A 57,671-nucleotide genomic window follows, 5' to 3' on the forward strand; every position below is an offset into this window, starting at 1 on the left:
CGTCGCGGGGTGCCTGGCTGGAGTTCGAGATCGACAAGCGCGACAGCGTCGGTGTGCGCATCGACCGCAAGCGCAAGCAGCCGGTGACGGTGCTGCTCAAGGCGCTCGGCTGGACGAGTGACGCCATTTTGGAGCGGTTCGGCCAGTACGAGTCGATGCGCGCCACCCTGGAGAAGGACCACACGTCCGGCCAGGACGACGCGCTGCTCGACATCTACCGCAAGCTGCGCCCGGGCGAGCCGCCGACCAAGGAGTCGGCGCAGACCCTGCTGGAGAACCTGTACTTCAACCCCAAGCGGTACGACATCGCCAAGGTCGGCCGGTACAAGATCAACAAGAAGCTGGGCGTCAACTCCGAGATCACCCGGGGCAGCCTCACCGAGGACGACATCGTCGCCACGATCGAGTACATCGTCCGCCTGCACGCGGGCGAGGACTCGATGCCCGCGGTCGAGGGTGCGCCGATCGACACGGTGATCGTCGAGGTCGACGACATCGACCACTTCGGCAACCGCCGCCTGCGCAGCGTCGGCGAGCTCATCCAGAACCAGGTCCGCCTGGGCCTGGCGCGGATGGAGCGCGTCGTCCGCGAGCGGATGACCACGCAGGACGTCGAGGCCATCACCCCGCAGACTCTGATCAACATCCGCCCGGTCGTGGCGTCGATGAAGGAGTTCTTCGGCACCTCGCAGCTGTCGCAGTTCATGGACCAGATCAACCCGCTGGCCGGGCTGACGCACAAGCGGCGCCTCAACGCGCTCGGCCCCGGCGGTCTGTCGCGTGAGCGGGCCGGCTTCGAGGTCCGTGACGTGCACCCGTCCCACTACGGCCGGATGTGCCCGATCGAGACCCCGGAAGGCCCGAACATCGGCCTGATCGGCTCGCTGGCCTCCTACGGCAGGCTCAACGCCTTCGGCTTCATCGAGACGCCCTACCGCAAGGTCGTCGACGGCCGGGTGACCGAGCAGATCGACTACCTCACCGCCGACGAGGAAGACCGTTTCGTCAAGGCGCAGGCCAACACGGTGCTCAACGCCGACGGCACGTTCGCCGAGGCCCGCGTCCTGGTCCGCACCAAGGGCGGTGAGACGGAGCTCATGCGGGCCGAGGAGGTCGACTACATCGACGTGTCGCCGCGCCAGATGGTGTCGGTCGCCACCGCGATGATCCCCTTCCTTGAGCACGACGACGCCAACCGGGCCCTGATGGGCGCGAACATGATGCGTCAGTCGGTGCCGCTGCTCAAGAGCGAGGCGCCGCTGGTCGGCACCGGCATGGAATACCGTGCCGCGACCGACACGGGTGACATGATCAGCGCCGAGAAGGCGGGCGTGGTCGAGGAGGTCTCCGCCGACTACGTCACGGTCATGAACGACGACGGCACGCGGACGACGTACCGGGTGGCGAAGTTCAAGCGCTCCAACCAGGGCACCTCCTTCAACCAGAAGCCCATCGTCGCCGAGGGCGACCGGGTCGAGGTCAACCAGGTCATCGCCGACGGTCCCTGCACCGAGGGCGGCGAGATGGCCCTGGGCAAGAACCTGCTCGTGGCGTTCATGCCGTGGGAGGGTCACAACTACGAAGACGCGATCATCCTGTCCCAGCGCCTCGTGCAGGACGACGTGCTGTCCTCGGTTCACATCGAGGAGCACGAGGTCGACGCCCGTGACACCAAGCTGGGCCCGGAGGAGATCACCCGCGACATCCCCAACGTCTCCGAAGAGGTCCTGGCCGACCTCGACGAGCGCGGGATCATCCGGATCGGCGCCGAGGTCGTACCCGGCGACATCCTGGTCGGCAAGGTCACGCCCAAGGGGGAGACCGAGCTGACGCCGGAGGAGCGGCTGCTTCGCGCGATCTTCGGCGAGAAGGCCCGCGAAGTCCGCGACACCTCGCTGAAGGTGCCGCACGGCAAGCAGGGCAAGGTCATCGGGGTGCGGGTGTTCTCGCGCGAGGAGGGCGACGAGCTTCCTCCCGGCGTGAACGAGCTGGTCCGCGTCTACGTGGCGGAGAAGCGTAAGATCACCGACGGTGACAAGCTGGCCGGCCGGCACGGTAACAAGGGCGTCATCTCCAAGATCCTGCCGGTCGAGGACATGCCGTTCCTGGAGGACGGCACCCCGGTCGACATCATCCTCAACCCGCTGGGCGTGCCCGGCCGGATGAACGTCGGCCAGGTGCTGGAGTTCCATCTCGGCTGGATCGCCGCCCGGGGCTGGGACATCTCCGGCGTCCAGGAGGCGTGGGCCGAGCGGCTGCGCGACAAGGGCTTCGAGAAGGTCGCCCCTGGCACCAACATGGCCACCCCGGTCTTCGACGGCGCCAACGAAGAAGAGATCGTGGGGCTGCTCAGCAGCACCATCCCTGACCGTGACGGAGATCGGCTGGTACAGGGCGGTGGGAAGGCGCGGCTGTTCGACGGCCGCTCCGGCGAGCCGTTCCCCTACCCCATCGCGGTCGGCTACGTCTACATCCTGAAGCTGCTCCACCTGGTCGACGACAAGATCCACGCACGGTCGACCGGTCCCTACTCCATGATCACCCAGCAGCCGCTCGGCGGTAAGGCCCAGTTCGGCGGCCAGCGCTTCGGTGAGATGGAAGTGTGGGCGCTGGAGGCGTACGGCGCCGCCTACGCCCTGCAGGAGCTGCTGACCATCAAGTCCGACGACGTTCTCGGCCGCGTGAAGGTCTACGAGGCGATCGTCAAGGGCGAGAACATCCCCGAGCCGGGCATCCCGGAGTCCTTCAAGGTCCTCATCAAGGAAATGCAGTCGCTGTGCCTGAACGTCGAGGTGCTCTCCAGCGACGGCATGTCCATCGAGATGCGCGACACCGACGAGGACGTCTTCCGCGCGGCGGAAGAGCTCGGTATCGACCTGTCCCGGCGTGAGCCGAGCAGCGTCGAAGAAGTCTGAGCGCGTAACGGCGCCTGTCCCGGCGTGAGGTAAGGGGGTTCAGTACCCCTCCCCTCACGCCGGAGGCAGGTCCGGCCGGCGAAGGGGCCGGTTGCTCACGTCCGGCGGCCACCCGCGCCGTCACGACCGCAGGAACTCCGCCACTACCGTGGCGAACTCCGCAGCCTGGTGCTCCAGCGGGATCACACCGCCCTCGATCACCGTCTGCGTGCTGCCCGGGAAGTACGCCGCCAGCCGCGCCAATTCCGGCAGCGCGAACGGGTCCCCGCTCGCCCCCACAAGAAGTACCGGGCAGCGGACGAGCCCGGTGCGCTCCTCCATCCGGTACGCGCCGACGGCCTCGTGCCCCCTCTCCACCTCGGGCAGGACGGTCAGCGCGTCGCGGACGAAGCGGTTGAGCAGCCGCCACGGATAGTACGGCGCCCGCGCGTTCCACAGCTCCGCCAGGTGAGAGCCGTCGGGCCGTTCGCGCGCCGCGTCGATCGGCGGCCGGTCCTTGCGACGCAGCCGGCTCTCCTCATCCACCAATGGCGTCGACGACAGCACCAGCCGCGACACCCGTTCCGGCGCGCTCGCCGCCACCTCCAGCGCCACCACGCCGCCGGTGTGATGGCCCGCCACGGCGGCCTCCCGCAGGCCGAGCGCGTCCATGAGGGCGAGCACCCCGGCCGCGTACGCCTCGATGGAGTGGCTCGGGGGTGGAGCGGAGTTGCCGAAGCCGAGCGTGTCCATCGCGATCGCCCGGCGCGTGCGGCCGAGCAGCGGCAGGACCTCCCGGTACTCGTCCCAGGAACGAGGGGTCTGGTGCAGGAGGAGCACCGGGTCGCCGGTGCCGCAGGAGGCGTGGTGGATCTGGCCGAACGGCGTGTCGGCGTACCCGAACGTGATCATTCATTGCCTTCCGGGCAGGCGGCGGCGTCAGCACCAGCTTCACGGATGACCGCACTCGCGATCAACCCGCAAGCCCGGCCGCCGTCGGCCGGAGTAGCCCGGTTGCTGCCAGCCGGAGCAACTGGCCGCGCCCCGGCCGGCCGCCGGTCGCGCCGGAGCGGGCACGACCCGGTCGCCCGCCGGAGCGGGCACGGCCGGTCAGGCGCGGGTGGCGGGTCGGCCGGAGCAGCTAGCCGGAGCAGGCTGGCCGCGCGCCGGAGGGGCGCGGTCGGTCAGGTGCGGGCGGCGTCCTCCAGCGCCTTGATGTCGATCTTCTGCATGCCCAGCATGGCCTGCATGACCTGCTGCGCCTTGACCGGATCAGGGCTGGACATCAGCTCGGGCAGCGCCCGGAGGATGATCTGCCACGACAGGCCCCACCGGTCCTTGAGCCAGCCGCACTGCGACTCCTCGCCGCCCTCGGTGAGCTTGTCCCACAGCTCGTCCACCTCCTCCTGCGACCCGCAGTCGACGAAGAGCGAGATCGCTTCGGTGAACTTGAACTGGGGCCCGCCGTTCAGCGCGATGAACTGCTGGCCGGCCAGCTCGAACGTGACCATCATGGCCGTCCCCGCCGGCCCGGGGCCGCCGTCCCCGTATCGCTGGACGTGGTGGATCCGCGAGTTCCCGAACAGCGACGTGTAGAAGGTGGCGGCCTCCTCGGCCTGGTTGTCGAACCACAGGTATGTGGTGATCTTCTGCATCGTGTCCTCCGTCAGGTGAGTCAGGGAAGGTGTTCTCCCGTCCCGTCACCGACGCGTCGAACGCGCTGGGCTCACATCGACACGGCGAATTAAGATTTTTCCGGAAACCCCAGTGCACGGCCGCGCCGCTGCTGACGTCCGTTCTCCGGATGGGTTCCGGTTCCTGGTGGCTTGGGCGGATACTGCGGGGAATGCGGTTGCTGGAGCGGGAGTCGTCGCTGGCGGCGCTGACGGAGTACGCGGCCGAGGCGCGCGGCCAGGCCATCGAACTCGGCCTAATCTAGGCAGCGCCCGCCCGAACATAGGTAATGGCGACCGATCTTCCGCACCCTTGCGCGCCCGTACGTTCGACGAGACCGAGCACGGCCGAGGAGGGGGCATGGAGACACTTACCAGCGGAGCCGCCACAGGGGGACCGGCGGCGTCTGCCTGGGGCGGCGGGAGCGCCACGACAGATCTGTACGCCGAGTTGCTGCGGCGCCTGGCCGACCTGTTCCAGGTCGCGGACCAGGGAACCGCCGAGCGCCGCCTGCTGGAGGTGCGGGCCCTGCTGGCGCGGCAGGACGATCCGGCGGCCGGCGGCGCGGGCACGGCCGTGTCCTGCCGCCGCAAGGGCTGGCGCTGGCACATCGAGCTGGGCGGCAGGACCGCGTACGTCCGCGACAGCGTGGGGATGCGTCATCTCGCGGTCCTGCTGGCCAACCCCCACCAGGAGATCGCCTCGCTCGAACTGGCCGCGGGCCTCACACCCGCCGGCCGGTCGGCCGCGCAGGAGACGGCCGCCGGCCAGCCGCTGCTCGACGACCTGGCCAGGCGCACGTACATGCAGCGCCTGTCACAGCTCCAGGCCGAGATAGCGGACTTCGAGTCGATGAACGACGTCGAACGAGCCGCCGCGGCCCGCGCCGAGCGTGACTGGCTGCTCGACGAGGTGGCGGCGGCCACCCGCCTCGGCGGGCGGGCCCGAAACTTCGCCGGCGACGCCGAACGGGCCAGGATCGCGGTCGGCAAGGCCATCAGGCGCACGCTGGACGTCATCGACGAGGCCGACCCGCTCATCGGCGGCGAGCTGCGGGCCACCGTCCAGATGGGCATGCGCTGCTGCTACCGCCCCGGTTGACCGCGCCCGCGCAGATGCACGTGCGGCGCCCCGGGCGGCTGCCCGCGCAGAGACGCAAACAGCTGCCCGGGCAGCGGCACGCGCAGACACGCGGGCGGCGGCACGTCCCGGGACGCGGCGGTCAGTGGGCTGCCTCGTACTGCTCCACGACGGTGGAGGCGATCCGGCCCCGCTCGCTCACCGGCAGGCCCTGCGCCTTGGCCCACCGCCGGATCTCCGTCGACTTCTCGCGGCTCATGGCCCGGGACGAAGCGGCCGCTCCGCGCCGGCCACGATGGGTTCGCTCGGCGCGGACGGCACGCGCCTTCGTGATGAAGGGCGCCAGAGCCTTCTCCAGCTTCTCCCGATTCGAGCCGGACAAGTCGATCTCGTAGTTCGTGTCGTCGAGAGCGAACGTCGTGGTTCCCTCGGCGTCACTGCCGTCGATGTCGTCGATAAAGGATTCAACGATGCGCTTCGCCATGATGCTCCAATAAGGTCAAGGTTGCAGGTACTGTAGCGCCCTTCAGCACATCATGCATCACCTGGGCTAACGTGCCGCCGAAATCGAACTGCGCGCGCCGGAGCGTCGTCCGCTCTTGTCCCGCAGTTCTGGCCGTTGCCGGGATTGCCGTTGAGATGATATTCCGCCCTGGTGCCGATGGGGCAGAGATTCGCGTGTTGAAATGAAATTAAAGGAATGCTCACCGTCCCGCCTGTGCGATGGGGGCGATCCGCGCGGCCAGATCGGCCAGGTACGCCTGCCACGCGCCTTCGCTCGGATCGGGCACGACGACGATGACGTGCTCGATGCCCAGGGCGGCCAGTTCGGCGCAACGCTCGACGCTCTCCTCGACCGTCTGGCCGTCGGGGATGCGCATGTGCAAAGTCTTCTCGATGTCCTCGTAGCGGCGTCCCAGGCGTTCGCAGTGGGCGCGCAGGACGGCCAGCTTGTGGCGCACGTCGGCGCCGTACAGGAAATTGCAGGCGTCGGCGTACTGGGCGACCAGCCGCAGGGTCTTCTTCTCCCCGCTGCCGCCGATCAGGATGGGCGGCCGGGCCTGCGGCGCGTTGAGCGTCCGCCCCAACTGGTAGTGCGCGCCCTCGTACGGCTCGTCGCCCGCGCTCCACATCAGCAAGGCGATCTTCAGGGTCTCCTCCAGCCGCGCGAACCGCTCGGCCAGCGGCGGGAAGGGCAGTCCGAGCCCGCGGGCCTCCTCCTCGTACCAGGCCGCGCCGACCCCGAGCACGGCGCGGCCGCCCGAGAGCGCGTCCAGGGTGCTGACCTGCTTCACCAGCAGGCCGGGCGAGCGGTAGACGGCGCCGGTCACCAGAGTGCCCAGCGTGACCCGGCTGGTGAGGGCGGCGGCATAGGACAATGCGCCGTACGCCTCCAGCATCGGATCCGTCACGGCGCCGAAATTGGGGATCTGGAAGAAATGGTCCATCACCCAGAAGCTGTGCAGGCCCGCCTCGTCGGCGCCGCGGGCGACGGCCGCGAATCGTTCGGCGATGGCGGCGTCGCCGGCCGGCCAGGTGAATCGAGGGCAGGACAAACCGAGTTTCATGAGCACTCCTTGAGGTGGGCGCGCGGGCCGCGGGACGCTTCTCCGCGGTATCCGGGCATGAAAAAACCCTCTCGCCCGGGCGTCGCGCCCGCAGCCGAGAGGGCTCCGTGGGAATCATTATCTCATGAATGGGGTCAGGGCAGATCCGTCCATGTGACGAGCCCGTGGCGGTGGGCGTAGAGGGCCGCCTGCAGGCGGGTGTTCAGCCCGAGCTTGGCCAGGATCCGCTCGATGTGGACCTTGACCGTGCCCGGCGCGATGACCAGCGCTTCGGCGATCTCGGCGTTGCTGTTGCCGGCGGCCAGGTGGCGCAGCACGTCGCTCTCGCGCGGCGTCAGCGTGGCCAGCTCGCCCGTGCGCGGCCGGGGTGAGGTGGCCGCGAAGTGCTGCAGGAGGCGCGGTGTGACCTGCGGGTCCACCAGGCCGTGCCCTTCGTGGGCGACCCGTACGGCGTCGAGGATCAGGCTCGGGTCGCTCTCCTTCAGCAGGAACCCGACCGCGCCCGCCTGTAGCGCGCCGAAGAGGTATTCGTCCAGGTTGAACGTGGTCAGCGCCACGACGGCGGGCACCGGATCGAGGGCCAGGAGCTCGCGGATGGCGGTCAGGCCGTCCATGCGCGGCATGCGGATGTCGGTGAGCACCACGTCGGGCCGCAGCCTGCGGGCCATCGCGACCACCTCGAAGCCGTCCGAGGCCGTGCCCGCCACCTCGATGCCCGGCTCCGACGACAGCAGCAGGCGCAGGCCCTCCCGGGTGGGCGCCTGGTCATCGGCGACGACCACTCGAATGCTCATCGGCGTTGCTCTCCGTCGAGAGGGGAATCGTGTGAAAAGCCGTCCGGGCGATCGTGGAGGGAAGCGTCCGCGTGATCGTGCGGGGAATCGTCCGGGAATCGTGCGGTCACCCGCCACCCGTGCGGCGCTCGCGGTCCCGCGGTGAGCGTGCCGCCCAGGAGCTCGGCCCGCTCCCGCATGCCCCTCAGCCCGCCGCCCTCGGACGGGGCGGGTCCGCCGGGAACGGCCTGGCCGTCGTCCTCCACCACGGCCACCACGTCTCCCTTCCCGCGGCTGACCCGCACGACCGCGCGGGTGACTCCGGAGTGCCGCATGACGTTGGTGAGCGACTCCTGCACGATCCGGTACACCGCGTACCTGACCTGCGAAGGAACCGGCCCGCGCAGCGGGTCGCCGTCCAGCCGCACGCGGAGGCCCTGGCGGGACAGCCGCTCGGCCAGCGCGCGCAGGTCGGTCTCCGCCGCATCCTCCCGCAGCAGCCCGAGCAGCCGCCGGGTCTCCCCGAGCGCGGTGCCGGAGATGTCGGCGATCACCTGCAGCGCCCGATCGGCGTCGGCGGGGGTGGCCCGCCGGGCGCCCACGGCCTGCAGCCTGATGGCGCTGAGGTGGTGGCCGACCACGTCGTGCACCTCGCGCGCGATCCTGGCGCGCTCCCGGCCCTGCTGGATGAGCACGGCCTGCCTGGCCTGGTCGTGCCGCAGGCGCAGGATGTGGCCGAGCGCCACCGGGGCGAGCCCCGCCGCCACCGAGACGGCCAGCCGGGACGGATGGGACAGCGTCTCACCGAGCATGAGGTCGAGCGCGACCAGCAAGCACGTCGCGGTGATCGCGGGCAGCGCCCGGCCCCGCTCCCGGTGGTAGGCGGCCGAGCCGAACGCCGCCAGCGTCACCCAGACGCCGACCTCCGGCTGGTGCAGCAGCCTGGCCAGGACGACGGCCGCGCACGAGGCGAGCGCGGCCGTCAGCGGCAGGCGGCGGCGCAGCGCCAGTGGCGCGCACATCCCGCAGACCAGCGCCACCCACAGCAGCGACCGCCCGTCCGACCCCCAGCCGGCCAGCGGCGACTGTCCGTCCGACCCCCAGCCGGCCAGCGGCAATCGTCCGTCCGACCCCCAGCCGGTCAGCAGCGGGAAACCCACGATGACCAGGGCCGCGAGGGCCGCCAGGGCGGCGTCCTGCGCCACCTGCGGCAGCGCCCGCCATGCTCCGATCACTCCCCGGCTCATCCTCTCGGGATCCTGGCCACCAGGTCGCCGGGGCAGCGCGCCCCGGACGGCGGCAGCGTCCCCGCGGTCAGGTAGTCGTGGACGTGCCGGCGCAGGCAGGTCCCGTTCAGCCCGGCCGCGCCCTGCATGAGGTACGCGGCGTGCCCGTCCCCGTGCCGGACCACGCGCGCCTTCGGCAGCCGCCCGGCCAGGTGCTCGGCGCCCAGATGCGGCGTGTTGGCGTCGGTGTCGCCGATCGCGAGCAGCACCGGAGGCGCGCTCCCGGCGCGCAGCGGATGCGGCGGGTAGGCGGGACCGCCACCCATGCCCACGCAGCGGCCCACCTGGTAGCGGCCCTGCACCCAGCCGATCCGCGGCGCGGCGGCGCGCAGCCGCGACTCCATGGCCAGGAAGTCGCGGTAGCCGGGCGGTTCGGGCATGAAGTCGTGGCACAGCATCGCGCCCTGAGTGTAGGCGGGCCGCTCGGGTGGGAGCGGCCGCAGCTTGGCCAGGTCGGTCGCGTCACCGTCGGCGGCCTTGCGCAGCGCCGCGGCCAGACGCGGCCAGGCGGGCGGGGTGAGCCCTTCGGTCACCGCGACGAGGAACGCCCGCTCGTTCACCGTCTGCCCGCCCGCGGGCAGCGGGGCCCGGCGGACGCGGGCCAGCAGGTCGTCGAACACCTTGATCGCGTCGTCGCCGCCGAGCGCGCACCCGGCCCTGCACCAGTCGCGGAAGCGCGTGAGCTGCTGCTCCTGCGTACGGGCGTAGTTCGTCAGCCACCGTTCGAGCGACGGCTGGGTGTGGTCGGGGATCCCGTCGAGCACCATCCGGCCGACCTTGGCGGGGAAGAGCTCCAGGTACGCCTGGCCGTACACGGTGCCGTAGGAGTTGCCCAGGTAGCGCAGCTTCGGCTCGCCGAGCGCGGCGCGCAGCGCGTCCAGGTCGTGGGCGACCTGCCAGGAGGTCAGGCCCGCGTAGGCAGGTCCCATGGCCTCGCGGCAGGAGGCGTCGTAGGCCGCGTTCGCCTCGGCCTGCGCGCGCCAGCCCGCCTCGCCGGGCGCCATGACCAGCCCCGCGATGCCCGGCTGCGGCACCGGGCACTCCACGAGCGAGTCGCTGCCCTTGTCCCCGAGGCCCCTGGGGTCGATCAGGATCACATCGAACCAGGTGGTCAGCTCAGACACCACCGCGGGCATCGAGCGTACGGGCTGGATGGTCGCGCCGCCGCCGGTGTTGACCACGATCGAGCCGAGCTTGCGTGCGGGGTCGCGCGCGGGCATCCGCGCGGTGTCGACCCGCGTCTTGGCGCCGCCGGGACGTTTCCAGTCGATCGGGACGGTCAGCTTGGCGCATTCGAGGCCGCCGCCGCACTCCTGCCAGCTCAACGCCGGGGCGGCGGCAGTCGCCGGGACCTGCAAGGCGCCCGCCAGCGCCGCCCCCGCGGCGACGGCGGTCAGTGTTCTGTTCCAGACGTTCATGGAACGAATCTCGCCCGGAGGGGCCCGCCGCCGCGTCTGCCGTCCGGCATATCTTCCCGGGCGGGTCTGCTCACGCAGTCCTGGGTGAGCAGCCCGATGGACTGCCCTTCTCATCGGGGAAGAACGCATAAACGGAGACGTCGGGGATCCCGCCGGCCGAGAATCGCAGGCGCGGGTAGGCGTGAACCGGACCACTGTTTCGAGTGCCGTCCGCGAGCAGAAGTTCGGCGCCATGCCGGGCCCGCATGGACGCGCCTCACATCGGGTGCTCCAGGACGGCCGTCGCGACGGCCTCGGGCGTCATCGGGATCCGGTCGAGCGCGCCGGCGGCGGCTCCGACGGCGTCCCTGATGGCCGCCGCGATCGCGGCCGGCGCCGACAGCAGCGGAGGCTCGCCCACCCCGGTCAGCCCGTACGGGGAGTCGGGGCGCGGCAGTTCGAGGATGTCGAGCACGGTCGGCGGCATGTCCATCGTGGTCGGGATCAGGTAGTCGGTGAACGACGGGTTCAGGATCCGGCCGTCGCGCAGCCTGATCTCCTCCATGACGGCCAGCCCGAGCCCCTGCGCGATGCCGCCGTGCATCTGGCCCTCGACCGCTGCCGGGTTGATCGCCTTGCCGACGTCCTGCGCGCAGGCGATCTCCACCACGCGTACCGACCCCAGCTCCGGGTCCACGTCCACGATGGCCCGGTGGGCGGCGAAGGCGTAGGCCACGTGGGCGTCGCCCTGGCCGGTCTCCGGGTCGAGCGCCTCGGTGGCCCGGTGGCGGAAGACGGCCGTCTCGTCCACGTCGCCCGTGGCCAGCAGCTCCGCGAGCGCGATTGAGCGTCCTGACGGCGCCGTGACCGTGTCGCCCCCGTACACGAGGTCCGCCGCGGGCTCGCCGAGCCGCACGGCCGCGCGTTCCAGCACCTGGGCGCGGACGGCCAGGCAGGCGGCGCGCACGGCGCCTCCCGAGATCCACGTCTGCCGCGAGGCCGAGGAGGTCCCGGCGTCGCCGACGGCCGTGTCGGCGGGCAGGATCGTGACCCGCGCGGCGGCCAGCTCGGTCCGCGCGATCTGCGCCTGCACGGTGACGAGGCCCTGGCCGACCTCGGCGGCGGCGGTGTGCACCTCGGCGACCGTCTCGCCGTCGTGGGCGAACAGGCGCACCCGGGCCGTGCCGTAGTCGTCGTACCCGGCGGACTTGCAGATGTTCTTCACCGACAGCCCGTACCCGACGCCGCGCACGAGCTGGCCGGCGCGGGTGGAGTTGGAGGTGCCGCCGGGCAGCAGCCGGGGATCGTCGCCCGCGGGCGGCGGCACGGGCTTGCCCGCGACCCGGCGCAGCAGCTCGGCCACGGGGGCCGGGCCTTCGACGCGCTGCCCGGTCGCCATCACCGAGCCGGTGCTGACCGTGTTGCGCAGCCGCAGCTCCACGGGGTCGAGGCCGAGTGCGGCGGCCAGCTTGTCCATCTGCGACTCGTGCCCGAAGCAGACCTGGACGGCGCCGAAGCCGCGCATCGCCCCGGCGGGCGGGTTGTTGGTGTAGACGGCGCGGCAGTCCACCTCGACGGCCGGCACCTCGTAGGGGCCGATCGCGAAACAGCCGGCGTTCCCGGTCACGGCGGCCGACGTGGAGGCGTACGCGCCGCCGTCGAGCAGGATGTCGGCCTTGACGTAGAGCAGCCGCCCGTCGCGGGTCGCGCCGTGCTCGTAGCGCATCCGCGCCGGATGGCGGTGCACGTGGCCGGCGAACGACTCCTCGCGCCCGTAGCTCATCTTCACCGGCCGGTCCAGCCGCAGCGCCAGCAGGCAGGCGTGGGCCTGCACGCTCAGGTCCTCCCTGCCGCCGAACGCGCCGCCCACGCCGGACAGCGTCAGCCGTACGTCCTCCTTCGGCAGCGCCAGGCACTCCGCGAGCTGGTCCTGGTCGACGTGCAGCCACTGCGTCGAGCAGTAGAGGTCGACGCCCTGCCCGGCGGGCACGGCCAGGCAGGACTCCGGGCCGAGGAAGGCCTGGTCCTGCATGCCCACCTCGTACTCGCCGGTCACCACCACGTCGGCCGTGGCCGGGGTGCCGCGGCGGATGCGCAGGTGGCGGACGAGGTTGCCGCCCTCGTGCACCCCCGGGCTGTCCAGCGCGCGTTCCGGGTCGGTCACGGCGGGCAGCTCGGCGTACTCGACGCGGACGAGCCCGGCGGCGCGGCGGGCCAGCTCGGGCGTGCCGGCGGCGACGACGGCGACGGGCTCGCCGATGTAGCGCACCACGTCCTCGGCCAGCACCGGCTGGTCGCGCGTCTCCAGCCCGTAGCGGTTGACGCCCGGCACGTCCGCGGCGGTCAGCGCCGCGTGCACGCCGGGCAGTGCGAGCGCCGCCGACACGTCCACGGACACGATCCGCGCGTGCGGGTGCGGGCTGCGGACGGTCGCGCCCCACACCATCTCGTCGTGCCACAGATCGGATGAGTACGCGAAGTCGCCGCGCACCTTGGACATCGCGTCGGGGCGGCGGGCCGAGGCCCCCACACCGTCGGCCGCGACGGGCGGCGACTGGGGACGGGTCATGGTCATCGGGACCGCCCCGCGGCCAGGCGTACGGCGTCGAAGATCTTCTCGTAGCCGGTGCAGCGGCACAGGTTCCCCGCCAGGGCCTCGCGGATCTCCGGCTCGTCCGGATCCGGGCACCTGGCCAGCAGGTCGTGCACCGCGACCAGGAGCCCCGGCGTGCAGAACCCGCACTGCACCGCGCCCGCGTCCACGAACGCCTGCTGCACCGGATGCGCCTCCTGCCCGCCGGCCAGCCCTTCGACGGTCACCACGGACGAGCCCTCCGCCTGCCCGGCCGCGACCAGGCAGGCGCACACCGGCGTGCCGTCCAGGTAGACCGTGCACGAGCCGCATTCGCCCTGCTCGCAGGCGTTCTTGGAGCCCGGAAGCCCGGCCCGCTCGCGCAGCAGGAACAGCAGGCTCTCACCCGCCTGGACCCCGTCGAGGCTCCTGGGCACCCCGTTCACCCGCAGATCGACCCTCACCTGTTCAGCTCTCCTTCACCATCACGACGGCACTGTTCCTGCCAGGCCCACGCCAGCGTGCGCCGGGCGAGCACGGCGACGGCGTGCCGGCGGTAGCCGGCGCTGCCGCGTACGTCGTCGATGGGGGCGGTGGCCTGCGCCACCAGCTCGCCGAACCGGGTGCGGACCTGGGCGGGCAGCGCGCCGCCGCCCGCCCAGTCCAGCTCGGCGGCGGCGAACGCCTCGGCCCGCGCGGCGGCGACCGGCGTCGGGGCCGACGAGCCGACGGCGCACCCGACGCGGCGGCGGCCGGGGTCCAGCGTCAGCGCCACGGACGCGACGGCGATCACCATGGCGTTGCGCGGCCCGAGCTTGGCGAACTGCTCCGCGCCCGCGGCCACCGGCACCCGCACCGCCGTCACGATCTCGTCCTGGGCCAGCACCGAACGTCCTGGGCCGACGAAGAACTCCCTGGCTGGGACCGACCGCGTGCCCCGCACCGAGGCGACCTCGATCGAGGCGCGGGCCGACAGCAGCGGCGGCAGCGCGTCCCCGGCGGGGGAGGCGGTACCGAGGTTGCCGCCCACGGTGGCCCTGTTGCGGATCTGCGCGGAGCCGACCGTGCGCGCGGCCTGCGCCAGGCCCGGCAGCTCGGCGCCGAGCTCCTCGACGATCCGCGTGTACGGCACGCCCGCGCCGAGCGTGATCGTGTCGCCGTCGCGCGACCACGCGCGCAGCTCGGGCACCCGGGAGAGGTCGATCAGGGCGGAGGCGGTCCGGTGGCCGAAGTTGAGGCCGACCATGACGTCCGTGCCGCCCGCGAGCAGCGTGGCCTCCGGGTGCGCGGCCTTCAGCTCGGTGGCCTCCCGCAGGTCGCCGGCCCTGAGAAAGGTGGCGGTGGTCATGTGGAGATTTCCTCCTTCGCCCGTTCCGCGCCGTGCCGCTCGGTCAGGAACAGCGCGGCCACCGTCCCCACGACGCCCGCGGCGGTCATGTAGACGGCGATGGCCAGCCAGGAGCCGGTGCCGCCGTACAGCCCGGTGGCGATGATCGGGGCCAGGCCGCTGCCGAACACCGTGCCGAGCGTGTAGCCGACCGACATGCCCGTGTAGCGCACGGCCGGCGGGAAGACGTGGGCGAAGAAGGCCGGCATGGTGCCGTAGTTGGCGGCGTACGGGATGAACAGCACCACGAAGCCGACCAGCATCAGGCCGAACGAGCCGGTCTCGAAGAGGGAGAACCACACATACGGCAGCGCCGCCATCGCCACGATGCTGACCCAGAAGATCCGCTTGCGGTCCACCCGGTCCGACAGCCAGCCGAAGAACGGGATGGCGACGATGGTGAACACGTTGACCAGCAGCACGAGCTGCAGGATCAGGTCGCGGTCCAGGCCGAGCTGCTTCTCGCCGTAGCTGAGGGAGTAGACGGTCGCGATGTAGAAGGTGACGCCGGCCGGGATGTAGGCCAGGCACATGAGCAGCACGCGCGGCCAGTGGTTCGACAGCACCTCCGCGAGCGGCGTCTTCCTGACCTCGCCGCTCTCCTTGACCTCCTGGAAGTCGGGGCTCTCCGCCAGCTTCAGCCGGATGACCAGGCCCAGCCCGACCAGGATCGCGCTCAGCAGGAACGGCACCCGCCAGCCCCAGGCCAGGAAGGCGTCGTCGGACAGCTGCGAGGTGAGCAGGAACACCAGGTTGGCGAGCAGCAGGCCCCAGGCGGCGCCGGTGTTGACCAGGGCGCCGAAGAAGCCGCGCCGGGCGCGGGCGGCGTGCTCGACGCTCATCAGCACCGCGCCGCCGTACTCGCCGCCCAGGGACAGGCCCTGGACGACGCGCAGCGCCACCAGCAGGATCGGGGCGGCCACGCCGATCGTCTCGTACGTCGGCAGCAGGCCGATGCACAGCGTGGCGCCGCCCATCAGGCACAACGTGACGACCAGCATGGACTTGCGGCCCAGCCGGTCGCCGAAGTGCCCGAAGAGCGCGCCGCCGATCGGCCTGGCCACGAACGCCAGCGCGAACGTCGACAGCGACAGCAGGGTGCCGACCAGATCGTCGTAACTGGGGAAGAAGAGCTTGTCGAACACCAGCACGGCGGCGGTGCCGTAGATGAAGAACTCGTACCACTCGATCGTGGTCCCGGCCAGGCTGGCGAGGACGACCCGGGTGGAGCTGGACGGTTGTGCCATGGCGGTCACTTCCTCAGGAAGCGGGTGACGGTGTCACGAAGCACGGCGGCCTCGTCGCGTACGGCGGACAGCCGTACGAAGTCGTCGCCGAGGAGATCTCCCTCGGCGGGTACCCCGAACATGACGGTGGGAATGCCGCGCTCAGCCGGCCCTCCCGCGTCGAAAGAACCCCCGTAGAAGCCGTGCCGGGACTCGCCGAAACGCTCCCGGACCGCGGCGTCGAGCGCGCCCAGCACCTCGCGGCGCTCGGGCGGCAGATAGGCCGGCAGCATCGTGACCCCCGGCCTGACCTGGCACCCCTCCAGGTCCTCCAGCGCCTCGGCGATCTCCGCGGCGGCCTGCGCCGGATCGGTGCCGGGCAGCAGCCGCCGGTCCACGACGATCCGCGCCGACGCCGGCAGCGTGTGCGGGGCCAGCGGCTCGTAGCTGACCAGGTACGGGACGACCTGCTCGCGGCCGAGCTCCGGATGCACGGCGCGGGACCGTACGACCGCGTCGAGCTCGCGCAGCCTGACGACCACGTCCGCGGCGACGTCGATGACCCGGCTGTCCCCGTCCGGGGGGTTCGACGAATGCGCGGCCTGGCCGTGGACGTCGACGATCACGTCCACCCGGCCCCGGTTGCCGAGCGACACCTCGAACCCGGTGGGGAAGAGCTGGATGACCAGGTCGGGCCGGTAGGGGAGGGCGTCGAGGATGGTACGGGAGCAGTCGTGGCTGCTGCGGCCCTCGTTGTTGACGCACAGCAGCAGCGTCCCGTGCAGCTCGACCTGCTCGGCGACGAGCCAGCTGGCCAGGTCGAGCAGGCACGCCTGGTGCGCCTTGTTCTGCGAGACGCCCTGGCCGAACAGGCACGGCTCGTCCACGCCCAGCTCGATCGGCGTGCGGATGCGGCCGGACCACGGGTCGGTCATGAGGTTGTGGTGCTGGGTGGGCGTGTAGGCCATGAGCGCCAGCGTGGGGCCGTCGCCGTCGCCGAACCGGACGGCGAACTGGTTGGCGGGCAGGTCGATGACGTCCGTCGCGCCCGCCGCCAGGAACGCCGGGCGCAGGTGGTCCTGGACGTAGCGGACGAGCGCGGGGTGGTCGGGGTCGATGAGGGTCCGCGCGCCCAGGGGCACGGCGGAGGGGACGCGGGCCAGGGCGGCCAGCGCGTCCACGACGTACTCGCCGGTGACCGTGACGGAGGCACTGCTCACCGCGCTGCTCACCGCGCTGTTTACCGCGCTGTTTATCGGGCCGCTGCTCGCTGGGACGCCGCTCATGAGAGCTCGCGCAGACGGGGGAGCACGTCGCCGCCGAAGCTCTCGATCAGCTCGCTCGGCAGCGTGTAGTTGCCGACGTGCCGCAGGTAGAAGCCGGTCGCTCCCAGCTCGACCGCCTTCCTGGCGCGTTCCACGATGTCGTTGACGGTGCCGAACAGGCAGAACGTCTGGGCGAACCGGACCGCCATCTCGTCGGTGACCCACTTGGAGGCGTGCCGGATGGCCAGCTCCCAGTCCTCGGCGTGCACCATGTCCGGGTAGACCTCGGGCACGTGCGGCGGCGGGGCCAGCTCGATCCCGGCGATGCGCAGGAAGTCCTGGCCGCCGATGGTGGCCATGTGCAGGCAGATCGGCTTGAGCACGGCCGCGTCGCGTTCGAGGTCGTCGGTGACCTTGCAGAACGCCCCGGCGGTGAACTCGAAGGGCCGCGGCGACCCGGCCAGGCCCTTCCGCACCGCCTTCGTCGTCTGGCCGAGCGTCTCGGGCGAGATGCCGGCCAGGGTGACCACGCCGTCGGCGATCTCACCGGCCAGCTCCAGCGTGCGCGGGCCGCTCGCGGCGATGTGCACGGGCACCGCGCCGCCGGCGTCGCGCAGGCGCAGCCGCCGCTCGCCGTACTCCCATTCCCCGCCGCTCAGCAGCGCGCGGATCTGCTCGATGGCCGCCTGGAGCTCGGCCCGCTTCGACGGGCGGATGCCCATGGGCTTGACCGAGCTGTCGCCGGTGCCCAGGCCCAGGATGACGCGGCCCGGCGCCAGCTCCGCGACCGTGTTGATGCCCGAGGCCACCACGGTCGGGTGCCGGGTGACGACGTTCGTGACCGCGGTGGCCAGGCTGATGCGGTCGGTCCTGGTCGCGGCGACGGCCATGGCCGCGTACACGTCGCGCCACAGCAGCTGCGAGTCGGCGATCCAGGCGACGTCGAACCCGTAGCGCTCGGCGCGCCGCACCTCTTCGGCGATCTGGTCCGCTCGCGTGGCCGGTGGGAAGCGGACACCTACTTTGATCAACGAGACCACCCTCTTCCGGATTAATCCGGCAACGTAGTCTGTTGTCTGACATCAGTCAACGGATGTGGCAGAATATCCCGGTGAGCACCGAGCAGACACGTGACCCCGTTCGGTACGAGCCGCTCGCTCGCACCCCCTTGCCCGACGTCATCGCCGAGCAGCTGCTGGCCGAGATCGACTCCGGCGCGCTGCGGCCCGGCGACCGGCTGCCCTCGGAGCCCGAGCTGGCCCGCCAGCTCCAGGTCGGGCGCAGCTCCCTGCGCGAGGCCATCCGCAAGCTCCACACGCTGGGGGTCCTCGACGTCGTACGAGGGCGCGGCACGTACGTCCGGCATCCCACGGAGCCGGAGCCGAGCGAGCAGTTCGTCCACTGGAGCGCCACCCAGGGCCCGGCCATCGCCGAGGTGCTGGAGGTCCGGATCGGGCTGGAGCTGGCCGCGTCCGGGCTGGCCTGCGCCCGCGCCACCCAGGCCGACATCGACGAGGTGGCGGCGCGCTGCCGCGAGCACGAGTCGGCCCGGCGCAAGGGCGACCTGGCCGTGCTGGTGCGCACCGACGAGCAGGTTCACGAGAGCCTGATCAGGGCCGCGCACAACGACCTGCTGCTGCAGATCTATCTGGCGCTGGTGCCGCAGATGGCGGAGTTCCGCGAGCACACGCTGGCGCTTCAGCGGGCCGACGAGCGCTTCGACCCGCACCACCGGGCCATGCTGACCGCGCTGGTCGAACGCGATGCCGCCGGGGTGCGCGCCGCCGTGGTGCAGCACGTCGGGGCGCTCTACGGCGAGGTCAAGGCGGCGGGGACGGTGGAGCTGGGCCGGCCGCCCGCGGGCCGGATGCTCGACTTCGCCACGATCCTGGCCAACTTCACCTGACCTGCGGCCGCGGACCGGATCGTGTCAGCGGACGCAGGAGGGGCGCCGGCCGGATCGTGTCCGCGGCCGCAGGAGGGATCCGCTAGGCCGGACGGCGGGCCAGCAGGTGCGCCTGCGGCCATCCGCGCGTGGCGTCCTCGGAAGGCGCGATGATCAGCCGCGCTATCTCGGGGAGCCCCGCCTTGAGCAGCAGCTCGGCGACGCGATCCGGCGAATAGCGGTAGGCGAGGCACACCCGATGATCGAACGCCTCCGCCACCTCGTCGGGATCGTCGTACCCCTGGAAGGCCACCAGCAGGTGGCCGCCGGGCGCGAGCACCCGGTAGAACTCGGCAAGGATCTCGGGCAGCCGCTCCGGCGGCGTGTGGATGATCGAGTAGTTGGAGAGCACCCCGGCGAGCGAGGCGTCCGCCACGTCCAGGGCCGCCATGAGCCCCACCTCGAAGCGGAGGTCCGGATAGGCGTCCCTGGCGATCGCCACCATCTCCGGCGACAGGTCGACGCCGAACGCGTCGACGCCGAGATCGCGCAGATGCGCGGTGACGTGGCCGGGCCCGCATCCCACGTCCGCCACCGGGCCGTCACCCGAAGCCCGCACCAGCTCGGCGAACAGGGGGATCATCGCGCGGTTGAGCGGGCCGGCGTGGTAGCTCTTGGGGATGCTCTCCGCGTAGAGCGTGGCGGCGGCGCCGTAGCCGGATCGGGTGGAGGTGAGGAAGGCCGACTCTGTCATGGACGGTCATGCTAACCCCGCCCGGACTCCGGGCGGCGAAATGACCGGGAAGTAGATCTTGCCCTACACTCCCTACGCCTATGGGATCTTGGTCCCGGGGCCTGGCGCCGCCGCGGCGGGCCGTCCACAACGACAAGGGTGCTGACTCTCGTGGTAACGCATGAACAGATGGTCGAGCTCTTCGGTGACGAAGCCGTGCTGCTGATGGAGGTCGAGCACCTTCGCGACAAGGGGCTCTCCGACGCGGACGCGCGGATCCTGGGCCAGGTCGGGCTGCCGGTGCGTGCGGACCTGGCGTTCACCGCCGCCGTGGCGGGCGAGCCCTCGTCCGGCGCCTCCGTGGTGTTCAAGACCGGCGGCGGAGACGTGGACGTGCTCATTCTCGGCGGTACGGCCGGCGAGGGCGGCATGCGGTACTTCCTCGACCTGCGCGGCGGCGTCGTCGGCCTGCTCTCGCTCGACGGGGAGCCGCAGGCGGAGAAGGTCAACACCGACCTGGAGAGCTTCGTCGAGTTCCTCTACCGGCTCAGGGCGCGCCAGCGGGCGCTGAACGGCGAGCCCGAGGAGGCCGGCCGCGACTACACCGAGCGGCTGTGGCTGTCGTTGAAGGAGCTGGACCCGGCGGCCTTCACCGGGGCCGAGGGCTGGTGGCCGATGGTGCTGGACACCCTGATGGACCGGGACCTGATCGCCGAGACGCGGGCGTTCCTCCAGCAGCGGCGCGCCGAGGTGGCCGGCGAGCTCGCCGGCGGATCCGCCGATCCGGCTCGCTGGTCGCAGCGCGACGGCTTCGACCAGGCGGTCAGCCGGCTGGAGAGCGACGGCTGGCGGCTCGTGGACGCGGAGCGGTTCGCGGCGGAGGGCGAGACCAGCGGGCTGCTGAGCCTGCCCGCCGACCTCGACGGCCACTTCGCGCCGGACGGCTCCCTGGTCAAGGACATCGGCATCGCGTGGCGGGGCGGGCTGCCGTCGAACGTCCAGTCGGTGTTCGCGCGGGAGGGCCTGGTGGTCTGCGTTCCCGGGCAGTCGGACCGGGAGGACGAGGACGCGCTGCTGGAGCTGGACTCCGACGAGCTGGGCAGGCAGGCGGACGAGGCGATGGACGCGCTGTTCGCGGCGGTGCACGGGCTCAACAAGCCGGAGGACGGGGTGGTGACCTGCCTGGCCACCGACCGGTCGTCCGACCTCTGCGAGATCGTCCGGGCCTTCGAACGGCTCGCCGCGCACGGCTACCTCGCCGAGCCCGACCTGTGGCCGACGGCCTCCGGCGCCTGGCAGCACGTACGGGAGGCGACCCCGGACGGGCAGGCGCCCAAGGCGGTCTTCTGGATCACCCAGGCGCATACGTCGTGCTTCGACCTCCGTGGGGACCTGGTGGACGAGCTGGCGGTGCAGTGGGTCGGCGATCGGGAGCTGATCGCGGAGGTCCTGTCCGGCACCGGGCTGCAGGTGACGACGCCGCCGGACGACACCGTGGCGTTCCTGATCAGGGCCGCCGGCCAACGACACCCGGAAGCGGCCTCCTGAGGCGGCTTTCTTAGGCGGCCTCCTTAGGCGGAGGCCGACGTCTGGAAATGGTCTCCTGAGGCGGCCTCCTTGAGGCGGGGCCGACGCCTGGAGGCGGCTTCCTCAAGTGAGGCCGACGTCCGGGAGCGGCCTCCTCTACTGAGGCGGAGGCCGCTGCGGACGGGTCTGACTACAGGGGTGAGCGGGTGACGGACTCGGCGCGCTGGACGACGGCGGCGATGCGGGCGGCGAGGCCGGGCCACAGCGCTCGGGGCAGGTCGTGCCCCATGCCGTCGATGACGACGAGCTCGGCGCCCGGGATGGCGTCCGCGGTCGCGCGCCCGCCGCTGACGTCGCACAGGACGTCGTCGGCGCCGTGGACGATCAGGGCGGGCAGGTCGAGTGAGCCCAGCAGCGCCGTCCGGTCACCGGAGGCGACGACCGCCACGGCCTGGCGGATCATGCCGGTCGGGTCGAAGGAGCGGTCGTAGGCGAGCCCGACGCGTTCGCGCAGCGTGGCCTCGTCGGGCTCGAAGCCGGGTGATCGCACCACCCGGGACGCCCTGACCCACTGCTCGATGACCTCCTCCCGGGTCGTGGCCGGCGGACCGGCCAGCGCGGCCAGCGCCTCCGGATGCGGCTGGCCCACGGAGCCGTCGCCGGTGGAGGACATGATCGAGGTCAGCGAGCCGACCCGGCCTGGGTGCTCGATCGCGGCGGTTTGGGCGATCATCCCGCCCATCGAGGCGCCGACGAGGTGGGCGCTGTCCAGGCCGAGCGCGTCGAGCAGGCCGACGGTGTCGCCCGCCATGTCGGACAGCGTGTAGGAGACCGAGGAAAGGTCGCCCGCCAGCACGGCCGGCAGGTCGGGGACCGGTGCGTCGTGGAAATGCGTGGACAGGCCCACGTCGCGGTTGTCGAACCGGATCGCCTGCAGCCCCTGCGCGACGAGCTCGGCGCAGAAACCCTCGTGCCAGGCGATCATCTGCCCGCCGGCGCCCATCACGAGGAGCACGGGCGGCGCCTCGGGATCGCCGAAGCGCTCGTAGACCACCTCGATTCCGGACGGGCCGACGTTGAGGGCCTTTTCCGCATTCATGCGTGACTCCATCTCCTCCAGGAATGGCAGAAAAGACCGTACCAGTATTCGCTGGAAAAACCACGAGTCAAAAGCGGGGAAATTGCGGGATGACCAATGGCGACCATTTCCCATTAAATGGGCGCGGCAGGTCATATACTGGAAATGCAAGGGGCGGAATTCATTCGGTGTGCAGCGCCTCGGCGATCGTCAGCCGCGCCGCCGAGCGCGCGGGCACGAACGCCCCCAGCATCGCGATCGCCACCCCCGCCAGCGGCGGCAGGGCCAGCTCAGCGGCTCGCCAGACGTCCAGCATGAAGTCCGGCAGCGTCAGGCCCGCCGCACCGGACATGGCCCCCACGACCACCCGGTGCGCGACGACTCCGATCGGCAGCCCGAGCAGCCCGCCGAACGCGCCCAGCGCCGCCATTGACGTCACCATCATCACGCTCACCTGGCGCGGGGTCATCCCGATCGACTTGAGCATGCCCAGGTCGCGGCGGCGTTCGCGGGTGTTGAGCAGCACGGTGTTGAACACGCCGAGCGCCGCGACCGTGCCGAGCAGCAGCGTGAACGCGGATGCCGCGCCGATGACGGTCACGCTGTCGCGGTTCGTCGGTGACTGGGCGGCCGGGTACAGGCCCGGGTCGGCCCTGCGTACCGCGGCGTTGTAGGGCTCGACGTCCGTGCCGGGGGCCAGACCGACCTCGTACTGGGTGGGTCGCATCTCCGGGTCGAGCGCCATCAGTGTCGGCCAGCTCGCCATGAGCGGGTCGTCCGCGCCGCTCATGGCCTCGCCCACGATCGTGACCGGCGTACGCGCGCCGCCGAGCGTGAGGGTGAGCCGGTCACCGATCCCGAGCCCGTGCACCCTCATGAACGCCGACGGGACGACCACCTCGCCCGGCCCCGACAGCCGGCGCCCGCGCACGATCGTCTCACCCCGTGCCGCGGTGTCCCCGCGCAGGAACTGGACCATGATCCGCCCGGACCGTCCCGCCAGGCGCAGGTCGATCCAGGCGTCCGCGATCACGTGCCGGGCGCCGGGCAGCCCGCGCAGCAGCGCCTCGATCCCGGCGTCGTCGTGGCGGGGCCTGGTCTGGTCCGGCCGGCCCACGTGGACCACCGTGTCGACGTGGCCGACCCGCTGCGCCGCGTCCCCGTACGCGGTCATCGTACGGAACAGGCCTGAGGCCAGCGTCACCGTCGTCACGCCGAGCACGACCGCGGCCAGCGTCAGCAGGGAGCGGCCCGGACGCGCGAGCGGCAGCCCCAGCCCCAGGCTGACCGAGCGCGGCAGCCGCGTGCCGGCCAGCAGCCGCTGCACCCGCTGGGCCCGCCCGGCGCGCGGCGCGCTGCCCGCGCTGATCGTCTGCGCGGCCGACAGCCGGTACGCCCGCGAGGCCGGCCCCAGCGCGGCCAGCACCACCACGGCCGGTACGCCGGCCAGCGCCAGCGCGTACACCCGGAGGCTGATCCCGGCGCCGAAGTCGGCCGACCCCGTGCCCTCGAACAGGTGCCGCAGCAACGGCTGCGCGGCCAGCCCGCCGAGCGCCGTGCCCGCCAGGCAGCCCGCGAACCCGGGCAGCAGGACCATGCCCAGATACACCGCGACCACCTGGTGGGGCGTGAACCCCACGGACTTGAGCACCCCGATGTGCCGCAGGCCGGCCACGACGGCGCCGCTGATGACGTTCGCGACGATGAGCACCGCGACCGCCAGGCCCAGAACGCCGAACACCGTCAGGAACGGGACGTAGACCGAGGCCGTCCTGGCGACGTCCCGTTTGACGGCCAGGTACGTCTGCGAGTCCAGCAGCGAGCCCTCGGGCAGGCTCGACGTGAGGGCCGCCATGGCCGCGCGCAGGTCGCCGTCCGTCTTGGCGGTGGTGAAGCGCAGCAGCAGTTGAGCGGCGGCAGGCTGCCCCGCCGTTGAGCCGCCGGGGCGCCCCGTCGGCTGGCCTTCCGTCTGGCCCGCTGGTTGGCCCGCGCTCTGCAGGGCCTGGAGCTGGTCCGGTGTGACCCAGGCCTCCGCTGACCTGCTGAGGCTGCTGGCCAGGCCGACGATGGTGAGCCGCGTGCCCCCTTCGAGCTCGACCGTTGCCCCCAGCAGGTCGCGGAAGAACGGCTCGGCCGGGCGGTTGACCACGATCTGCCCGGGTGCGGCGGCCCAGCGGCCCGCCCACAGATCCACCCGGTCCACCGGGCCTCCAGGGCCGGGGCGGCCGACGACCGCGAGCGGGCCAGGCGGCAGGCTCTGCGCGGTGCCTGCCACGGTGACGACGACCTGCCCGAACGGCCCGGCCACCGCCTCCACCGCCGCCGCCGATCCTGCCGACGGCCCAGCCGCCGATCGGCGTGCCACCTGGAGCAGCTGGTCGCCTGAGACCTTGGTGGTGTCGAACGTGGCCACGACGTGCGCCCCGCGCTGCCGTTCGAAGGCCCGGTCGAAGGGCGCCGAGGTGGCTTCGAGCAGGCCGAGCGCCATCACGATCGCCACGCTGGAGCACAGGACGACCACGCCGAGCACGACGCTCTGGAAGCGGCGCCGCCGTACCGCCGCCACCGACACCCGCCACACCGCCCCCGCACCCTCGAACCGCCTCCCGACGTCACCGCTCATGAGGCCACGGCCCGCTCCCCGGTCACCCTGCCGTCGGCGAACTCGATCACCCGGCTCGCGCACCGCTCGGCCAGCCGCTGGTCATGGGTGACCAGCAGCAGCGTCTGCCCGATCTGATGCAGGTCGAGCAGCAGGTCCATGACCTGTTCACCCGTGCCGCTGTCCAGAGCGCCCGTCGGCTCGTCGGCCAGCAACAGGGCGGGACGGTTCATCAGGGCCCTGGCGACGGCGACCCGCTGGCGCTCACCGCCGCTCAGCACCGCGGGATAGCGGGCGGCGCGGCCGGCGATGCCGAGCTCGTCCAGGAGTTCGAGCGCCCGCCTGCGGGCCTGCGCCGCCGGGGTGCCGGTCAGCTGCGCGGCCAGGGCCACGTTGTCGAGCGCGGTCAGGTCATCGAGCAGGTTGAAGAACTGGAAGATCATGCCGATCCCGCGCCGCCTGAACACCGCCAGCCCGCTCTCGTCCAGCCGCCCCAGATCCTCGCCCCGCACGGTGACCGTCCCCGAGGTGGGGCGGTCCAGCCCGGCGATCATGTTGAGCAGCGTCGACTTGCCGCACCCCGACGGGCCCATCACCGCGACGGCCTCACCGGCGCGGATCTCCAAAGAGACGCCGTCCAGCGCCACGGTCTCCCCGAAGTGCTTGCTCACGCCGTCGAGCCGCACCACCGCCGGGCTGTCGGTGCCCCCGCCGCCGGGGCTCTCGGTTGTCATGACCAGAGGCTACGGAGAAGGCCGGGGTGCGGGCATCCTTCCCCGGATGTGCTCCGGCGGTCGTGTCATCCCGTGGATGTACGTCAGGGGATCCGGGGGCTGATGCGGATCACCGGACGTTCTGCGATGGTGAACGGGTGGGAACCGCCGAGCCGGCCGCCGCCGCGCACACGCCCGCACCCGTGTCCTCGCCCCGTGTGCTGATCGCCGACGACCAGACGCTGATCCGCACCGGCTTCCGCCTGATCCTGACCACGCGCGGCATCGACGTGGCCGGCGAGGCGGCCGACGGCGTGCAGGCGGTCGCGGCGGCGCGCGAGCTGGACCCGGACGTCGTCCTCATGGACATCCGCATGCCGAACCTGGACGGCCTCGAAGCCGCCAGGCAGATCCTGGCCGGCCGCCCGCGCTGCCGGGTGATCATGCTGACCACGTTCGACCTCGACCGCTACGTCTACGCCGCGCTCGCGCTCGGGGCCAGCGGCTTCCTGCTCAAGGACGTCACGCCCGAGCACCTGGCCGCCTCCGTACGGCTGGTCGGCACCGGGGACGCCCTGCTCGCGCCGTCGATCACCCGGCGGCTGGTGGAGCGGTTCGCCGCCCCCGACCGCGTCCGCGCCACCCCGCCGGGGGCCGGGCACGACGGGCTGACCGGCCTGACGCCCCGCGAGCTGGAGGTGCTGACGCTGCTGGGGCAGGGCCTGTCCAACGCCGAGCTGGCCCGCGTGCTGACCCTCAGCGAGCCGACCGTGAAGACGCACGTCGCCCGCATCTTCGCCAAGCTCGGCCTGCGCGACCGCGCCCAGGCCGTGGTCGTCGCGTACGAGACCGGGCTGGTCAGGCCGGGGGATCGGCCAGGAGATCGGCGCGCGTGACTAGGATCGGGGCCATGCGACACGCCGAGGCGCCGATGGTCGCCGACTTCTGGTTCGACCCGGCCTGCCCCTATACGTGGATCACCTCCCGCTGGCTGGTCGAGGTGGCGAAGGTGCGGCCGGTCGAGGTGCGGTGGCACGTGATGAGCCTGTCGGTGCTCAACGAGGGGCGCGACGACGATCCGGAAGGCGACCCCGAGGGCTACCTGTGGGTCCCGGTGCGCGTCTGCGCGGCGGTGCGGAAGGCGTACGGGCAGGAGGCTCTGGGCCGTTTCTACACGGCGCTGTGGACCGCGGACGGCGAGCAGCGCGACTGGATGGGCGATCTGCGCGCGGCCCTGGCCGCGGCGGGGCTGCCGGGGGAGCTGGCGGAGGCGGGCCTGTCCACCGACTACGACGACCTGGTACGCGAGTCGCACGCGGAGGGGATCGGGCTGATCGGCGAGCACGTCGGCACCCCGGTCGTCGCGGTGACCGGCGGGGGAGGGGAGCGGGTGGTGTTCTTCGGGCCGGTCGTGTCCGTGATCCCGCGCGGCGAGCAGGCCGGGCGGCTGTGGGACGGGACCCTGCTGGTGGCCGGCACGCCCGGCTTCCACGAGCTCAAGGGCCGCCCCCACGAGGAGCCTCAGCTCACCTGAGAGCCGACGCGCGGCCGCTCTGAAGGGCCGTCACGAGGAGCCCCAGCTCACCTCGGGGCCCTGCAGACGGCCGTCACGTGGAGGAGCGGGCCACCAGGTCGGGGGGGAAGATGACGTGCCGGTGCTCGTGCCCGGCCGGCTGGTTGGCCTCTTCGAGCAGCATCAGGGCGGCGGTGCGGCCGAGCTGCAGCCGCGGCTGCCTGATCGACGACAGCGGCACCGCGGCCGCGGCGGCGAAGTCGATGTCGTCGTACCCGAGGATGGCCACGTCCCCGGGGACCCGCAGGCCGCGCTGCGTCAGCTCCTGCAGCACGCCCAGCGCGACCAGGTCGTTCGCGCAGAAGACGGCGCTGGGCCGCGCGTCGCCGGGCATTCCGGCGATCTGCGCGCCCGCGGTGCGCCCGGTGGCGATGGTGAGGTCGGGCAGGCGGATGACGGTCAGGGTGTCGTCGGGGGTGAGCTCGGCGGCCAGCCCCTGGTGCCGGTCCTCGACCTGGCGGACGGTGAAGGGCCCGCCCGCGTACGCGATGTGCCGGTGCCCGCGCTCGCGCAGGTGCCGCCCGGCCAGGCGCCCGCCGAGAACGTCGTCGACCGAGACGGCGCACCCCTGCTCGTGCCGCGTCGAGCTGTCGAACACCACCACCGGGATGCCCCTGGCCGTCAGCCGCCCCAGGCGCTCGCGCTGGCCGCGGTCGTTGACCGGGGTGATCAGCACGCCCAGCGGTCGCTGCTCCTCGAACGTCTCCAGCAGCCTGGCCTCGCGGGCGGCCTCCTTGCTGCTGTTGAACACCATCACCGTCAGGCCCGCGCCCTGCGCCGCCGACTCCACGCCGCGCAGCACGTCGATGAAGAACGGGTTCGCCAGGTCGAGCGCGACCACGCCGATGCTGCGGCTGCGCCCGGCCCGTAGCTGCCTGGCCGAGCCGTTGCGGACGTAGCCGAGCTGGGCGACCGCCTCCTGCACGCGCCGCCGGGTCTCCGGCGCCACCATCTCCGGCCGGTTGAGCACATTGCTCACCGTGCCGACGGAGACTCCGGCCAGCCGGGCGACCTCTTTGATGCTCGACATCGTTCCTCGCGTCTGATGAGGGCGGCATGACGATGCGGCTTGAATCGTATTAATGCCCCTGGTGGCAAACGTTTACCAGCTAGAGACGTGGTCATTGCCAGTCACACTAGCTTTGATCCGAGAAAAGCTCCAAAACGATTTACATAATATGATCAGGGCTCAAAGTGAGCAAGCGGCCGTTACCGCTTGGGCCAGTGCCAGGGCGGCTCGTCCAGGGGCTCTTGGCCGGCCACGCCGGTCTCGCCGAATTCCTTGACCAGCTCGACGGTGCTCGCCCCCGCCCTGCCGAGCGCGGCCACCAGCGGCATGCTGTGCGTGACGGTGACGATCTGCGTACGCGCTCCCGCGGCGGCGACGAGGCCGGCCAGCGGCGCGATCAGGTCGGGGTGCAGGCTCGTCTCCGGCTCGTTGAGCACCAGCAGCGCCGGCGGGCGGGGCGTCAGCAGCGCGGCCACCCAGAACAGGTAGCGCAGCGTCCCGTCCGACAGCTCCGCCGCGCCCAGCGGGCGCAGCAGGCCGTGCTGGCGCAGCCGCAGCTCGAACCGGCCGGCCTCGGCGGCGACCTCCAGATCGCTACCGGGAAAGGCGTGGTCGACGGCCGTGTCCAGCGCGTCGGCGTCGCCGATCTCCCTGATGGTCTGCAGCGCCGCGGCCAGGTCGGCGCCGTCGTGGCCGAGCACGAGGGTGCGGGTGCCGATCCTGGCGGCGCGGGCGGGCGCGTCGGCGTCGGTGCGCAACTGGTCGTAGAAGCGCCACGAGCGGATCCGGTCGCGCAGCTCGAGCAGCTCGGGCGCGTGCTGGGGATCGGCGATCTCGCTCAGCATGCTGTCGAACGGCTTGATCCTCCCCGGTACGCGCCACCAGCCGCCGTCGGCGTCGCGCACGCGTACGGCTCCGCGCCCGCGCTCGGCCAGGACCGCGGCCGGGCGCAGCATGGGCCCGCTCCAGACGGCCTCCGCCTTGATCTCGGGGTCCAGCCGGAAGGCGGTGCCGCCGTCGGAAGGAGAGGGCATGCCCAGGTCCATCGCGTAGCCGAAGTCGTCGCCCGCGAACCCGAGCCGCAGGCTCACCGGGCCGGTGCGTACCGTGCCCTGGACCGGGTGCCGGCCCTCGCGCACCGCCCGGCCGACGCGCTCGGGGCCCGCCCACAGCGTGGAGGGCAGGCCGCCCTGCCGGGCCAGCGCGGCGACCGCCCCGTTGCGCGCGGAGTCGGCCAGCAGCCGCAGCGCGCGGTAGAGGCTGGACTTGCCGCTGCCGTTGGCCCCGGTGATCACGGTCAGCGGGGCGAGCGGCAGGACCAGGCGGCGCAACGACCGGTAGCCCTCCACCGCAAGCGTGCTGATCACGTACACATCCTGGCACTTCGGCCGGGCCGCCGCGTGGACGGGCGGATCGTGGCCGTGCCGCGCGCCATAGATTCGCGGGGGCGCGCCCATCTAAGGAGGCGAGACCCCGAGGAGAACCTTTGCACCCCGACCAACAGCGAGATTTCACGGAGTTCGTCGCCACCCGCTCCGACAGCCTGATCCGCCTCGCTTACGTCCTGACCGGCGGCGACCAGCACGCCGCCGAGGACCTGCTGCAGACGGCGCTGACCAAGACGGCCGGGCACTGGCGGCGGATCCGCGACAGCCCGGAGGCGTACGTCCGCCGGGTCATGTACCACGAACAGGTCGGCCGCTGGCGAAGTCCGCGCTGGGGCCGCGAACGCGTCGTCCCTGCGCTCCCCGACCGGGCCACGGGCGACCGTACCGCGGAGGTCGAGACGCGCCTGACGCTGGCCGCCGCGCTGATGGCCCTGCCGGCCCGCAAGAGGGCCGTGCTGGTGCTGCGCTACTACGAGGACCTCTCCGAGTCCGAGGTCGCCAAGATCATGGGCTGCTCGGTGGGCACCGTGCGCAGCCAGACCCACCAAGCCGTCTCCCGCCTGCGCGAGCTGGTCGGCGAAACCCTCATCCTGGAGGCCTGAGATGACCATCGACGAACAGCGGATCTCCGAAGAGCTGCGCGCCGTGGCGGCCGCGGCCAGGCCCGTCGACGCGCTCGCCCACGCCAGGCGGGCGCGGGCGGGCTCGCTGCGCCGGCGGCGCCTGTCCTGGTCGATCGCGGGGCTCGCCGCGGCCGCCTCGGTGGTCACGGCCGTGATCGCGCTCCCCGCCGGTGGCCCGGGCGGGGACACCGCGGCGCGGGTGTCGGGTCTGCCGGACAACACGCCCGGGCAGCTCGCGTCCGTACGCGCGTGCATGCCCGAGGGCGGCCCCGTGCACAACATGAACGGCAACCTGCGGATGCCGGAGCAGGGCGCGGTCGCGGACTTCCGGGTGCTGGCGGAGGCCAGGGACAAGGGCGGGTCCACCGCGCTGGTCGGCAGCATGTCGGGGTTCGTCCTGTGCACGCCGGCCACGCAGCAGGAGTTCGCGGAGCGGGCGGTCTTCACCTACTGGGGGTTCAAGGCGCCGGGAGACCTGGCCGGCTTCTCGGGGGACCTCCAGGTGGACGCGTACACCTCGCACACGCACTCGTACGCGGAAGGGCCTGACCGGATCCAGCGGGACGATACCTACCGGGTGGTCGTCGGCCGGGTCGGCGCCGGCGTGCGGCGGGTGGAGATCGACTGGGCGGACGGGCGGCGCGGCGACGCGCAGGTGACGGGCGGCTTCTTCATCGCGCGGATCCTGGGGAAGCTGGTGTACGGGGAGGACGCGAAATCGCGGGACGAACCGCCCTCGATCCTCTACTCCCCGCCGGTGACGGTCACCGCGTACGGCGCGCAGGGCCAGGTGCTCCGGGAGGAGAAGGACGTGGCGTTCGGCCCGCTCGGCAGGGGCGGCGACTGAGGCCGCCGGCTCACGCGCCGATCAGTTCGAGTCCGGTGATCGCGGCCGGGGTCAGCATCGACGCGTCCAGCTCGGACGGATTGGGGTCGGTCCGGACGGGCTGGGGGTGGCTCGGGCCGCATCCCGTGGAATCCATCCGTCGTGCGCACGGAGGTTCGTGGCAGGTGCCCGCGACGATCGGGCGGCACCGGGCAAGATCCGCTGATCAAGGCCCCACCGCAGCTCAGGCACCGGATCACCGGAGCGAAATTGTCGGTGCCGCCCGGCATGATGGGTTCATGACCGAAGAGCCTCCGATCACCCTCCTGGCCGACGAGACGGCCTACGCCGAAGCCGTGCAGCTGGCCGTCGACTCGGCCGCCGCCTACTACGCCGACGCCACCTCCACGCTCGACGACGACGCCTACGACCGGCTGGTGCGCGGGATCCAGGCGTACGAGGAGGCCCATCCCGAGCAGGTGCTGCCCGACTCGCCGACGGGCAAGGTGGCGGGCGGGGCCGTGGTGGGCGACGTGCCGCACACGGTGCCGATGCTGAGCCTGGACAACGTGTTCGGCCCCGAGCAGCTCGCCGACTGGGCCGCCTCGCTGGAGCGCAGGCTCGGCCGTCCGGTCACCGCGTGGAGCGTGGAGCCCAAGCTCGACGGCCTGGCGATCTCGGCCCGCTACCGAAACGGGCGGCTGGCCCAGCTCGTCACCCGCGGTGACGGCGCGGCGGGTGAGGACGTCTCGCACGCCATCGGCACCATCGTCGGGCTGCCCGGCCGGCTGGCCGACCCGGTCACGGTGGAGCTGCGCGGCGAGGTGATGATGACGGCCGCGCAGTTCGAGGACGCGTGCGCCAAGCGCAGCGCCCACGACGGCACCACGTTCGCCAACCCGCGCAGCGCCGCCGCGGGGACGCTGCGCGCGCAGGACCGGCCCTACGTGTGCGAGCTGACGTTCTTCGGCTACGGCGTGCTGCCACCGCCCGGCGACGAGTCCGAGCAGGCGGTCCGGCTGCGCGAGCTGCCGCACAGCGAGATCATGGAGTGGGTGGCCGGGCAGGGCGTGCAGACCACGGCCGCCACCCCGGTCGCGGGCATCGTGGCCGAGACGCTGGAGCGGGTGCAGGAGCGGGTCGGCGAGATCGCGGCGGCGCGGGCCACGCTGCCGTTCGGCATCGACGGCATCGTGATCAAGTGTGACCTGGCCGCCGACCAGGCGCAGGCCGGGTTCAGCTCGCGGGCGCCGCGCTGGGCGACCGCCTACAAGCTGCCCGCCACGGAGAAGATCACCAAGCTGCTCGGCGTGGAGTGGAACACCGGCCGCACCGGCATCATCGCCCCCCGCGCCGTGCTGGAGCCGGTCGAGCTCGACGGCAGCAAGGTCACCTACGCCACCCTGCACAACGTCGCCGACATCACCCGGCGCGGCCTGATGCTCGGCGACAGCGTGGTCGTCTACAAAGCGGGCGACGTCATCCCGCGCGTCGAGTCGCCCGTGGTCCACCTGCGCACCGGTGACGAGCAGCCGATCCCGATCCCGGCGGCCTGCCCGTCCTGCGGCGACGCCATCGACAGCTCCCAGGAGCGGTGGCGGTGCGTACGCGGGCGCGGCTGCCGGGCCATCGCCTCCATCGTCTACGCCGCCGGGCGCGACACGCTCGACATCGAGGGCCTGGCCGAAAACCGGATCAAGCAGATGCTCGACGCCGGGTTCATCGCCGACTTCGCCGACCTGTTCTTCCTGACCCGCGAGCAGCTCCTCGGCCTGGAGCGGATGGGCGAGACCAGCACCGACAATCTGCTCGCCGCCATCGAGCAGGCCAAGTCGAGGCCGCTCAGCAGGGTGTTCTGCGCCCTGGGCGTGCGCGGCACCGGCCGGTCCATGAGCCGCCGCATCGCCCGCCACTTCGCCACGATGGAGGCCATCCGCGCCGCCGACGCCGAGGCGATCGAGCAGGTGGAGGGCATGGGCCCGGAGAAGTCGCCGGTCGTGATCGACGAGCTGATCGAGCTCGCCCCGCTCATCGACAAGCTCATACAGGCCGGGGTGAACATGACCGAGCCGGGCGCCACACCCCCGACCGCCGCCGCCGCCACCACCGCCGGCGACGACGACGCCGCCGAGGAGAGCGGCACGCAGGTCACGCTTCCCTTGGCGACGATGTCCGTGGTGGTCACCGGCACGATGACCGGGTCGCTGGCGGCGCTGTCGCGCAACGAGATGAACGAGCTCATCGAGCGGGCCGGCGGCCGGGCGTCCTCCAGCGTCTCCGCCAAGACCAGCCTCCTTGTGGCGGGGGAGAGCGCGGGCTCCAAACGAGCCAAGGCCGAGGCGCTCGGCGTGCCGATCGTCACCTCTGACGACTTCGCTGTTCAGGTCGCCGACTTCCTGTAGTCACCCGAGGCCTTCTGGAGCCCCTCGCTCCTTTGGGGCGGTCACCAGCCGAACGGGTGATCCGCCGTAAGGGAGCGAGCCGAGACGCCAGCTCAGAAGGTGGGCCGTTCACGACGACACCGGTCACGAACGGAGAGACCACCCAGGCGCCTGACCACACCCCTGCGCTGCATGACCCGACCGGCCCGTGGAGCACACCGCCCAGCGCTGACGAGGATTCCGGCATCGTCGGGGCCGCTGCCGCGTCCCGCCTCGACCCCGTCGCCGCGCTGCGCCGCCAGTTTTCGAGCGGTGGCGGCGTGACGTTCTCGGACGTCACGGTCACCAGGACCGAGGGTAAGGAACCCGGCACACCGGGGATGAGCGACGAACCTCCACTTCGTCCACGACGGCCGCCTGTCCCGGTGGGGCCGTGCGATCGACATCCAAGCGCCTCCGGCCGATCAGGTGGCGACCTACGGCGAGCTCAACCTTCCGGAGTAGACCCGGCCGGGAGCTCCCAGACCGGGACGCTCGACTGCCCCTCGGGAGGCGGTGCGCTCGGTCACACTGGCGGTCGTGAACGACCTGTGCCCCGAGCCGGGCTGGAACCCGATCACGCTGGCCCCCGAGCTCTCCCAACTGGCGGCGGTCCTGACGGTCATCGTGCTGATCCGCGTACGCCTGCGCCGCACGCCCGCGACGAAGGACCTCTCACGCCGGCTGTCGAAGGGCATCTTCGGCACCGTCCGCTACGCCTTCGCGACGGCGGTCGCCCTCGGCCTGCTCCTGGCGTACGCCGACGACTACTGGAACCCGACGCCCGGCTGGCTGGCCGTCGCCGTCATCGTCATCGCGCTGCCGGCGTCGGCCCCGGTGCTGATCAGGCTCGTTCACGCCGTTCCGCGGGCCGCCGCGAGGAGGCCCGCTCCCTCGCCGGAGCGCACGAACGGGCCACCGCGGCCGGCGGTGCTCGCGGTGCTCGCGGTGCTCGCCTGGGCGGTCCTCCGACGCCTCAGATGAGACCTCGCCCATGCCGTGGCAGTGGCATGCTCGCCCGTGACGGCGGCTCCTGGAAACGGTGAGGAAACAGCCGCCGCTCTAGGACTGGTCCGCATGACCTACCGAATATCACTGACGGCTCTGGCCCTGGCACTGGCGGGGCTGGTGGCGCATCCGGTCCCGGCAGGCGCCGCCGCTGGTGCCGGCCCGAGCGCCGCCGCGCCGTCCGTGGAATGGAAATCCTGCCCGGACTACTCCGATGAGGTGGTCCGCAGCCTGGGCGTGACGGAGGACAAGGTCGCGGCCTTCCGTACCCTGATGAGGCGCCTGGAGTGCGGGACGGTCAGCGTCCCGCTGAACCACGGCGACCCCGACGGGCGGAAGATCGACATCGCGGTGACCCGCCTGGCCGCCACGGACAAGGCGCAGCGGCTCGGCGCCGTCGCCGTCCTGCCGGGCGGACCGGGCAACAACGGATACCTGGACCCGGTCCTGCGGGCCGCGCTCAGGAACAAGGAGATGGCGGGGCTCAACGAGCGCTACGACATCATCGGCTTCGACCCGCGCGGGGTCGGGTACAGCACCAAGGTCGCCTGCCCCATCTCGCAAGGAGGCCCCCAGGAGCCGGGCCCGCTGACCAAGGAAGCGGCCAGGACGATGTACGACGCCCAGGCCGCCGCCAACGAGAAGTGCGGAAACTCCGACCCCGCCTTCCTCGGACAGCTCACCACCGAGAACGTGGCCAAGGACCTGGACCTGGTGCGGACCGCGATGGGGGAGAGCAAGCTCAATCTGCTCGGCTTCTCCTGGGGCACGTATCTGGGCATGGTCTACCGCAGCGTGTTCCCCGGGCGCACCGGGCGGGCCTTCCTGGACAGCGTGGCGCCGCCGTGGACCCGCATCGACGAGCATGTCAAGGGCGCCGCGGGGGCGGCCGAGCGCAACTTCGGTCGCCTGGCCGCCTGGCTGGCCCGCCGCGATGAGACGTACGGACTCGGTGCCACCACGCGGCAGGTTCGCGAGCAGGTGGTGAAGCTGGTCCGCGCGTACGACAAGAGCCCCAAGACCTACACCGACCTGCAGCGGCCCGTCGACGGCGCGGCCGTCGCCGACCTGGCCCGCAGGAACTCGACCGAATGGGCGCGGGCGGGCAAGGCGCTGGCCGAGCTGCGGACGGCGACGGGCAGCACCGCCCCGCCCACCGTCAAGGCGCTGCTCGGCGGTCAGATGATGGGGACGCCCCTGCCCGGCGCGCCGGAAACGCTGAACCTGACCATGAACCTGGCCGTCGCGTGCAACGAGGACGGCAGCCGGGCCGACTTCGACACCGCCTGGCGCGGCTACCAGCAGCTCGTCAAGCGCCATCCGGTGACCGGCCGGTCCTGGGGGCTGCCCGCCATGTGTCCCGGCTGGCCGCTGCCGGTGCAGCAGGCCACGCTGAAGCGAGGCAGCGGGTCGCTGGTGCTGGCGGGGCATCTGCATGAGTTCATGTCCGTCTACGACTGGACGCTGCAGACGCGGCGCGCCGTCGGCGGCACCGTCTACACGGTCGCCGACGACGTGCACACGTCGACCACCCGGGTCCCCGAGTGCGCCGCCGACGTGGTGAAGTACTTCGAGACGGGTCGCGTCGACAAGGGCTGCGCGGGCAGCCCGATCCCGAGCTGACCACCGGTTTCCGGGCCAGGCGGCATGAGCGCGGCGGCGAGGGACAGACGCCGGATCATGTCCGCCCGGCCGTGACCGGCTCGGCGGTGGTCGCGTTGGGCAGGAGCAGCGCCCCGAGTGCCAGCCCGATCAGGCCGGCGACGACCGGCGCGCCGGTCCACAGCTCGGGCACGGCGGGCAGGCCGCCGCCCGTGGCCGAGGCGACCCCGATGTACAGCGACCAGGTGACGAAGGCGGACAGCCCGGCGAAGGCCCAGTAGGCGGCGCGCCGCTCACCCGACGGCCGGAGCCGGCGGATCAGCAGGTCGCTCACGAACCCGGCGATGACGAACGACAGCAGGATCGGCAGGTTGCGGAACTCCGTCTGGGCGCCCGGCATGAGCGCCATGATCGCGTACATGACGGTTACCGAGCCGAACGGCAACAGCCAGCGGCGCACCAGGAGAAGCACCGGGGCGAGCATGACCACGTTGGTGATGACCATGGAGGCGGCCACCTGGTCGGCGCCCGGGCCCACCGCCACGGGGCCGGCGCCCCGCGGACCGCCGGCGCCCGAGTCCCGCAGCATGGACAACGCCCGGACGATGCCCTCAGGGCGGTACTGCATGGCGCCGCCGTACGACAGGAACAGCGACACCAGCGTGGTGGCGAACGCGAGCCCGAGCAGCGCGGGCAGCAGGCGGCCGAACGAGGGCCGGGCGCCGACGTCGGGAGCGTTCCACGCCGAGCGCAGCGGTGTCGTGATGATGAGCAGCATCGTCACGATGAGGCCGAGGTGCGACGGGCTGAAGAAGATGTCGATGGTCGTCTCGATGCCGAGGACGGTGTGCCACGTCAAGTCGGCGAGCCCGAAGGCGGCGAACGCGGGAATCGCCACCAGCCCGGCGAGATAACCGGTGGGGACGGCCGCCAGCCCCTGCCGGCCGGTGCGCATGGTGCGCCACACCTGCCAGATGATCCAGCCGGAGACGACGGCGAAGCCGGAATAGAACACCGCGTGCCAGGGAGTGAAGAACGTCTCCAGCTCCGCCGCCAGGTTGCTGTGCGCCCAGGTGTCGATCATCAGTCCGACCCCGAACCAGATGCCGAGTAACGCCGTCACCAGGTCTGTCCTGGGGGCCACCCATCCGCGGGGCTCCCCGGTGTTCGCCACGAATCGCCGGGCGCCGGCGAAGGCAGATGCCACGTCGTCATTCCTTTCAGAGGGTGGGTCACGCTGTTTCGGCGCTGAGGGCCTGCGCCACCGGCCGGCGGGCCGCCAGGCGGGCGGGCAGGGCGGTGAGTGCCGCCGTCGCCAGGAGGATCGCCAGCGCGGCGCCGAACAGCCACGAGGAGGGAGCGTCCACCGAATTCCTGGCGGCGAAGAGCGAGAGCAGGCCGACGCCCAGGGGGACGCCGATGAGGGCGCCCGGCAGGCTGGGCAGGAGCTGGGCGGTGGACAGCCCCGCGGTGATCTGCCCGGGGGTGGCGCCGAGGGTGCGGGCGATGGCCATGTTCGCCTGGGCCTCCATGGCGTTGGTCCAGGTGAGCGTGATGGTGTTCACGACGGCGAGGGCGATCAGCAGGATGGTGACGGCGAGCATCAGCCGGCGGTCGTGCTCGCCGCGCAGGTTGGGCAGGGCGGAGGAGCCGTTGAGGCCGTAGCCCCGCTCCGTCTGGGCGTGGAGGGTCAGCAGGGCGATGATCGCGATCACTGTGGTGGCGGTGGAGCACGCCTGCAGCACGGCGCGGCCCGGCCGGCGGGCGGTCAGCCGCAGCCCGAGCAGCAGCGGCGTGGGCAGCAGCGCGGACAGCGCGGTGAGCCAGGGCCGGTGCCGGGGCTGGTGCGCGGTGGCGGACAGCGCCGTCACGGTCGCCGTGCGCATGGCCCGTAGCGTGGGGCGCAGCGTGGACAGCACCGCCACCGCCACCGCGAGGGCGGTCGCCGTGGCGACGGTGGCGCCGGTCAGCCCCACGCCGCCGATCCGGCTGTCGGTGGGGCTGGCGATGGCGGGCACGGTCAGGCGGGCGATCGTCAGCCCCAGCGCGTCGCCGGCCAGCGCCAGCGCCAGGTACTCGGTGAGCAGGACGGCGGCGATCAGACCAGGGGCGGCGCCGACGGCCTTGAGCAGCCCGGCCCGGCGCGTCTGCTCGACGGCACGTCCCGCGGCCAGCGCCGCCACTCCGGTGATGGCCAGGAAGCTGAGCAGCCAGCTGCCGACGACCAGGATCGGCTGGGTGTCCTTGAGGATGACCATGTCCTGCACGGCCGTGAACTGCCAGGAGTGGAAGTTGATCCTGGCGGGGGAGTCGCGGTGGGCTTCGCGGAAGGCATCGCCTCCGGCCGGGTCACGCAGCTTGAGGTCCAGGGCCGTGGTCACCGGGAGGTCCTGCGCCGACGCCAGTGTCCGGGCATCTGATCGGGTCATCCAGGCCAGGCCGCTGTAGTCGGTGGGACCACCGCCCGGGCCGACCTGCGCCGCCCAGGGGTAGATGGAGGTGGCCGCGGTGACGGCGATCCCGACGACGGGGTACGGCCGCCCGGCGATGGTGACGCGGTCGCCGACGCCGACGCCCAGCGCGGTGGCGAAGCCGCGTTCGAGGACGGTGCCGCCGGAGCGCACCCAGCGACCCGAGGTCACCAGCGGCCGGTTGACCGTGCCGGGCGTCTCGGCGAACCCCTGCACCACCACGGGGGAGGAGGTGGAGTCGCGCGTGGCGAGGTTGGCGTAGACGACGCGATAGGGACCGTGGTGGGCGATCACGTCGGGATCTTCCGCCAGCTCGGTCAGGGCCGAGGCCACGGCGGAGCCCGTGTCGCCGGAGAGCGCCACCACGTCAGGACCGGCGGTGGCCGCGCGGGTCTGCTCGTACAGCGCGTCGCTCACGCCGCGCAGGGACAGGCCCAGGGCCATCGTGGCGGTGGCCACGGTGACCGCGAGCAGGAGCATCGCGGCCTGGATCTTGTGCCGGCGTACGTCGGCCAGCACCAGGCGTACGACGAGCACGAGGGAGCCCATGACGTTCAGCCCTCCAGCCCGATCAGCCCGCCGAGCCCGCGTGTAGACGACCCGGCCAGCCGCGTGTCGTCGACGAACATCCCGTCGCGCATCGAGACCAGCCGGTCCGCGCTGGCGGCGACCCGCTCGTCGTGGGTGACGATCACCAGCGTCTGCCCCGCCGTACGCAGCTCTTGGAAGATCCGCAGCACTTCGAGGGTCGCCGCGCTGTCGAGGTTCCCGGTCGGCTCGTCGGCCATGACGACCAGCGGTTCGTTGACCAGCGCGCGAGCGACGGCGACCCGCTGGCGCTGCCCGCCCGACAGTTGCGACGGCAGGTGCCGGGCGCGGTCGGCGAGCCCGACCCGCTCCAGCAGCAGGCTCGCGCGCCGTCTGGCCTGGCGGCGCGAGCGCCCGGCCAGCAGCGCGGGCAGCTCCACGTTCTCGGCCGCGGACAGCTCCTCCACCAGATGGAAGGCCTGGAAGATGAACCCCACCGATCGGCGCCGCATGCGCGCCAGAGCCCGCTCGCTCAGTGTGTCGATGCGCCGCCCGGCCACCCACACCTCCCCGTCGGTGGGCCGCTCCAGGCCGCCCAGCAGGTGCAGCAGCGTGGATTTCCCGCAGCCGCTGGGCCCCATCACGGCCAGTGTCTGTCCCTGGGGCACCTCCAGGTCGACCTCGTCGACCGCGCGGACCCGGCTCTGCCCCTGACCGTGCGTCTTCACCAGGCCCCAGGCCCGGACCGCGGTACTTGACACGTTCATCTGCCCTCGACTTCGTCATCGCCCTTGGACCAGGCCCGCTCGCAGGCATCCAGCCAGCGCAGGTCCGCCTGCAACCGCAGGACGACCCCTTCCAGCAGCAGGCCGGCGCTCGACCCCGCCGGCTCGGCCAGCGCCGCCTGCTGCACCTCGCGCAGGCGGCGCAGCAGCTCACGGCGCTGCGCCGCCACCAGCTCCACCGGGTCGGCCAGCCGGGCCGCGGCGGCCGCGGCGAGCTTGAGATGGAACTCCGCCAGGTCCGGTTTCGGCCAGCCCACCTCGGCCAGCCAGGCGGCCACCCGCTGCTGCCCGGCCGGCGTCAGCTCGTAGACCTTGCGCTCCGGACGCTCGGGCAGGCCGTCCGCCCGCTCGCAGACGACGAGCCCGGCTCGTTCCAGCCGGGACAGCGTCACGTAGATCTGGCCACGGTTCATCGACTCGCCCAGCGGGCCGAGACTGCGCCGCAGCCGAGCGTGCAAGTGGTAGCCATGCGACGGCTCCTTGGCGAGCATCGCCAGCACTGCGTCCTGCACTCCATCCCCCTAACGGTTGGCTAATAGATAGCGGTTACCCATAGGAAGTGTCAAAACGGTCTAGTGGACCGGCTGAGGGATGAAGCGGTCAGGAAAGCGGGGGCAGCGGCTTGTCGTACAGCCAGGCCGACAGCAGCGGCCCCACCGGGCGCGTGATGGCCCGCTGGACGTGCCCGGCGAAGTCCCGCGTGGAGACGTTCGCGTGCCGGCGCGCGGCCGTCCAGCCGCGCAGCACGGGGAAGAAGACCTCGTCGCCCAGCGCCCGGCGCAGCGCGTGCACGGTCAGCGCACCCCGCTTGTAGACGCGGTCGTCGAACAGCACGTCAACGCCCGGGTCGGCCAGCACGAAGTCCTGGGGGAGCAGGGCGAGCCGCTGATGCCAGCGCCGGGCGTGCTCGGCGGCGGGCAGGCCGCCCGACGCCTCCGACCAGAGCCATTCCGCGTAGGTGGCGAAGCCCTCCTGCAGCCAGATGTCGCTCCAGCAGGACACCGTGAGGCTGTTGCCGAACCACTGGTGCGCCAGCTCGTGCGCGACCAGCCGCTCGAACCCGCGCCGCCCGTCCACGTGGTTCCTGCCGAAGATCGACATGCCCTGCGCCTCGACCGGAATGTCCAGCTCGTCGTCGGCCACGACGGCGACGTAGCCGGTGAACGGGTAGGGCCCGAACAGGTCGGCGAACACCGCCATCATCTCGCCCTGCCGGCCGAAGTCGTGCCGGACGCGGGTGCCCAGGCGCGCTGGGTGGGCCAGCCGGGTGCCCGCGACCTCGGCGACCTGATATCGCCCGATCTGCACGCTGGCCAGGTAGCTGGCCATGGGCTCCGGCTGGTCGTAGATCCACGTCGTGGTCCCGGCCCCGCGGCGCTGGGCGGCCAGCACGCCGTTCGCGATGACCCGGTACGACGACGCGGTCGTCACGGCGATCCGGTAGGAGGCCTTGTCACTCGGCCGGTCGTTGCACGGGAACCAGGAGGGCGCCCCGATCGGCTGCCCGGCCACCAGCGCGCCGTCGGTCAGCTCCTCCCACCCCAGCCCGCCCCATGGGCTCGGCACCGGCATCGGCGTGCCCGAGTAACGCACCTCGACACCGGCCGCCGCGCCCGCGAGCAGCGGCCTGGGCAGCGTCACCCGCAGCTTGCCCCGGCCGAGCAGATGGCGGGCGGGCATGCCGTCCACGGTGACGCCCAGGACCCGGAACCGGCCCAGGTCCAGGTCCAGCTCCTGCAGCGGCTCGGCGGCCGACACCGTCAGCCGGGCCGTGCCGTCGAGCCGGTTGCCCGCGACCCGATATCTCAGCGTCAGGTCGTAGTGCGACACCCTGTAGCGATGGTCGCCGTGCCCAGGGAAATAAGGGGTCATCGCCACGCCGAGATGGGGTTGCCGAACCATCGCGTACGGCCGGGCACCGCCTCTCCGCGCATGACGAGAGAAGCCGGTCCGATCGTGGTGTCGGCGCCCACCCTGGCGGCGGGCAGCACCACACTGTGCGGGCCCAGTGTCGCGCCCGCCTCAAGGGTCACGGTGTCCATGCTCATGACCCGGTCGTGGAACAGGTGGGTCTGCAGGACGCAGCCCCGGTTGACGCAGGCGCCGTTCCCCAATGTCACCAGATCCGCCTCCGGCAGCCAGTACGTGTCACATGAGACACCATGCCCGATGCGTGCCCCGAGCGAACGCAGCCACACGTTCAGCGGCGCGGTGCCGAGCCACGGCTGCGCGAACCAGGGCGCCGCCAGCACCTCCACGAAGTTGTCCGCGAGCTCGTTGCGCCACACGAACGAGCTCCACAGCGGCCTGCTGCCCGCCCTGATCCGGCCGACCAGCGCCCACTTGGCCGCCGTGGCGACCAGCGCGGCGGCGACGCCCGCGGCGAACATGACGACGCCGCCCAGCGCGAGCGCCACCGCGAAGCCGTAGGCCGTCGCGAGCCACTCGAAGGCGGCGGCGACCAGGACGGCGAGCGCGACCGCGCACATCGCGGGCACCACGCGGAACGCCTCGACCAGCGCCCTGGCCGCCTTGTAGCGGGCGGGCGGGTCGTAGGTGCGGCTCCGGTCGCCCTCCTCGGCGGTGCGGCGCAGCTCCATGGGGGGCATGCCCACGTAGGAGGAGCCGGACCTGGCCTTCTTCGGCGTCGCCGACAGCACGCCGACCAGGCCGTCCTTGGGCACCTTGCGGCCGGGCGCGGTCATCCCCGAGTTGCCGAGGAAGGCGCGCTTGCCGATCCGGGCGGAGGCGATGCGCATCCACCCGCCGTCCAGCTCGTACGGGGCCACCATCGTGTCGTCGGCCAGGAACGCGCCGTCGCCGACGGACGTCATCGTGGGCAGCGCCAGCACCGTGGACAGCTCGACGCCGCGGCCCACCTTCATGCCGAGCGCGCGCAGCCACATGGGCGTCAGGACGCTGGCGTACAAGGGGAACAGCCAGACGCGGGCCGAGGCCATCAGCCGTCCGGTCGCCCACGCCTGCCAGGCCTGGCGGCTGTGCACCGGATGGCGGCCCGCGCGCAGGCCCAGCCCGAGCAGCCGCACGCTGACCAGCGTGACCAGGGCGAAGGCCGCCATGCCGGCGAGCGTCGCGAGCGGCACACCCGGCAGGGCGGCGGCCAGGGCCTCCCCGATCGTGCGCGCGTCACCGGCGAACGCGGCCAGGACCGCCAGCCCGGCGCCGGCCGCGACGGCCGGGAGCAGGCTGAGCACCATGGCGCTCAGCCCGTACGTGGCCGCCCAGAACCGGGAGCGGACGGGCCGCTCCGCGGGCCGTGACCTGCGTGACTTGCCCTGCCTGAAGGCCGGCGCGCCGGCCCAGAGCTGCCCCGCCGGCACCGTGCGGGCCACCGCCGATCCGGGGGCGATCCGGGCGTTCTTCCCGATCCGTGTGCCGGGCAGCAGGGTCGCCCGCGAGCCGATGGTCGCGCCCGCGCCGATCCTGATCTCGCCGATGCGCAGCAGGTCGCCGTCGTACCAGTGGCCGCTGAGGTCGACCTCCTGCTCGACCGAGGCGCCCCTGCCCAGCTTGAGCAGCCCGGTGACGGGCGGGGGCGAGTGCAGGTCGGCGTCGCCGCCCACCTGGGCGCCGAGCAGCCGGGCGTACCACACCATGTACGGGGCGCCGGCCAGGTCGGGGACGCCGAGCCGCTCGGCGAAGCGTTCGGCGAACCACAGCCGCAGATGTACGCCGCCACCGCGCGGATAGTCGCCCGGCCGCACGCCGCGCAGCAGCAGCCTGGCCACGGCCGCGGACACGCCCATCCGCCCCGCGGGCGTCACGAACAGCAGCGCGCCCAGCGCCACCCACCACCACGACAGGGCCGGGGCCCACGGCGGCGCGAGCAGGTTGCCGAGCGCGGCGAGCAGCACGATCCAGCGCGTCGCGCCGACGCCCAGCAGCACGATCATCAGCGCGGACTGGGTCAGCGCGGCGCGTCTGGGCACCGGCGTGACCGGCCGGCGGCCCGGCTCGGCCTCGCCCCTGCCGGACAGCAGCCGGGCCAGCCCGCCGAGCGTCGGCTGGGCGTACACGTCGCCCACGGCCACGTCGGGATGGTCTTCGCGCAGCATCGACACGAGCCGGGCCGCGGCCAGGCTGGTGCCGCCGTCGGCGAAGAAGTCGGCGTCGGGGCCGCTCGGCGGCAGGCCCAGCACGGCGGTCCACCGCTCGGCCAGCAGCGTCTCGGACGGGCTCAGCGCGCACTCCGCCGCGGCCGGCTCGGCCAGCGGCCAAGGCAGCGCGGCCCGGTCGATCTTCCCCGACGTCCTGGTGGGCAGCGAGCCGACCGGCGCCAGCCGCGGCACCAGGGCCGCCGGCAGCGTGGCCGCCAGCAGCTCGCGCGCCCCGGCCAGGTCGAAGCCGGGCTCGGTGACGACGTAGCCGACGAGCACCTGGTGCCCGCCGCCCGCGGTGCGCACGGCGGCGGCCGCGCCCGCGACCCCGGGCAGCGCCTGCAGCGCGGCGTCCACCTCGCCCAGCTCGATCCGGCGCCCGCCCAGCTTCACCTGGTCGTCGGCGCGGCCGGCGAAGACGAGGCCCTCGGGGTCGGCGCGTACCAGGTCGCCGCTGCGGTAGGCGCGCTCCCAGCCCAGCGACGGCAGCGGCGCGTACTTCTCGGCGTCCTTGACCGGGTCCAGGTAGCGGGCCAGGCCGACGCCGCCGATCACCAGCTCGCCGGTCTCGCCCATGGCCACGGGCTCGCCCGCGCCGTCGACGACCGCGAGGTCCCAGCCGTCGAGGGGCAGGCCGATGCGGACGGGGCCGTCGCCCGTGAGCCGCGCCGCCGATGCCACCACCGTGGCCTCGGTGGGGCCGTAGGTGTTCCACACCTCACGTTCCGGTACGGCGAGCCGCTCGGCCAGCTCGGGCGGGCAGGCCTCACCGCCGAAGATGAGCAGCCGGATGCCGTCGAGGTGCTCGGCCGGCCAGAGGGCGGCCAGCGTGGGCACGGTCGAGACGGCCGTGATCCGCTGCGCGGCCAGCCACGGGCCGAGGTCCATCCCGGTGCGGACCAAGGCTCTGGGCGCGGGAACCAGGCAGGCGCCGTGCCGCCAGGCCAGCCACATCTCCTCGCAGGAGGCGTCGAAGGCCACCGAGAGCCCGGCCAGCACCCGGTCACCGGGGCCCAGCGGGCGGTCCTGCACGAACAGGCCCGCTTCGGCGTCGACGAACGCGGCGGCGGAGCGGTGCGTCACCGCGACGCCCTTCGGCTTGCCGGTGGAGCCGGAGGTGAAGATGATCCACGCGTCGTCGTCGAGCCCGGGCGCCCTGGGCACCCGCCCGGCGGGGCGCGCCGTCGCCAGGTCGCCGGCCAGGCCGGCCACCGCAGGGTCCCCGGAGAAGAGGGTTGCCGTGAGGTCGCCGGCCGGGCCGGTCATCGCGGGATCCCAGTCAGGGTCGATGATCGCCAGGTCGCCGGTGAGGAGGGTCGCCGCGAGGTCGCCGTCCGGACCGGTCGCCGCGAACTCCCCGGCGGCATCGGTCATCGTGAAGTCGCCGGCGAGGCCGTTCATGGTGAAGTCGCCGGCGGGGCCGGTCACCGTGAGGTTCCCGGTGATGATCGCGTCCACTTCGGCTTCGGCGAAGACCAGCTCGGCGCGTTCGGCCGGGTCGTCGGCGTCGACGGGGACGTAGGCGGCCCCGGCGGCGAGCACGGCCAGGATGGAGACGTACAGTTCGGCGGTGCCCGAGGCGACGCGGACGCCCACGCGGGCGCCGTGGCCGACCCCGGCCGCGGCGAGCCCGGCCACCAGCCGGTCCACCTCGTCACGGAGCGAGCGGTAGTCGAGGAGCACGGTGCCGTCGTCGATCGCCGGCGCGTGCGGGTGGCGGCGCGTGGTCTCGTCGAGCACGTCGATGAGGGTCCGTGGCGATGCCGCCAGCACCCCCGCGGGGTAGATGGCGGTCGCGGACCTCAGGCGTAAATCGATCGGATTGCCAGTCAAGCAATGCTCCCTGGATCGGCGACGGCTGACAATGTAGGGTACGCGCCGCGCCTGACAGCACGCCCACACCCACCGGGTGATCCGGCGTCACCGCAGGTCAGATGGCCCGTGTCAGCGCGCCTGTCCTGTCAGCCAGGGCTGATCTGCCGCACGAGCCGGTCGGGCTCGTCGACCGTGACCGTCAGCGCGGGATGACGGAGCAGGCCCAGGGGGTCGCTGCCGGACACCGGCCGATGGAACCGGAGGCACGCGCCCCGCGCCGTACTGCTGCCGAACGTCAGCCCCCGATCGGCCAGCGACATCCGCACCCCGATCGCCCGCACCGGCGAGTACGGGCCCGACAGCTCCGCCCCGGCCACGTTGCCGCGTGGCGACAGCACCAGCCACGGCCCGAACCGCACCCGCAGCAGCTCATCGGTCAGCGTCACCCGGCACGTGTCCGGGCGGATGCCCAGCACGGCGAGCAGCGGGCGGTACCGCTCCTCGAAGGCGAAGCCGAACCACTGCGATTCCCCGTCACGACTCACGTGTCGTCGGCTACCCGGCGGCCCATCGGACTCACCGCGCCGTGGGCAAGCTTTACCCGTCCATGGCCGCCTGCCGACGGACCGCCGCCGCGGCCACGTTGACCGGCATCCGCCCGAAGATCAGGCCGTGGAAGGGCGAGATGAGCCACCAGTACAGGTGCCCGAGCAGCCCGTGCGGGTGGAAGATCGCCCGCTGCCGGTAGACGGTACGGCCCTCGGACCGTACGACGCCCAGCTCCAGCCAGGCCAGGCCGGGCAGCCGCATCTCGGCGCGCAACCGCAGCAGGCGGCCGGGCGACACCTCCTCCACCCGCCAGAAGTCGATGGCGTCGCCCACCCGCAGCCGGTCCGCGTCCCGCCGCCCCCGCCGCAGCCCGACCCCGCCCACCAGCCGGTCCAGCAGGCCGCGCAGCGCCCAGGCGCCGGGCAGCGAGTACCAGCCGTTACGGCCGCCGATCCCCTCGATGACCTGCCACAACGCCTCCGGGCTCGCGGGCACCCCGATGCTGCGGCGGTCGATGTAGAGGCTGCCGCCCGCCCAGTCGGGATCCGTGGGCAGCGGGTCGCTCGGGGCGCCGGGCGTGGAGGCCGAGGACCAGCGGGTGGCGACGTCGGCCTCCTTGATCTTCTTGAGCGCCAGGGACACGGCGTCGCGGAACCCGATCAGCCCGCCGGCGGGGTCGGGCACGTACCGGGCGATGTCGTGCTCGCGGCAGACCGCCTCGTTGCGCAGCGACTCGACCAGCGGCCGGGCGATGCCCGACGGCACCGGGGTGACCAGGCCGACCCAGAGGCTCGACAACCGAGGGGTGAGCACGCCCAGGGGGATGATCACGCGGCCGGGCAGGCCGGCGACGGAGGCGTAGCCGTGCATCATGCCGGCGTAGGTGGGCACGTCCGGCCCGCCGATGTCGAACCCCCGGTTCACCTCGCCCGGCACGCTCGCCCACGCGGTGAGGTAGCGCAGGACGTCGCGTACGGCGATGGGCTGCGTACGGCTGCGCACCCACCGCGGCGTCGTCATGACCGGCAGCCGCTCGGTCAGGTAACGCAGCATCTCGAACGACGCCGAGCCCGAGCCGATGATCACCGCGGCCCGCAGCACCACCGAGGGCACGCCGGAGCGCAGGAAGATCTCGCCCACCGCGGCCCTCGACCGCAGATGCGGGGACAGCCGCTCGTCCGGGACGAGCCCGCCGAGGTAGACGATGCGCCGCACCCCCGCCTGCCCGGCCGCCGCCGCGAACGTCTCGGCGGCCCTGCGGTCGTTCTCGGCGAACTGCCCGGTGCCGCCCATCGTGTGGATCAGGTAGTACGCGACGTCCACGCCGTCCAGGGCGGCACGCGTCCGTACGGGGTCGGTGGCGTCCGCCTCGGCGATCCGCGTCCGCGACGCCCACGGCAGGTCGCGCAGCCGTCCGGGCGAGCGCGCCATGCAGCGGACCTCGTGACCGGCCGCCAGCAACTCGGGGACCAGCCGGCCGCCGATGTAGCCGGTAGCGCCCGTGACCAGGCAACGCGCCATCCCGTTCCCCTCTCGCCGCCCTCTTCATGTCGGTTCCGCCCGGCATGGCGGGCAACCGGGTTCCGGCGCAAAGATGATTTTGCCGGTGCGGGCCGGTGCGGGCCGGTGCCGGCTGATCGCCGTCCGCTATGACGCGGACGCCAGATCTTGCCAACCCCGGGTCCCGGATCTTGTAGCCGCCAGGCGGCAGCGATACGTGTTCGCTCTGTTACATGCTGTGACGGCCCTGGAACGACTCCGGGGCCGGTACAGACACGAGGAGAACCACAATGCGCGGTATGCGGATCGCCATGGCCACCGGCGCCATCGGACTCGTCATGATGACCTTCGCCGCCCCCGCGTCTTCGGCTTCCGCGCCGGCCGCGGGCATGCGGGCCGGCGACATCTGCCTGTGGAGCGGCCGGGACTACACCGGCGCGTCATGGTGCTGGAACCCCGGCAACGGGTACGTGGACGTGCCGCCCGCCCTGCACGACAACGTGGGATCCTTCCAGGCCCACGCCAACGGGTGCTTCATCAACTGGATCCACGTGCCCGACAGGAAGGAGACGCGCGTCGTGCGCGACGGCGACTACCGCAGGGTCTACAAGGACGACTTCGGCGGCAAGATCGACGCCGTGGCGCCAGGCTGCTGACGTCGCGGGACGCCCGGCGAAGCGCGTAGCCGACCCCAACGGCGCGTTCGCCGGGCGGTGAGAAGCGGTGGCCGGCGGAATTCCGCCGGCCACCGCGCTTGTTGTCACTTTTCGCGGACCGCTCTTCCGGGTTCCGAAGCACAGAACCTTCATCTGATCCGCCTCTCCCGTCGAATACGTACCGTGGCCGCCACGGTTCCTGACACCCCTGGCAAAACTGGGGTGGCAATCCCCGCAAACCGTGCTCAAATGGGAGATTACGGATTTGCCGCGCTCCAAATGATCAAGATACGGAAACACGGTCCGCGTCTGTCAGGCTCAGGGGGTAGTGCATGGCAAACGGCCTGTCGTTTCGGATCCTCGGTAGCCTGGCCGTCTTCGTGGGGGAAAGACAACTGGCCGTCAACGGCCTGCGCCAGCGCGTGATTCTCGCCGTGCTGATCCTCAACGCGGGGAGGGTCGTCTCCATCGAGCGGCTCGCCGAGGCCATCTGGGGGCCGCACCAGCCGCCTACCGCGCGTAACCAGATCGTCATCTGCATCTCGGGATTACGCAGGGCGCTGGCCGAGGCCGGCGCCTCGGGCGACCTGCTCGGCACCGCCCCGCCCGGATACGTGCTGCACGCCCGGCCCGAGCAGGTCGACGCCCTGGAGGCGGAGCGGCTGGCCGCCGAGGGCCGCGCGGCGCAGGGCGCGGGTGACCTGGAGACGGCGGCGAAGCTGTTCAGGCAGGCGTGCGACCAGTGGCGGGCGCCCGTGCTGGCGGGCGTGGAGAGCACGTACGTGGAAGGCGAGGCGCACAGGCTGGAGGACCGGCGGCTGACCCTCACCGAGGAACGCATCCAGCTCGAACTCGCCCTGGGCCGGCACGGGGACCTGATCCACGACCTGACCGCGCTCGTCGAGGCCAACCCGCTGCGCGAGCGGCTGCGCGCCCAGCTCATGCTGGCGCAATACCGCGGCGGCCGCCGGGCGGAGTCGCTGGACACCTACCGGACCGGCCGCACGCTCCTGGTGGACGAGCTGGGCATCGACCCGGGCAACGAGCTGCAGAGCCTGCACGACGCCATCCTGCGCGACGCGCTCGAACCGGCCTACCCCGAACAGCCCCGCCCCGCCGACGCCCCGCCCCCGGCCGCCGACCCGCACAGGACGGTTCCCGCGCAGCTCCCCGCCGACATCCCGCACTTCATCGGCCGTGCCGACGAGCAGGCCGAGCTCGACGCCCTGCTGAAGGAACGCGCCAGCAAGAACCTGCTCACGATCGCGCTGATCACCGGCGTCGGCGGCGTGGGCAAGTCCAGCCTGGCCGTCCGCTGGGGGCACAGCGTCGCGCACCTCTTTCCCGACGGGCAGCTCTTCGTGGACCTGCGCGGGTACGACCTCAACGCCGAGCCGCTCAACGCCGGCGTGGTGATGGACCGGTTCCTGCGCGCGCTGGGCGTCGGCGGCGACCGCATCGCGCACGAGCTGGACGAGCGGGCCGCCCAGTTCCGCACCACGATCGCCAAGCGCCAGCTCCTGATCGTGCTGGACAACGCCCGCGTGATCGAGCAGGTCAGACCCCTGTTACCCGGCTCGGGGAACTGCTGCGTGATCGTCACCAGCCGCGACCCGCTCGGCGATCTGACCGCCCGCGAGGGCGCCACGATGGTGCACCTCGACGTGCTGAGCGCCACGGACTCCGCCGCCCTGCTCGCCGGCGTGGCCGACCCCGCGGTCATGGACGAGGACCCCGGCGCCACCGCCCGGCTCGGGCGGCTGTGCGACGGCCTGCCGCTCGCGCTGCGCATCGTCGGCGCCCGGCTGACCGCCCGCTCCTACTGGACCCCCGCCCGCCTGGTCAAACGCCTGGCCGACGAGCGCCGCCGCCTCGACGAGCTCAGTTACGGCCAGCTCACCGTGCGGGCCACGTTCGCGCTGAGCTACCGGGACCTGAGCCCGGAGGCTGCGCGCATGTTCCGCAGGCTCGGGCTGCTGGAGGTGCCCGACTTCGCGCCGTGGGTGGGCGCGGCGCTGCTCGACATCGACGACATCGAGGGCGAGAACCTGATCGAGCAGCTCGTGGACGCGCAACTCCTCGAAGCCGTCGGCAGGGACTGCGCCGACCAGGTCCGCTACCGCTTCCACGACCTCGTCCGGCTGTACGCCAAGGAGCGCGCGCTGGCCGAGGAGAGCGAGCAGGAGCGGATGGAGGCCGTGAGCCGCGCGCTGGCCGGCTGGCTCTCGCTGACCGAGGAGGCCCACCGCAGGGAGTACGGCGGAGCCTTCACCCAGATGCACGGCGCGGTCACGCGCTGGCGCCCCCAAGACGTGGACCTGCTCCTCGAACGCCCGCTGCACTGGCTCGACTCCGAGCGCGGCGCGCTCATCTGCGCGGTCTCCCAGGCGTCGGACCTCGGCCTGACCCAGCACTGCTGGGACCTGGCGGTCACGGCCACGACGCTGTTCGAGTCCCGCAGCTACTTCGACGACTGGCGCACCACGCACGAGATCGCGCTGGCCGCCGCCCGCGCCGCCGGAGACGTCAGGGGCGAGGGCGCGGTGCTGTGCTCGCTGGGCAGCATGCACCTGTTCCAGCAGTCGCCGGACCGGGCCGGCGAGCGGCTGTGTGCCGCGCTGGAGCTGTTCGAGGGGATCGGCGAGCGCTTCGGGCGGGCCCTCGTGCTGCGCAGCCTGTCGCTGCTCGACCGGCTCAACGGCAGGTTCGACCACGCGCTCGCGCGGTACGAGGAGGCCAGGGAGATCTTCGCCGTGGTCGGCGACCACTTCGCCGAGGCCCACGTGCTCGGCGGCATCGCCCAGGTCCATCTCGACCAGAACCGCCTGGAGCTGGCCAGGACGCTGCTGGCCGAGGCGCTGGAGGCGTTCACCAGGCTGGGCAGCGAGCGCGGGCGCGCCCAGATCCTGAACCGGCTGGGGGAGACACTGCTGCGGCTGGGCCGGCTGGAGGAGGCGGAGTCGGCCTGCGAAGCCGCCCTGGCCCTGGTCAGGCAGCGGCTCGACGGGATCGGGCAGGCGTACATCCTGTGCGGGCTGGGCGAGATCCGGCTGCGGCAGGGCCGGTTGCGCGCGGCCGCCGAGAGCCTCGACGAGGCCCTTTTCATCGCCAGGGAGGTCAGGGAGCGGTTCGTCGAGGCCCGCGTGCACCTGGCGCTCGGCGAGCTGCGCTCCCGGCAGGACCGGCTCGACGAGGCGGTGCGCGACCTGTCCACGGCCCGTGACATCTACGCGAGCCTGGACATCCGCCTGTGGCGGTTCCGCTCGCTGGCGGCGCTGGGGCGGGTGCTCGCCCGCAAGGGGGACGTCGCCGCCGCCGCCGAAACGCTGAAAAGCTCTCTGACCTGCTGGGACGACCCGGAGGCCGAGGAGTGCGGGCAGGTCAGAGAGCTGCTGGCCGAGCTGTCGTGAAGCCGGCCGCCAGGTCTCTCATGCTGTTCTGTATGGTCAGGCCACTCGTCTCTGTAGGGTCAGGCCACTCGTCAGGTCCAGGTGCTGTCGTCGGTCTCCTTGCCACCGCCTGGGCCGGTCCCGCCCGGGGGCACCACGGGAACGGTCCCGGCAGGGAGCCCGATGGAGCCAGGGCCGCCACCGGCGATGACGGTGGCTAAGGCCGTCGAGATGTCCGCCTGCTGCGTCACGACCAGCGCGGCGACGCACAGAAGGAACACCGCGATCATCCTCGCGGTCCCGGGGAACCGTCTCGTCATTTCATACCTCATTCGCCGTCACGATTTGTCTGTCGTTTCTCGTGCTGGAAATGAAGTTACGGGGGCACCCCTACGCGCGGATATCGCCGTGGTTACCCGCGGGCAACCGGTGTCTCGTCGTGCCGCAGCACGGCGCTGAGCAGCACGTCAGCGCCCCAGACGAGGTGGTGCGGGTCGGTGTGCTCGCCGGGCGCGTGACTGATCCCGCCCCGGCTCGGCACGAAGATCATGCCGATCGGCGCGACGCGGGCCACGATCTGCGCGTCGTGGCCGGCCCCGCTCGGCAGGTGGTGGTACGCCAGCCCCCGGTCGCGGGCCGCCCCGGCGACCAGGTCGCGCAGCCGGGGGTCGCAGTCCACCGGCGTGGTACGGGCGCCCGGCTCGACCGTGACCGTGACGCCGTCCGCCGCCGCGATCTCGCCCGCGGCCCGGCCCAGCCGGGAGATCGCCGCGTCCAGCCGGTCCGCCGACACGTCGCGGAACTCCACGCCGAGCCGGACCGTGCCGGGGATGACGTTCCACATCCCGGGGCCGACGGAGCACGTGCCCGTCGTGGCCCGGAGCACGACCCCCTCCTCGGCGGCGATCGCCCGCACGGCCAGGACCACGCGGGCGGCCGCCACCAGCGCGTCGGCACGGTGGCCCATGGAGGTGGTGCCCGCGTGCCCGGCGACGCCTTCGACGGTGACCGAGACGTTGACCCGCCCGGCGATGCTCTCGACCACGCCGATCGGCACGCCGCGGCGTTCGAGCACGTCGCCCTGCTCCACGTGCAGCTCCAGGTAGGCGGCGATGTCGCCGGGCGCCCACGCGGCCTCGGGCAGCCGCCCGGCGTCCCCGCCGACCGCCGCCAGCAGGTCGCCGACGGGCACGCCGCGGTCGTCGAGCACCTTGGCGATCCCCGGCGGCAGCGCTCCGGCGAAGCCGTGCGCGCCCAGCATGCCCATGGTCCCGTGGCCGCCCTCCTCGTCGCAGAAGGCCACCACGGCCAGCCCATAGGCCAGCCGTACGTCCCGTTCCGCCAGCGTGCGGGCGACCTCGATCGCGGCGAGGACGCCGTACGCGCCGTCGTAGGCTCCGCCGTTCACCACGGTGTCGATGTGGGAGCCGAGCACGAGCGTCGCGGCGCCCCGATCGGCGCCCGGCCGGGTGCCGATCAGGTTGCCGGCCGCGTCCACGCGGACCGCGAGCCCCGCCTCGGCCATGAGCCGGGTGACGTAGGCCCGGCCCGCGACGTCCTCGGGGCTGAACGCGAGCCGCGTCACCCCTCCGTCGGGCGTCGCGCCGATGGCGGCGAGCGCGGCGATGTGCTCCATCAGCCGCGCGGCGTCCACCCCGGGCCGGACTCTCTCGGTGACGGTCATGAGGCGCGCAGCGACTTGGGCCGCATGTCCGTCCACACCTGCTCGATGTGGGCCAGGCAGCCGTCGCGGTCGCCCGCGTACCCGGTGGCCGACCATCCGGCGGGCAGGGCGCGGTCGCCTGGCCAGATCGAATACTGTTCCTCGTGGTTGATCACCACGACGTGGGTGCCCATGTCAGACCTCCAGATCGTTGACGATGCAGGCGAGCAGCTCGGCGCGGCGCTCGTGCAGGAAGAAGTGGCCGCCGCGCAGGACCCGGCAGCCGAAGTCGCCGCCCGCCTGCCGCGACCAGAGCCCGGCCGCGCCGGGCGAGACGACCTCGTCGTCCGCGCCCGTGTAGACGCGTACGGGATACGGCAGCGGCGGCTCGGCGCGGTGCCGGTAGGTGTCGGTGATCTCCAGGTCGGCGCGGATCCTCGGCAGCACCACGGCGAGCAGCCGCCGGTCGTCCAGCGGCATCCCGTGGCTGCCGCCGAGCCGGCGCATCCAGGAGACGAGCCGCGCCTCGGAGACGTCGTAGTGCGTCTCGCCGCGCGGCTGGTCGGGTGGGGCGGCCGCGGCGGCGAGCAGCGCCCGCGGCTGCCGGACGCCGCGCCGCCGCAGCTCCCTGCACAGCTCGAACGCCACCCAGGCGCCCATGCTGTAGCCGAACAGCGCGTACGGCCGGTCGAGCTGCGGCTCCAGCGCGTCGGCGAGCTCGGGGACGAGCTGGTCCATGCTGGTACGCGGCGTCTCCCTGATCCGGCGCTCGCGGCCGGGCAGGTTCACGGCCACGACCTCCACGGAGTCCGGCAGCAGGCCGGCCCACTGGCCGAACTCCACGGACCCGCCGCCCGCGTACGGCAGGCAGAACAGCCGCACGGCGGCCTGCGGCCGGGGCTCGGGGACGCTCGTCCAGGAGGCCGCATGATGAAGCACGGGCATCGGGGTCACCTCGTCGTCGGGTCGTCGGGTCGTCGGGTCGTCGGGTCGTCGGGGTCGTCCCGGCCGTCGGGTCGTGGGTCGTCGGGCCGTCAGGCCGCTGGGGTCGGCAGGTCGCGTCAGGCTGGCAGGGGGATGTCCGGGCATGTCACCACATCGGTGACCAGCTGCCGGAGGTCGGCGGCCAGCGTCGCCACGGTCTCCGGCCGGAACAGCGCGGTGTCGTACTCGAGGACCGCATGGGCGTGTCCCCCCAGGTCGGTGACCTCCAGGGCCAGGTCGAACTGCGCGGTGCCCAGCGGGATGGCCAGCCGCTCCGCCGAGACGCCCGGCAGCCCGTCATCGGCCGATTCGATCAGCCGCTGGTCGTGCAGGGTGAACAGGGCGTCGAACGGCTGCCGCCTGCCGAGCCCGAGCCGGGAGGTGAGCAGCGAGAGCGGCAGCTCCTGGTGCTCGTAGGCGCCGAGGAGGCCGCTCCGCACGCGCAGCAGCAGGTCGGTGAAGGTCGTCGCCCCCGACAGGTCGGTGCGGACGGCGACGGTGTTGACGAAGTGGCCGATCAGCCCGGCGACCTCGGCCCTGGCCCGGCCGGAGACCACGGAGCCGGTGACCACGTCCGGCGAGCCGGTGTGGCGGGAGAGCCAGAGCTGGAAGGCGGCCAGATAGACCATGTGCGGGGTGGTGCCGGTGGCCAGGCACAGTTCACGGACGTCCGCCGGTAGGTCGAACACCTGCTGCGCGCCCTCGAACCTGGGCCGCCGTGGCCGCGGGAAGTCCGTGGGCAGCGGCGGGCCGTCCGCTCCCGCGAGACGTTCGCGCCAGTAGCCGGTGAGCCGGTCGAGCCGTTCGCCCGACAGGGCCGCCCGCTCCCACCTCGCGTAGTCGACGCACTGGACCCGCGGCGCGGCCGGAGCCGGGTCGCCGGCGTCCGCGGCCCGGTAGTGCTCGCCCAGCTCCCGCCAGAAGATGGCCGCGGACCAGCCGTCGAAGGCGATGTGGTGGACCAGGAAGAGCAGCACGTGCTCGACGGGGGAGACGCGGTAGAGGATCGGGCGGACCGGCGGGCCCGCCGACAGGTCGAACGGCCTGCGGTACTCCTCCATGACCCGCTCCAGCGGATCGGCGGTGTCCACCACGGGCAGCACGAACGGGACCGGCTCCGCGACCCGCTGCACCGGCCCCTGCCTGGTGGCGGCGTACGTGGTCCGCAGCGCCTCGTGCCCCGCCACGACGCGGCCCAGCGCCCGTTCCAGCGCCGCCACGTCGAGCGGGCCGCGCAGGCGGAAGGCGTGGGGGGCGTTGTAGGCCAGGCTCTCCGGCGCGAGCTGGTGCAGGATCCACAGGCTCTCCTGGGCGTAGGAGAGCGGGTGGTCGGCGCCGGGCTCCCTGGGCGTGGGCACCGGGCCGGAGTCGGCGGGGGTGCTGAGCCAGTGGGCCAGCTCGGCCGGGGTGAGATGGTGGAAGATGTCGGAGATCGACACCTGTACGCCCAGGCGCGACTGCAGCTCCATGGCGACCTGGACGGCGGCGAGCGAATGGCCGCCGCAGGAGAAGAAGTCGGCATGCTGGTCGATCTCCTCGGCGTCCAGGCCGAGCACGCGCGTCCAGATGTCGATGACCACCCCGACCAGCTCAGCCACCTCACCGCCGGACCCACCCACGTCCGTCCCCGCCCTCGGCCGGACCTCGCCACCGGATGCCGGTGCTGAGCCGGGGGCAGCGGGCCGGGTCTCGGCGTCGGGGGCGGGAGCGGCCGGCTTGCGGAGGGTCGCGTGGCGGGGGTGCGGGGCCCAGTCGAGGGCGCTGAGCGGTCGTTCCGGATGGGCGGCCGCGTCGGCGAGGAGCCGTACGTAGTTGCCGGCGAGCCAGGCCGTGGTCCCGGCGTCGAACAGGTCGGTGTTGTAACGCAGCAGCCCCGAGGTCCCCTCCCCGCCGGAGATCAGCTCCATCTCCAGATCGAAGCGGATCGTGCGCTGCCCGAGCGGGAACGTGGTCAGCTCCAGATCCCCGAGCCGTACCAGCATGCCGCGCTCGCCGGGCGCGGCGGCTCCCAGGGGTGAGGCGTGCCCCGAACGGGCCCGCTCGATCTCGCCGCGCTGCGAGGCGCGCAACGTGAACGCCACGTCGAACAGCGGCGACCGGCTCGGGTCCCGCTCCACGCCCAGCCGTTCCACCAGCAGCGGGAACGGGTAGTCCTGATGGTCCAGGGCGTCGAGCACCGAGCCGCGGGCACGGCCGAGTGCCGTGGCGAAGCCCGGATCGCCCGACAGGTCGGCCCGCAGCACCACGGGGTTCACGAAATACCCCACCGTGCCGGCGAACTCCGGCCGGCTGCGGCCCGACGCCCACGTGCCCAGCAGGAAGTCGTCCTGCCCGGCCGCCCTGCCGAGCAGGAGCTGGAAGCCGGTGAGCAGCGCGGTGTACAGGGTGGTGCCCGACGCGGCGGCCAGCCCGGCCACGGCCGCCGACAGCGCGGAGTCCAGCCGCAGGGCGTGCGCGGCCCCGTTGAAGCTCTGGTCCGCCGGTCGCGGCCGGTCGGCCGGCAGGCGGAGCACGGGCGGGCGGTCGCCGAGCAGGCCGGACCAGTACCGCTCCAGCCGCCGCCCCTCGGGCCCCGCCAGCATGGCCGCCTGCCACAGCACATGGTCGGCGTACGTCGCCCCCGGCGCGCGCACCCCGGGGACACCGGAAGCGCCAGGGACGCCGAGGGCGCCGGAGACACCGGAGATACCGGAGATACCGGAGACACCGGGGATGCCGAGGGCGCCGGAAGCGCCGGAAGTGCCGCCCCCGGCGAAGGCCGCGTACGCCTGTCCGAGCTCCTCCAGGAGCTGGAACAGCGACCAGCCGTCGATGGCGATGTGATGGGTGACCCACAGCAGCACGGGCGGCCGGCCGGGCGCGCGCACCACCGTGACCCGGTACACCGGCCCGCGCGCCAGGTCGAAGGGCCGCCGCGCCTCGGCGTCGAGCAGGGCCGCGACGTCCTGGCCCGCGTCCACGTCGAGCACGCGGAAGGCGGCCCGGCCCGTGGGGCTCACCCGCTGCACCGGCGTGCCGCGCACGTGGGCGTACGTGGTGCGGAAGATCGGATGCCGCTCGGTCAGCCAGTCGAAGGCGCGGCGCAGCGCCTCCAGGTCGGCCGC

At 72.7% G+C, this 57,671-nt stretch carries 46 protein-coding genes (1 of these 46 running past the window's edge); 13 read left to right on the top strand and 33 right to left on the bottom strand.

The window, feature by feature from the left end; translation table 11 throughout:
• Positions 1 to 2,915, top strand: a 2,915-nt coding sequence (gene rpoB, locus ABEA43_RS38925; RefSeq protein WP_345570001.1) for a DNA-directed RNA polymerase subunit beta, incomplete at its 5' end; no start/stop codon positions are given.
• A gap of 120 nt (positions 2,916 to 3,035) precedes the next feature.
• On the opposite strand, the gene ABEA43_RS38930 is transcribed toward rpoB, so the two are convergent.
• Complete coding sequence (locus ABEA43_RS38930) at positions 3,036 to 3,806, bottom strand: alpha/beta fold hydrolase (protein ID WP_345570003.1); 771 nt, start codon at positions 3,804 to 3,806, stop codon at positions 3,036 to 3,038.
• A gap of 272 nt (positions 3,807 to 4,078) precedes the next feature.
• On the bottom strand, positions 4,079 to 4,549 hold the full coding sequence (locus tag ABEA43_RS38935; RefSeq protein ID WP_345570005.1) for a VOC family protein: 471 nt from the start codon (positions 4,547 to 4,549) through the stop codon (positions 4,079 to 4,081).
• A 379-nt stretch (positions 4,550 to 4,928) separates the two neighbouring features.
• Between ABEA43_RS38935 and ABEA43_RS38940 the strand changes: the two genes are divergently transcribed.
• Positions 4,929 to 5,669, top strand: coding sequence for a hypothetical protein (locus ABEA43_RS38940; protein ID WP_345570007.1), 741 nt, complete (start codon positions 4,929 to 4,931; stop codon positions 5,667 to 5,669).
• A gap of 121 nt (positions 5,670 to 5,790) precedes the next feature.
• Here the strand turns inward: ABEA43_RS38940 and ABEA43_RS38945 are convergent, their stop codons facing one another.
• From ABEA43_RS38945 to ABEA43_RS38995, 11 genes are all read right to left on the bottom strand, one after another.
• Positions 5,791 to 6,132 carry a histone-like nucleoid-structuring protein Lsr2 gene (locus tag ABEA43_RS38945; RefSeq protein WP_345570008.1) on the bottom strand — a complete coding sequence of 114 codons (342 nt, stop codon included), beginning with the start codon at positions 6,130 to 6,132 and terminating at the stop codon, positions 5,791 to 5,793.
• Between the two features lie 220 nt (positions 6,133 to 6,352).
• Entirely contained in the window at positions 6,353 to 7,216 is an 864-nt protein-coding gene (locus tag ABEA43_RS38950; RefSeq protein WP_345570010.1) for an LLM class F420-dependent oxidoreductase, read from the bottom strand.
• 134 nt (positions 7,217 to 7,350) lie between these two features.
• Entirely contained in the window at positions 7,351 to 8,010 is a 660-nt protein-coding gene (locus ABEA43_RS38955; RefSeq protein ID WP_345570012.1) for a response regulator, read from the bottom strand.
• A complete protein-coding gene (locus ABEA43_RS38960; RefSeq protein ID WP_345570014.1) occupies positions 8,007 to 9,236 on the bottom strand; it encodes a sensor histidine kinase in 1,230 nt (409 codons plus the stop codon). The genes ABEA43_RS38955 and ABEA43_RS38960 overlap by 4 nt, the downstream gene beginning before the upstream one ends.
• On the bottom strand, positions 9,233 to 10,693 hold the full coding sequence (locus ABEA43_RS38965; RefSeq protein ID WP_345570016.1) for an alpha/beta fold hydrolase: 1,461 nt from the start codon (positions 10,691 to 10,693) through the stop codon (positions 9,233 to 9,235). The genes ABEA43_RS38960 and ABEA43_RS38965 overlap by 4 nt, the downstream gene beginning before the upstream one ends.
• 256 nt (positions 10,694 to 10,949) lie before the next feature.
• Positions 10,950 to 13,241, bottom strand: a complete 2,292-nt coding sequence (gene pucD, locus ABEA43_RS38970; RefSeq protein ID WP_425570445.1) for a xanthine dehydrogenase subunit D — start codon at positions 13,239 to 13,241, stop codon at positions 10,950 to 10,952.
• Between the two features lie 2 nt (positions 13,242 to 13,243).
• A complete protein-coding gene (locus ABEA43_RS38975; RefSeq protein ID WP_345570020.1) occupies positions 13,244 to 13,708 on the bottom strand; it encodes a (2Fe-2S)-binding protein in 465 nt (154 codons plus the stop codon).
• Entirely contained in the window at positions 13,705 to 14,592 is an 888-nt protein-coding gene (locus ABEA43_RS38980; RefSeq protein ID WP_345570022.1) for an FAD binding domain-containing protein, read from the bottom strand. Before ABEA43_RS38980 ends, ABEA43_RS38975 begins: the two co-directional genes overlap by 4 nt.
• The gene (locus ABEA43_RS38985) at positions 14,589 to 15,878 is read right to left on the bottom strand and encodes an MFS transporter (RefSeq protein ID WP_345570024.1); all 1,290 of its coding nucleotides are present in this window, start codon (positions 15,876 to 15,878) and stop codon (positions 14,589 to 14,591) included. Before ABEA43_RS38985 ends, ABEA43_RS38980 begins: the two co-directional genes overlap by 4 nt.
• A 5-nt stretch (positions 15,879 to 15,883) precedes the next feature.
• Positions 15,884 to 17,077, bottom strand: a complete 1,194-nt coding sequence (locus ABEA43_RS38990; protein WP_345570026.1) for a peptidase dimerization domain-containing protein — start codon at positions 17,075 to 17,077, stop codon at positions 15,884 to 15,886.
• Between the two features lie 62 nt (positions 17,078 to 17,139).
• Positions 17,140 to 18,153 carry an LLM class flavin-dependent oxidoreductase gene (locus ABEA43_RS38995; RefSeq protein WP_345570028.1) on the bottom strand — a complete coding sequence of 338 codons (1,014 nt, stop codon included), beginning with the start codon at positions 18,151 to 18,153 and terminating at the stop codon, positions 17,140 to 17,142.
• Positions 18,154 to 18,233: 80 nt separating this feature from the next.
• Here ABEA43_RS38995 and ABEA43_RS39000 point away from each other — a divergent pair, with 80 nt between their 5' ends.
• On the top strand, positions 18,234 to 19,028 hold the full coding sequence (locus ABEA43_RS39000) for a FadR/GntR family transcriptional regulator (protein ID WP_345570029.1): 795 nt from the start codon (positions 18,234 to 18,236) through the stop codon (positions 19,026 to 19,028).
• An 82-nt stretch (positions 19,029 to 19,110) separates the two neighbouring features.
• Here the strand turns inward: ABEA43_RS39000 and ABEA43_RS39005 are convergent, their stop codons facing one another.
• Positions 19,111 to 19,761 (bottom strand): class I SAM-dependent methyltransferase, encoded by a 651-nt coding sequence (locus tag ABEA43_RS39005; RefSeq protein ID WP_345570031.1) that lies wholly within the window; start codon positions 19,759 to 19,761, stop codon positions 19,111 to 19,113.
• A 150-nt stretch (positions 19,762 to 19,911) separates the two neighbouring features.
• Here ABEA43_RS39005 and ABEA43_RS39010 point away from each other — a divergent pair, with 150 nt between their 5' ends.
• Positions 19,912 to 21,288 (top strand): SUKH-4 family immunity protein, encoded by a 1,377-nt coding sequence (locus ABEA43_RS39010; RefSeq protein ID WP_345570032.1) that lies wholly within the window; start codon positions 19,912 to 19,914, stop codon positions 21,286 to 21,288.
• 169 nt (positions 21,289 to 21,457) lie between these two features.
• On the opposite strand, the gene ABEA43_RS39015 is transcribed toward ABEA43_RS39010, so the two are convergent.
• From ABEA43_RS39015 to ABEA43_RS39025, 3 genes are all read right to left on the bottom strand, one after another.
• Positions 21,458 to 22,366 (bottom strand): alpha/beta fold hydrolase, encoded by a 909-nt coding sequence (locus ABEA43_RS39015; RefSeq protein ID WP_345570034.1) that lies wholly within the window; start codon positions 22,364 to 22,366, stop codon positions 21,458 to 21,460.
• A gap of 160 nt (positions 22,367 to 22,526) precedes the next feature.
• Positions 22,527 to 24,968: an ABC transporter permease gene (locus ABEA43_RS39020; protein WP_345570035.1), complete on the bottom strand. Its 2,442-nt coding sequence runs from the start codon at positions 24,966 to 24,968 to the stop codon at positions 22,527 to 22,529.
• Positions 24,965 to 25,681: an ABC transporter ATP-binding protein gene (locus tag ABEA43_RS39025; RefSeq protein ID WP_345570037.1), complete on the bottom strand. Its 717-nt coding sequence runs from the start codon at positions 25,679 to 25,681 to the stop codon at positions 24,965 to 24,967. The genes ABEA43_RS39020 and ABEA43_RS39025 overlap by 4 nt, the downstream gene beginning before the upstream one ends.
• 137 nt (positions 25,682 to 25,818) lie before the next feature.
• On the opposite strand from ABEA43_RS39025, the gene ABEA43_RS39030 reads away from it, so the two are divergent.
• Both ABEA43_RS39030 and ABEA43_RS39035 read left to right on the top strand, forming a co-directional pair.
• Positions 25,819 to 26,556 (top strand): response regulator, encoded by a 738-nt coding sequence (locus ABEA43_RS39030; protein WP_345570039.1) that lies wholly within the window; start codon positions 25,819 to 25,821, stop codon positions 26,554 to 26,556.
• Positions 26,557 to 26,570: 14 nt separating this feature from the next.
• On the top strand, positions 26,571 to 27,194 hold the full coding sequence (locus ABEA43_RS39035; protein ID WP_345570041.1) for a mycothiol-dependent nitroreductase Rv2466c family protein: 624 nt from the start codon (positions 26,571 to 26,573) through the stop codon (positions 27,192 to 27,194).
• Positions 27,195 to 27,267: 73 nt separating this feature from the next.
• Here the strand turns inward: ABEA43_RS39035 and ABEA43_RS39040 are convergent, their stop codons facing one another.
• Together ABEA43_RS39040 and ABEA43_RS39045 are read right to left on the bottom strand one after the other, a co-directional pair.
• Positions 27,268 to 28,263 (bottom strand): LacI family DNA-binding transcriptional regulator, encoded by a 996-nt coding sequence (locus tag ABEA43_RS39040; RefSeq protein WP_345570043.1) that lies wholly within the window; start codon positions 28,261 to 28,263, stop codon positions 27,268 to 27,270.
• 179 nt (positions 28,264 to 28,442) lie between these two features.
• On the bottom strand, positions 28,443 to 29,609 hold the full coding sequence (locus tag ABEA43_RS39045) for an AAA family ATPase (RefSeq protein ID WP_345570045.1): 1,167 nt from the start codon (positions 29,607 to 29,609) through the stop codon (positions 28,443 to 28,445).
• 119 nt (positions 29,610 to 29,728) lie between these two features.
• Between ABEA43_RS39045 and ABEA43_RS39050 the strand changes: the two genes are divergently transcribed.
• Both ABEA43_RS39050 and ABEA43_RS39055 read left to right on the top strand, forming a co-directional pair.
• Positions 29,729 to 30,232, top strand: a complete 504-nt coding sequence (locus ABEA43_RS39050; protein ID WP_345570047.1) for a SigE family RNA polymerase sigma factor — start codon at positions 29,729 to 29,731, stop codon at positions 30,230 to 30,232.
• A 1-nt stretch (position 30,233) separates the two neighbouring features.
• The gene (locus tag ABEA43_RS39055) at positions 30,234 to 31,100 is read left to right on the top strand and encodes a hypothetical protein (RefSeq protein ID WP_345570048.1); all 867 of its coding nucleotides are present in this window, start codon (positions 30,234 to 30,236) and stop codon (positions 31,098 to 31,100) included.
• A 10-nt stretch (positions 31,101 to 31,110) separates the two neighbouring features.
• On the opposite strand, the gene ABEA43_RS39060 is transcribed toward ABEA43_RS39055, so the two are convergent.
• Positions 31,111 to 31,236: a hypothetical protein gene (locus tag ABEA43_RS39060; protein WP_345570049.1), complete on the bottom strand. Its 126-nt coding sequence runs from the start codon at positions 31,234 to 31,236 to the stop codon at positions 31,111 to 31,113.
• A 142-nt stretch (positions 31,237 to 31,378) separates the two neighbouring features.
• Between ABEA43_RS39060 and ligA the strand changes: the two genes are divergently transcribed.
• The 3 genes from ligA (at position 31,379) to ABEA43_RS39075 (ending at position 36,130) form a co-directional block, all read left to right on the top strand.
• Positions 31,379 to 33,481 carry an NAD-dependent DNA ligase LigA gene (ligA, locus tag ABEA43_RS39065; protein WP_345570050.1) on the top strand — a complete coding sequence of 701 codons (2,103 nt, stop codon included), beginning with the start codon at positions 31,379 to 31,381 and terminating at the stop codon, positions 33,479 to 33,481.
• A gap of 558 nt (positions 33,482 to 34,039) precedes the next feature.
• Positions 34,040 to 34,483: a hypothetical protein gene (locus tag ABEA43_RS39070; RefSeq protein ID WP_345570051.1), complete on the top strand. Its 444-nt coding sequence runs from the start codon at positions 34,040 to 34,042 to the stop codon at positions 34,481 to 34,483.
• A gap of 93 nt (positions 34,484 to 34,576) precedes the next feature.
• Positions 34,577 to 36,130, top strand: coding sequence for an alpha/beta fold hydrolase (locus tag ABEA43_RS39075; protein WP_345570052.1), 1,554 nt, complete (start codon positions 34,577 to 34,579; stop codon positions 36,128 to 36,130).
• A gap of 55 nt (positions 36,131 to 36,185) precedes the next feature.
• On the opposite strand, the gene ABEA43_RS39080 is transcribed toward ABEA43_RS39075, so the two are convergent.
• From ABEA43_RS39080 to ABEA43_RS39115, 8 genes are all read right to left on the bottom strand, one after another.
• Entirely contained in the window at positions 36,186 to 37,316 is a 1,131-nt protein-coding gene (locus ABEA43_RS39080) for a hypothetical protein (protein WP_345570054.1), read from the bottom strand.
• 25 nt (positions 37,317 to 37,341) lie between these two features.
• Positions 37,342 to 39,129: an ABC transporter permease gene (locus ABEA43_RS39085; RefSeq protein WP_345570056.1), complete on the bottom strand. Its 1,788-nt coding sequence runs from the start codon at positions 39,127 to 39,129 to the stop codon at positions 37,342 to 37,344.
• Between the two features lie 5 nt (positions 39,130 to 39,134).
• On the bottom strand, positions 39,135 to 39,875 hold the full coding sequence (locus ABEA43_RS39090) for an ABC transporter ATP-binding protein (protein WP_345570057.1): 741 nt from the start codon (positions 39,873 to 39,875) through the stop codon (positions 39,135 to 39,137).
• Positions 39,872 to 40,405 carry a PadR family transcriptional regulator gene (locus tag ABEA43_RS39095; RefSeq protein WP_345570058.1) on the bottom strand — a complete coding sequence of 178 codons (534 nt, stop codon included), beginning with the start codon at positions 40,403 to 40,405 and terminating at the stop codon, positions 39,872 to 39,874. The genes ABEA43_RS39090 and ABEA43_RS39095 overlap by 4 nt, the downstream gene beginning before the upstream one ends.
• Before the next feature lie 88 nt (positions 40,406 to 40,493).
• Entirely contained in the window at positions 40,494 to 41,765 is a 1,272-nt protein-coding gene (locus ABEA43_RS39100; RefSeq protein ID WP_345570298.1) for a M1 family metallopeptidase, read from the bottom strand.
• On the bottom strand, positions 41,762 to 45,844 hold the full coding sequence (locus ABEA43_RS39105; RefSeq protein ID WP_345570060.1) for a Pls/PosA family non-ribosomal peptide synthetase: 4,083 nt from the start codon (positions 45,842 to 45,844) through the stop codon (positions 41,762 to 41,764). The genes ABEA43_RS39100 and ABEA43_RS39105 overlap by 4 nt, the downstream gene beginning before the upstream one ends.
• A 128-nt stretch (positions 45,845 to 45,972) precedes the next feature.
• A complete protein-coding gene (locus ABEA43_RS39110) occupies positions 45,973 to 46,371 on the bottom strand; it encodes a hypothetical protein (RefSeq protein WP_345570062.1) in 399 nt (132 codons plus the stop codon).
• A 52-nt stretch (positions 46,372 to 46,423) separates the two neighbouring features.
• Entirely contained in the window at positions 46,424 to 47,896 is a 1,473-nt protein-coding gene (locus ABEA43_RS39115) for an SDR family oxidoreductase (RefSeq protein WP_345570064.1), read from the bottom strand.
• Between the two features lie 278 nt (positions 47,897 to 48,174).
• On the opposite strand from ABEA43_RS39115, the gene ABEA43_RS39120 reads away from it, so the two are divergent.
• The gene (locus ABEA43_RS39120; protein ID WP_345570066.1) at positions 48,175 to 48,531 is read left to right on the top strand and encodes a peptidase inhibitor family I36 protein; all 357 of its coding nucleotides are present in this window, start codon (positions 48,175 to 48,177) and stop codon (positions 48,529 to 48,531) included.
• 332 nt (positions 48,532 to 48,863) lie between these two features.
• Positions 48,864 to 51,941 (top strand): AfsR/SARP family transcriptional regulator, encoded by a 3,078-nt coding sequence (locus tag ABEA43_RS39125; protein WP_345570068.1) that lies wholly within the window; start codon positions 48,864 to 48,866, stop codon positions 51,939 to 51,941.
• Between the two features lie 71 nt (positions 51,942 to 52,012).
• On the opposite strand, the gene ABEA43_RS39130 is transcribed toward ABEA43_RS39125, so the two are convergent.
• The 5 genes from ABEA43_RS39130 to ABEA43_RS39150 form a co-directional block, all read right to left on the bottom strand.
• Entirely contained in the window at positions 52,013 to 52,240 is a 228-nt protein-coding gene (locus ABEA43_RS39130) for a hypothetical protein (RefSeq protein ID WP_345570070.1), read from the bottom strand.
• A gap of 92 nt (positions 52,241 to 52,332) precedes the next feature.
• Positions 52,333 to 53,604: a Zn-dependent hydrolase gene (locus ABEA43_RS39135; RefSeq protein ID WP_345570072.1), complete on the bottom strand. Its 1,272-nt coding sequence runs from the start codon at positions 53,602 to 53,604 to the stop codon at positions 52,333 to 52,335.
• Complete coding sequence (locus tag ABEA43_RS39140; RefSeq protein ID WP_345570074.1) at positions 53,601 to 53,777, bottom strand: MbtH family protein; 177 nt, start codon at positions 53,775 to 53,777, stop codon at positions 53,601 to 53,603. Before ABEA43_RS39140 ends, ABEA43_RS39135 begins: the two co-directional genes overlap by 4 nt.
• 1 nt (position 53,778) lies before the next feature.
• On the bottom strand, positions 53,779 to 54,528 hold the full coding sequence (locus ABEA43_RS39145) for a thioesterase II family protein (protein WP_345570076.1): 750 nt from the start codon (positions 54,526 to 54,528) through the stop codon (positions 53,779 to 53,781).
• A 116-nt stretch (positions 54,529 to 54,644) separates the two neighbouring features.
• Positions 54,645 to 57,671, bottom strand: partial view of a condensation domain-containing protein gene (locus tag ABEA43_RS39150; RefSeq protein ID WP_345570077.1) — the 3' portion only. The gene runs 180 nt beyond the window's last position; the window shows 3,027 of its 3,207 coding nt (coding positions 181-3,207); its start codon lies beyond the right edge, outside the window; its stop codon occupies positions 54,645 to 54,647.

It is taken from the genome of Nonomuraea rosea (assembly GCF_039539705.1).
In the GTDB taxonomy this organism is placed as follows: domain Bacteria; phylum Actinomycetota; class Actinomycetes; order Streptosporangiales; family Streptosporangiaceae; genus Nonomuraea; species Nonomuraea rosea.

Bases quoted from the DNA above. Each gene is read 5' to 3' on its own strand.
- ABEA43_RS38930 (WP_345570003.1), bottom strand. From the start codon at position 3,806: ATGATCACGTTCGGGTACGCCGACACGCCGTTCGGCCAGATCCACCAC.
- ABEA43_RS38935 (WP_345570005.1), bottom strand. From the start codon at position 4,549: ATGCAGAAGATCACCACATACCTGTGGTTCGACAACCAGGCCGAGGAG.
- ABEA43_RS38940 (WP_345570007.1), top strand. From the start codon at position 4,929: ATGGAGACACTTACCAGCGGAGCCGCCACAGGGGGACCGGCGGCGTCT.
- ABEA43_RS38945 (WP_345570008.1), bottom strand. From the start codon at position 6,132: ATGGCGAAGCGCATCGTTGAATCCTTTATCGACGACATCGACGGCAGT.
- ABEA43_RS38950 (WP_345570010.1), bottom strand. From the start codon at position 7,216: ATGAAACTCGGTTTGTCCTGCCCTCGATTCACCTGGCCGGCCGGCGAC.
- ABEA43_RS38955 (WP_345570012.1), bottom strand. From the start codon at position 8,010: ATGAGCATTCGAGTGGTCGTCGCCGATGACCAGGCGCCCACCCGGGAG.
- ABEA43_RS38960 (WP_345570014.1), bottom strand. From the start codon at position 9,236: ATGAGCCGGGGAGTGATCGGAGCATGGCGGGCGCTGCCGCAGGTGGCG.
- ABEA43_RS38965 (WP_345570016.1), bottom strand. From the start codon at position 10,693: ATGAACGTCTGGAACAGAACACTGACCGCCGTCGCCGCGGGGGCGGCG.
- pucD (WP_425570445.1), bottom strand. From the start codon at position 13,241: ATGACCCGTCCCCAGTCGCCGCCCGTCGCGGCCGACGGTGTGGGGGCC.
- ABEA43_RS38980 (WP_345570022.1), bottom strand. From the start codon at position 14,592: ATGACCACCGCCACCTTTCTCAGGGCCGGCGACCTGCGGGAGGCCACC.
- ABEA43_RS38985 (WP_345570024.1), bottom strand. From the start codon at position 15,878: ATGGCACAACCGTCCAGCTCCACCCGGGTCGTCCTCGCCAGCCTGGCC.
- ABEA43_RS39005 (WP_345570031.1), bottom strand. From the start codon at position 19,761: ATGACAGAGTCGGCCTTCCTCACCTCCACCCGATCCGGCTACGGCGCC.
- ABEA43_RS39015 (WP_345570034.1), bottom strand. From the start codon at position 22,366: ATGAATGCGGAAAAGGCCCTCAACGTCGGCCCGTCCGGAATCGAGGTG.
- ABEA43_RS39020 (WP_345570035.1), bottom strand. From the start codon at position 24,968: ATGAGCGGTGACGTCGGGAGGCGGTTCGAGGGTGCGGGGGCGGTGTGG.
- ABEA43_RS39025 (WP_345570037.1), bottom strand. From the start codon at position 25,681: ATGACAACCGAGAGCCCCGGCGGCGGGGGCACCGACAGCCCGGCGGTG.
- ABEA43_RS39035 (WP_345570041.1), top strand. From the start codon at position 26,571: ATGCGACACGCCGAGGCGCCGATGGTCGCCGACTTCTGGTTCGACCCG.
- ABEA43_RS39040 (WP_345570043.1), bottom strand. From the start codon at position 28,263: ATGTCGAGCATCAAAGAGGTCGCCCGGCTGGCCGGAGTCTCCGTCGGC.
- ABEA43_RS39055 (WP_345570048.1), top strand. From the start codon at position 30,234: ATGACCATCGACGAACAGCGGATCTCCGAAGAGCTGCGCGCCGTGGCG.
- ABEA43_RS39060 (WP_345570049.1), bottom strand. From the start codon at position 31,236: ATGGATTCCACGGGATGCGGCCCGAGCCACCCCCAGCCCGTCCGGACC.
- ligA (WP_345570050.1), top strand. From the start codon at position 31,379: ATGACCGAAGAGCCTCCGATCACCCTCCTGGCCGACGAGACGGCCTAC.
- ABEA43_RS39075 (WP_345570052.1), top strand. From the start codon at position 34,577: ATGACCTACCGAATATCACTGACGGCTCTGGCCCTGGCACTGGCGGGG.
- ABEA43_RS39085 (WP_345570056.1), bottom strand. From the start codon at position 39,129: ATGGGCTCCCTCGTGCTCGTCGTACGCCTGGTGCTGGCCGACGTACGC.
- ABEA43_RS39090 (WP_345570057.1), bottom strand. From the start codon at position 39,875: ATGAACGTGTCAAGTACCGCGGTCCGGGCCTGGGGCCTGGTGAAGACG.
- ABEA43_RS39100 (WP_345570298.1), bottom strand. From the start codon at position 41,765: ATGACCCCTTATTTCCCTGGGCACGGCGACCATCGCTACAGGGTGTCG.
- ABEA43_RS39115 (WP_345570064.1), bottom strand. From the start codon at position 47,896: ATGGCGCGTTGCCTGGTCACGGGCGCTACCGGCTACATCGGCGGCCGG.
- ABEA43_RS39120 (WP_345570066.1), top strand. From the start codon at position 48,175: ATGCGGATCGCCATGGCCACCGGCGCCATCGGACTCGTCATGATGACC.
- ABEA43_RS39125 (WP_345570068.1), top strand. From the start codon at position 48,864: ATGGCAAACGGCCTGTCGTTTCGGATCCTCGGTAGCCTGGCCGTCTTC.
- ABEA43_RS39130 (WP_345570070.1), bottom strand. From the start codon at position 52,240: ATGACGAGACGGTTCCCCGGGACCGCGAGGATGATCGCGGTGTTCCTT.
- ABEA43_RS39135 (WP_345570072.1), bottom strand. From the start codon at position 53,604: ATGACCGTCACCGAGAGAGTCCGGCCCGGGGTGGACGCCGCGCGGCTG.
- ABEA43_RS39140 (WP_345570074.1), bottom strand. From the start codon at position 53,777: ATGGGCACCCACGTCGTGGTGATCAACCACGAGGAACAGTATTCGATC.
- ABEA43_RS39145 (WP_345570076.1), bottom strand. From the start codon at position 54,528: ATGCCCGTGCTTCATCATGCGGCCTCCTGGACGAGCGTCCCCGAGCCC.